The organism is Shewanella sp. 0m-8, from assembly GCF_052977265.1.
Genome location: NZ_JBRIMB010000022.1, coordinates 1 through 57,671, shown reverse-complemented (window position 1 = coordinate 57,671; position 57,671 = coordinate 1). Strand labels below are relative to the sequence as shown.

Genomic DNA, 57,671 nt, shown 5'->3' with positions numbered 1-57,671 from the left:
AGAAACGGTTCCCGCAACAGCGCGCCTGTTTCAACGTGCGATTGTTATGCCTAACCTTTTACCACCTGTCACCGATGCGAAGATGGTAACTGAGTATCGTGAACGTATTTTGGCTGCGCGCCCAGCAGGTTCGACTTTTGAACCGCTTATGACCATCTTCTTGACCAACAACACCACAGAGCAAGACATCATTGATGCTAAAGCTGCCGGCGTTGTTGCTGCAAAGCTTTACCCTGCAGGTGCAACCACCAATTCAGACGCGGCTGTCAAAACGCTTGATGCGCTGTTCCCTGTATTTGAAGCCATGGCTAAACACGGTATGTTGCTATTGGTACACGGTGAAGTCACTGAATCGCATATCGATATTTTCGACCGTGAAGCCATATTTATTGAGCGCTACCTTGCCCGCATCGTTGCCTCTTTCCCAAGCCTAAAAGTGGTATTTGAGCACATCACCACTAAAGATGCGGCTGACTTTGTTATGTCAGCAGCGGACAATGTGGCGGCAACGATTACCCCGCAGCATTTATTACTTAACCGTAATGACTTGCTTGTAGGTGGCGTTCGCCCACATAACTTCTGCTTGCCAGTTCTTAAGCGCAGCACCCACCAAGAAGCGCTTCGCGCTGCGGTTGCAACAGGCTCAAGTAAGTTCTTCTTAGGCACCGACTCCGCGCCGCACGAGAAGCACCGCAAAGAATCAGCTTGTGGCTGCGCCGGTTGTTATAGCGCGTGGAGTGCATTAGAGCTATATGCACAGGTCTTTGATGACTTAGGTGCACTAGATAAACTTGAAGGCTTTGCCAGTAAGCATGGCCCTGACTTCTATGGCCTCGCTCGCAACACTAGCACGGTGACGCTAGTGAAAGAGAAATGGACGGTTCCGAGCGAAATCATCTTGCCTAACGGTAATCCAATCGTGCCATTCTTCGCCGGTGAAGAAGTTAACTGGAAAGTGAAGAACGCTTAACAAGCATTCCCGCCTTCACTTTTATTAAGATTGAAAAGCTCGCTTATTGCGGGCTTTTTTGTTTTTAAAGTCTCGTTATGTCGCCAAATGTATGCATATTTGCGCCACATACACATGTTGTTACCTGCAGACATCAACTGAATTGAGAATAAGATAAAGATACACTTGTATACAAAGTTAACACATCATTTATCATCAGCTTGCGTTTAAATAGCTCCATGCAAACGCATAACTTAAAGTCTTTTTAAGTCCCCCACGCAAGGAGCAACCGATGAAGAAAATGATTACATTAACCGCGATTATACTGACCTCAATCACTTTTAATGCATCAGCCGCAATGGAACCTAATTTAGAGAAAACACTCATCGCAGTCTGTAAAACAGGCTTAAATAACAACCTCTTTTTGTATAACAGAACCATGCAGGAACATAAAATCAACAAGCGCAGAGTGTTTCCAAAACTCGTGTGTAACGGTCAGAGTTTCCATCAATTCGCACTATCTAATGGCGCTAACAAAATTGCCGCTAAAATTGCCCCCAATAGCTTAGGTACAACAACGATTACCGATATCGCAATGACGCCCCCACAAGACGCAAACTACTCAGTCACGTTTTAACACCATTAAGCTAACGAAAAGCCACCAGCTTTTCGTTAGTTTCTCTGATTTAAGATGACTGCGACTCTCGCCCTATCGCATCACCTAAAGGCTCAAAATAAGCGATGAGCGCATTAAAAATCTGCGCTCTATGCTCAATACTTGGGTAACCTCCAGCATCAAATAAGGACGACGTTAAGGTTTCATCAACCAAGTAAGGGTTACAAATCTCTTGATAAGACTCAATGCAGCTCTCAAAGGCCCGCGCCATTAACTCGGTTGGCCGCGAAAAATACTGAGTACCGTACTGCTTATCGAGCACAATTGCCCGACTAACATAGTCATGGCCATCGTTGCCATTATCAGAAAGCATCGTCACCTCAAATACCCGCTCTAAACGCTGATTCAGTGGATGCTTTATCGGTTTAACATTGGCTATCCAGCTGTGGCTAGCAAAGGAGATCCCCCGTGGTGACGTATGGTAGGATTTTGGCGCAATATAATGGTCAAACGCATGCCAGAATTCATGGGCAAGCGCCCCAGCTCCTGCATTTTTGGCCAGTGCTAACTCACACCGGTGCGGCGCATAATGGGCCTGTACGCCTTTTTGACCACCACTACCAAAAGCGAGGTTTAAGGTTTCGCGCAGGCCGATTGCTTTAGGAGGGAGTTTTAAGATAAACGCCAAATCTGCTAACGAATCAAAAATCAGGTTAGCCGCTTTATCCCGCTCCTCGTTTTCAACCCACTTACCAAGGCGAATATGACCAAGACCGAATACCTGTTTGATATCAACAAAACTCACTTGCTCATCGAACCGATAATCTGGACCTATACGTTTATAACTGCGGCTTTTTAACACTTATCGATTCCCAGCTGAGACTGTTATGTGACTTTAAGGCCATCATTATAGAGCAACCAATAACGACACACGAATGCGTATATCAGCGTCACTTTAGCTTAACGCTAGCCTAAGACACGCCATAAACGATATAATCTCGCCCATTAGTTTCAAATTATATAGGCCTTAAGATGGCGCGCACTGCAGCCGCATTACACATTTTGGTGAAACACCAAACACTTGCCGAAGATATTATTAAGCAGCTCAATAAAGGGGCTAAGTTTGACGTACTAGCCAAGAAGCACTCAACCTGCCCATCGGGTAAGAAAGGCGGTAGCTTAGGCGAATTTAAGAAAGGCCAGATGGTGCCGCAATTTGATAAGGTTTGTTTTACTGGCGAGTTAATCACTCCACACTTGGTTAAGACCAAGTTCGGTTGGCATGTGATAAAAGTGTTGTACAGAACATAAATCAACCAAGTTACTGGCAATGATCACGTAACTAAAGTGTTGTACAGAACTTAAGGTTAGAGCATAGGCCCTAGAACCTAGGACGCTTCGCTGCGAGGACGGGCTTCGCCCTGCTAGGAAAAGCACAAGCTTGACGGGCTAAAGCCCGACCTACAACAGCCACCGCTTTTCCGACTTTCCTAGGACCTAGGACCTTTCTTAGCTTTTCAACCCGTTCCGTAAGTGACGCAGTCACGTACGCAAGACCGCAGGCCGTCCGCCTTAGCTTTTCCGACTTTTCTAGGACCTAGGACCTTTCTTAGCTTTTCCTAGCACCTATCTTTTAAGCTTATAAATATTACCGCTATCGGTACTAAAATAAATATCACCCAGAGGTGAGACTTCAATATCTCTGATCCGCTCACCAAGCTCTGACATTATTCGCTGCTCTGCAATAGCCTCATCAGCATCATTAATGCTAATCACATTGATGTGAGTTAGCTTCAATGCGCCAGCAAGCAGTTTACCCTTTAACGGCGGAAATTTATCGCCTCGATAAAGCACTAAACTACCGGGTGCGATAGAGGGGATATACACCTTAACTGGTGGTTCAACCCCTTCTTTTAATTTACCGTCGCCAACACTAAGCGGCCCCCAATACTCTTTACCGTGTGAGGTTATCGGCCAGCCATAATTTGCGCCCTTTTTAATAAGGTTAAGCTCATCGCCGCCGCGGGGTCCATGCTCAATTGACCACAGATTTTGGCTATCAGCATCAAAGAATAAGCCTTGTGGATTACGGTGGCCGTAGCTCCAGATCTCATCAAGCACCGTTGCATTATCGATAAATGGGTTATCACTTGGCACTGTGCCATCGGGGCTTAGGCGTAAGATAGCACCAGCATGAGTTGTTGTGTTCTGGCCGTTATCGCGTACACCGCGATCGCCAATGGAAAAGTAAATACTGTTATTATCAAAGGTAATTCGGCTACCAAAGTGCCTGCCGGTATCTGAGCGGGAGTTTGATACAAACACATCTTGCCAGGCAGACAATTTTCCGTCTTTATATATCGCACTTGCTAGTGTGGTGGCGCCCTCACCTTGAATATCTTTACTGTAAGTAAAGTAAATTTTATTCGCTTCGAAAGGAGAGAGTGCGATATCAAGCAGACCACCCTGACCTTCTGCCCAAACATTGGCAGGCTCAAGCAAGGTCTTATGCAGCCCTGTTTTAAGGTCCAACTGTTTAATCGCCCCATCTCTTTGGGTAACGAGCATAGTGTTAGCATCAATGTAAGCCAAGCCCCACGGAGTGCCCAGTCCACTAGCAACCTTTTCAACCTCAAATGCCTGAGGGCTAGTTACCGCGACAAGCGTTAACATCAACGCGCTTATTCGTTGGCATATTTTCATCGTCATCCCTTCCTTTGGTCATTTGATGTTATACCAAACCATAACGCTTTATGAGGCTGTAGAGAATAGTTTTAGCAATAAACTCAAACGGTCTGCCAGGTACAACTTACTTATAAATGGTACCGAATAGGCAATAAAAAACGCCCTGTTACGTGAGTAACAAGGCGCTTTATTAACACTCTAGCTTGTATTAGCGGATTGCCGATATAAGGTAGTCGATCACGGCTGTTTCAGGTGTCGATTTATGCTTAAGCTCAAATAACGGGATTGGACGCTCTAACATATTACGCTCAACCATTTCGTTGATAATCGGTAAATCAAGCGTACCTGCTTTACCTGCTAGTAAATTATCTAACGACGTGGTTTTGCTTAAGTTAACGATATCTCTAAAGCCTTTTAAGTAAAGGAAATCTTTAGTTAATCCACCGCCACGGTAAACACGTGTGGTTAAGGTAAAGGCTTGCTCAGTTGTTTGACCATATTCACGCTTAAGCGTTTCAAAGGTCATCGAGAAATCACGCTGCTCTAACATCAGATTCACCGCAATAACTCGCAATGCCAAGATCTTAAGGCGATTTAAGGTCAAGTTGCCCGAGCAATACTCACTGTAAATTGCCACACCTTCTTGAGTATGGGTGTTACCCACAAGCCCTAAGGACAACACCCTTAACTTTTGGCGGCGAGCATTAACAGTGGTCAGCATATGTACGCCCAGCTCATGGTAGGCAAACGCAATCAACTCTTTGCTAGTAAACATGGCATCTTTGTTGATTAACAAGCTACCACGCTCATTGTTTACCATCGCCTTAGCAACAATACGCGATGACTTTTCAACCTTACACTTAAGACCCCATTCATCCGCTTGCTGTTGGAATGACTTCACCGCATAGGCAGAATCATAAATGGCCTCTTCGTCATCACCTTCAAGATCGGGTGCTCGCAGTAAGAACTCAGCATTAGCAATATCGTCTTTATCTGGCTGACCGTAATATTTAAGCGAGTTATAAACAAACTCGTCAGTGCCAATAGAGCATAACAGATCAATTTTTGTTGCTAAGTTATCAATCACATGGCGATAAAGCTGTTGAATATCCGCATCCATAATATTGGCCACTGGCAGCTTATATAGTTGCTCGCGGAACTGATATGGGTTTAGGTTTAGCTGCTTATAGCTAAACTCTGGCGCTGCGACACCTTTACGGGCTAAAAACTTTTTCCGCTCACTGGCAATATTAATCGGGTTAATATATTTCAGTGTGGCGACGTTACTGGCTAGCTTAAATAGGCTCTTATCAAGCGACAAGATCTCAGGCGGTAAGCTTGACGATAGTAAGTCAACATTTCTGACCGATTTTCGCTTACCAAAACGGCGCATAAAATAAGCCGCCGTCTCAGAGATAGCCTGCTTAGTGCCCGCTTTCAGCTCCTCTAAAACCAATGGGTATAGCTCACCAGAGGTTTCATCCATAAACACTTTTTTCACTTCAAGTGGCAACACTAAGGTGTTATCGAAATGCGCGTTCACATGTGCGATAAGATAGCCGCGACCTTGGAACACTTCATCTCTTGCTGCGCGTACAGCAAGGTTCGGTAACTCAATTTTACTCAGCTGCTTTTCAAAGTTCTGGCAAGTCGTCCCCCAACGTTCAATATCAATCTGGCTGGTTCCAATATTAAATGTTGGCGTATCGGCTTCAATTTTTTGGTAATTATATGAGTGAACATCAAATACAATGCTGTTTTTGAACTGCTTCTCTAAACGCGCAACCAATGCACTCAGTACATTATAAAAAGACTGATGTTTTGCATGGCTTTCGTTACGCTGCTTAATGGTTAATGGCTTTTCCCAGGCCGTTTTAAAATGAGTTGAATGCGCCTTTGGGCGGTTCAAGTCATATTCAAAACGTGAGTCGTTACCCACTAATACAATAGGAAAAGACGACAACATTTCTGCGGTATAAGGCGCCTCAGCATAAAGACGTTCTTCATCGGTTAATTTGCAGTTCTTTTTCAGTTCATCTCGCAGACGATGGCCGTTATGGATAGCGGTACACACAAACGGCGAGTACTCATCAATCTTGACCGTAAATGAACCAGACTCAACTTCAGCGTGGAAACACTCACCTTTATTAATTAACGTAATACATTCTTTTTCAGATAACGTGAGCATCTTCTATCGCCTTTCTAAATTCTGTTTTTCTTGTGTTTAATGCTTGTTTGGCATTGATTACACTTTCAATAAAATCAATAACTTTCTTTTGAAGCTTAACGTTATTCAGCTTGTTTATACGCATAATGCCACCAGGGCTTTGTACGTTAACTTCAATCAACTTTTCACTGATAACATCAATACCTACAAAAAATAAGCCATCACGCACTAACTTGGGGCCAATATGCTTGCATAGCTCTTTTTCTTTCTTGGTCAATGTGTGCTTAACCACACTGCCACCTGCATGAATGTTGGAGCGAACCTCTCCTTCTGCAGGCACACGCTTCATGGCACCAATAGGTTCGCCATTGAGCATTAAAATACGCACATCGCCAGCTTCAGCACCCGCTACATATTCTTGTAAAATAACGTAGTTGCCGCCTTTGCCACTGTTGATATAAAACTGCAGCAGTGAGTGGAAACTCTTTTGCGCCGCTTTCTCAACTAAAATAACCCCTTGACCGCCAAAACCATCTAGCGGTTTCATGATCATCTTGTCCGTCTTTGACTCACGCAGCACCTGCTCTAAATACTCAGGTGTTTTCGAAACGTGAGTAACCGGAATAAAGGTATTATTGGGGTCATCAAATGATGCGGTATAGAGCTTATTATTGGCGATACGCAAACCATCAATATCGTTCATGATGAACACATCATCACGCACAGAATCAAGGAAGTTTAGCGCGATAGGATCCAGCGGCGGGCTGGCACGCATAAAGATGCTGTCAAATCCAGCCAGTGGCAACTGAACCGTTTTAAACCGCGCCTTCTTATAAAAAGACACGATGTTACTCGGCGCTGATGCCTCTTTATTGAATACTTGGCAAAATGCACTGGCTTCAGAGTCACGCATGGTTAAATTACTTGTGGTGGCAAGCGCAACGGTATGCCCCCTTGCAACACACTCATGAATTAACCGCAGCGTTGTGTCGGTCTCCGGCACAATCGTCGACCACGGATACATCAAAAATAGAATATTCAATGGGATCTCTTAATAAAACGGAATGCTCTAAAGATCTTGGGCCAGGTGGTGGCTTGGGGAGGAGTAGAGTATTCAAAATAAACAACACAATGACTTAGGTGAAATGACCTAAACCGGACTATGGCATCTATCTATCAATACAAGTTGAACTAGATAAGGTAGCGGTAATTTACACCAAAACTTGCAATTGGAATATAAAAATATTCACACAAAATAAAATAAATTTATTCACTAATCACACAACAAGTCGACAAGCCCCGATGCCCTGTAGCATAGGCTTTCAGGGCTTTTGGGTTATACGTATATGTAGCTATATAGAGCAGCGCTAAGCACGACTGACAGGGTCCAGAAAGTAGATGAATGCAGAGGCCGTTACCGGGAGCGCTACCGCCATGGATACTATGACGATGGATACTAGCGCTGAGACACAATTAATGACCTTGCCTTAACAGCGCAAAGTCATCAAAGGTCACCAAAAGACATCACTCAAAAAACATCATCAACCAGAGATACGCGAACGTTCGAGTCAATAGCAATTTATTGGCACTGACACACGGCAGACGCTCCACATGGATCAGCCTGAGCCACGGTGCACATGCCACTCGTATTGCCCGTCCCAACACACCAGGCATTACAATCAAATACATCAGGGTGACCGGTATCATCGGTATGACGGTGCAGCACATCTTTACCTGGGTTTGACTCCACCAGCAAGCCATTTTCAAGGCAGGCTTCTCCAAAGGTTCTTCCGTTTAAGTTACCTTCTATATCGGTAGCCACGTGACATCCAGCCACATCAGGGGCCACACCGTCGGTATCTTTCCACCAGGTTGTTTCACCGGCTATCCAATCTGTAGGTTTAAAAGCAAAGGTGCCCTTTGCCCCGGGCATATCTTTAGCGCCCTTAGAGGGAGCATCATAGTGCTCTTGAGCACTTAACATGGCACAAAAGAAAACACTGATGATGACTAGTAACTTTTTTAACTGGCTCATTTTGGTACCTTCATATAGAGCGACTCTATAAGGCTCTTTAGCTTTTCGCTAATCCTGCAAGTGGTAAAGAGTGGACTCTGAATAAGTAAAAGACTCAGCTAAAAAACTTAGTCGTGATTTATCAAATGTTCAAGCTGAGTTAACTGCGGGCCCAAGGCTTTAAATAGAAAGCTTTCTATTTAAAGCTTGAACTCCCCCCTTGAACAAGTGTGCTTAATCAAGAGCGCTGGCAGTCATCCTAATCCGCAAGCTAAGCCTTAATTCAAATCCATCAGCATGTTAAATACATCAAGTGAATAGATTTATGGCTATGCTTTAAGCAACTTTCGACGTCCAATTTTTAGTGGTGCACACCTTAAGGGGGGGAAATGAAACCTATCATTGCCGATAACAAACCAGCTAAAGTCACCCTAGTACAGGGAAAAGAGTACTACTTTTGTCGCTGCGGTCGCTCTAAAAGCCAGCCTTTTTGTGACGGTTCCCATGCTGGTACCGAGTTTACACCTCTGGCATTCACTGCTGATAACAACGAAGAAGCCTATCTGTGTCAGTGTAAATACAGTGCTAATCCGCCTCTTTGCGACGGCTCACATGAACAATTTGTTCAAGCCGATATAGGTAAACAAGGCCCTGAAGTCACTCTTATCAGCGACGCGCCTCCCCAGGCTACCAATACGCCAGCAGAGCCGACCCTTGAATATATCCACCTACTGGCACGAGAAGGCTTATCTAAAGTTGGCCGCCATGGCCCAATGACCGCGATGGGCGTACCACGCAACGAGCTCCCACACTGGGACGATTTACAATTGATGGTGGCACAAATGGCCACAAAACCTTTAATGGAAGACATAGAAGTATCAACCGAGCTCATCATTGGCCCACAGGCACGTAAACCACTTAAATTAGCCATCCCACTGTTTGTTTCTGATATGAGTTTTGGGGCCCTATCTGAGGAGGCCAAAATAGCACTCGCCCGTGGCGCTGAACTCGCAGGCACTGGGATCTGCTCTGGTGAGGGAGGGATGTTAGCGGAGGAGAAAGCCGAAAACTCGCGTTATTTCTATGAACTTGCCAGCGCAAAATTTGGCTATAAAGAAGCCTTGCTGAGCCAAGTGCAAAGCTTTCACTTTAAAGGCGGCCAAGGCGCAAAAACAGGTACTGGTGGCCACTTACCCGCGAGTAAAAATGTTGGAAAAATATCTGAAGTGCGTGGTTTACCTGAAGGCACTGATGCTATCTCGCCCCCTACCTTTACCGATCTTAAAAGTAGCGCTGACTTTAAGCGGTTTGCCGACCGTGTCCGAGAAGTATCGGGCGGTATTCCCATTGGCTTCAAGCTCAGCGCTAACCATATCGAACGCGATATTCAATTTGCTTTAGATGCCAGTGCCGATTACATCATACTTGACGGCCGAGGAGGCAGCACCGGAGCGGCACCTGACATTTTTCGCAACCATATCAGTGTGCCGACTATTCCTGCGATTGCTAGAGCAAGACGTTACCTTGAGCAGCAAGGTGAGAGTGGTCGAGTCACGTTAATTGCCACTGGCGGTATACGTACTCCCATCGACTTTGTCAAAGCGCTCGCCTTAGGCGCCGATGGTGTAGCAATATCAAATAGTGCAATACAATCAATTGGCTGTGTTGCCGCACGAATATGTAATACCAACAACTGCCCTTCTGGCATCGCGACTCAAAACCCTGAGCTTCGCAAAAGGCTTAACATTGATAAATCTGCCAAGCAATTACAGAATTTTTTTAACGCTTCGGTGCAACTTATGCAGGTCATGGCCCGCGCTTGTGGCCATGACGACTTGAGTCAGTTTAATAAGGACGATTTAGCCACATGGCATATTGAAATGGCTCGATTAACCGGGGTTGAATATTCCGGATTTATGGCGCCTTAACAGTCCACAGAGCACTATCCAAGACTTTAAAGTTCCATTAATGGTTAATACATTATTTTTAAAAGCCCTAGTGAGAAACTAGGGCTTTAATATTTACAACGTTGACAACTAACAAGAGTAGCCCCTTTACTGCTCCACTCCCCGCATATAGGCTTTATCAGCCAGCGCCAACATGGCTAAATCCTCTTTAGTGTCACCATAAGCATAAATGATATTGTACTGGCTTAAATCAAACTGTTTACTGACCTTGTCAGCTTTGACATGGCAACTGCAATCATCAGCACTGTAGTAGCCAGTATAGCGCTGTTCATGGTAGGCCATTTCGCTGCAGATAAGCTCAATATTCATCATCTGACACCAAGGTTTAAGGTAGAGATCTAGTGAGGCTGAGACGAGGACAATGGTCGCACCATCAGCTTGATGTTGCTTGAGGGTTTGCATTGCATCGAGTCGAATATGGCTGGGGATGATCTTATCTGCATAAACTTGCCCTATGGCCTCAACTTGCTGTTTATTGCGGCCAGCAAACGCAAAAAAACTCACAAACGGCCGAAGCCTTCTCGCAGGGATAATACCTAACTTGTATAGCAGATAAAGCGGTGACATAAATACCATGCCAAGCACTAATCGCACAGGCGTGGCAGAGTAAAGGATAAATTTGGTAAACATATCTTGTTGAGTCAAGGTGCCATCAAAATCAAACAAAACCAATTTCAAATCGTTCTCCTAACGCCTAACTCTTAATGCTTAATTAATGTCTAACATCTAACTCTTAACTCTAACCCTAGCCTTAACCACAAATTAATCAGGCATTTTAACTGAGGTTAGGCTATCTCTTCTTCAATAATATCCACGAGTTTTAACTGTTCATCATGACCAAAGGAACTGTTTTCTGCGTTAGAGACCAAAAATACATTTTCGGTACATTCCCCTAAGGTACTAATTTTCGCCGAGTGGATACTCAGGTTACGTTCAGATAATAGATTACAGATCTGCTCTAAATAAATAGGGTCATCTAAGGTATTTACCTTTAGTAGGGCTCTATTTTTCTTTGTGGTGTGCAGCACTGTTACGACAGGAGGACTATCGAAATTCTTCAATGCTCTTGGCGTCATGAGTTTTCTAGGTCTGTCTTTTTGGTCAATAGCGCGATAGATCCGCTTAACTATTTGCTCTAACCTTGGCTCATCATCAATAGGCTCATCTTTATGATCTAGCACCTTAATTATCTCCAATACTTGACCATTTTTAGTCTGCATCATCTGTGCATCTTTCACCTTAAGCTTCGAACTTGCTAACGTCTTAAACAGGTCAACAAACAGCTTAGGCCTATCCTCGGTATAAACAAAAATACTGGTAAAGCCGTTTTCACCATTTTTACCCACCAACACTCGAGTCGTGCCCGCTTCCCCCGCCAAAATACCTTGGCTTATCTCAATGATATCCACTAACGAATTACCACTAAAGAAGTTATTCGGTAAACTGTGCCAGAAGCGATTAAGGCGATCTTCCTCAACCCCCTGTTTTAGCAACTCAGCCTTGGCATCCGCCTGGTTTTCACGGATAACTGTTCGCACTTCGAATATATTTTCAATCCCCTGCTTTAACGTCTCACGAACCGCCATATACAGTTGAGTTAACTGGCTTTCTTGCCAGTCATTCCAGTAGCTTTCGTTGGTCGCCATCATATCGGCAATGGTAAACAAAAACAGTGCGTTTAGCTTACCCTCCGAGCCAATGGATTTAGCCAAGTGTTTTATAACATCAGGATCGCTAATATCTTGGGTTTGAATGGCACTAATGAGTACATCTTGATTCGCCACTAGCCAATAAATCAGCGCTGTGGTCGAGGCTTTAAGCAAATGTTCCTCGGCTAACTCTTTCGCTTGAATTGCACTTAATTCGCTGTTTTCAATCGCCTGCTTCCCAGATAGGTGATGACAGAGTGTGGCAAATACCAGTGCGAATCGATTACCAATATTTTGATAAATACTATAGGTAAGGCTGTTTTTCTTATTGAGGGCAAAGCTATCGATATATTGGATCGCTTTAAAGGTGTGCTCATCCACAGTAAAAGCGTTATGCATGTCAAACTGCATCTGACCTTCAATAGCATGCCACTGTGAGCAATACGCAGCGAGTACGCCGTAACGGTGCATTAAACCTAAACATTTACGCAGTCCCTTAGGGTGCGCCAAAATCGCTAAAAACTCTTCACGACACCCTTGATAATCTTGTAACTCACCCAATAAACCACGGCGAGTTTGCCTAAGTAATCTAAGGGTTTGCGGCGCAATGCCATCAATATTATCGTTCTCAGCAATAAGCTTGAACATCCGCATCACTTGGCGTTTATCAATAAACGCCTGAGTAAACTTAACCTCAATCAGTCCGTTACAAACACTGAAGTATTTATCAATTGATTGCAGATTGCCGCGCTCGGTTTCGTTTAGCGTATCAAGCTTAAATGAGTCACAGATAATTTGATTTAACTCTCGCACACGCGTCATGGCTCTAAAGAGTTGACGCATCATACGTTCGATCGCCAACTGGCTATTATCGCCTTGGCCAAACTGCATAAACTCGGCCACACCTGCTTGATGCTCAAATAACAAAACATCCTGCGCCGATTGTGTCACGCAGTGAAGCGCCCATCTAACACGGCAGATGAAGTCATACGCTTCGAGCAGCTCATACACTTCATCTTGCTGTAAAAAGCCTATGGTTTTAAGGGCGTTGGCATTAGCCAATGAGAAATGCTTTTGCGCAATCCACATGATCGTATGCACATCGCGCAATCCACCGGGGTTATTCTTAAGATTGGGCTCTAAATAAAGTGCGGTGTTTAGCGCTTTATTGTGCCTTAATTGCTGCTCAGCCATTTTAGCATCGTAGAAAGACAGGCTGGTCCATAGCTGATTTTGATAAAGCTGCTCTTTAATGGTTTGCGCATGTTTTTTGGCGCCAACTAAACAGCGGATATCGAGCAGGTTGGTGGCAATGGTAATATCTGAGCGGGCTGATTCTGTCGATTCAGAGAGTGTTCTAACGGTTTGGCCTATATCTAAACCAAAATCCCAGAGGCGGGTGAGAAAAAGTGATAATTGTTCTTGCTGATGTGGGGTCAGTTCTTGCTCGACAATAATGGCTAAATCGATATCAGACCTTGGATGCAGTGCCCTTCGACCATATCCTCCCACCGCATTAAGCGACATAGAGGTATTATGCAGGTTGTACATCTTCCATAATGCAACCAACATTTCGTCTATATGCTTAGCGCGCCTCTTAAGTAGAGTTTGCACAGGCAGCGTTAAAAACTGCTCGTTAAGCTTTTCGTCGAAGGTTTTTATATGAAACTTCAACTCCGAGAGAGAATTCAGTTCCACTATATTAGACATAATAAGGTACTTTCCTATTCGCTATATAACCACTGGTTTATACCTTAAGACACCAAGGTAGATGACAACATTCAACGTGCTATTTAGTTCGCTGAAAACATGATTTGACTGGATTAATCGCGACACAACCATAACAATTACAGGACTTTTTTTCAACAAATCACAGATTTAGCTAGCGTTACCTAGCAAGATAAGCCTACCTTTATCAACAAAAATGAATAGCCGTTGCAATAACATTGTGAAAGTATTTTCGCTAACCCACCGTCATTCCCCCTCTATAACCGCCTTGAATAATAAAGAGTTAATCATATTTACCGGTTAGTGCTAATAGAGTAATCTGTAGCGTTAAACAGACAAGACTCGCGTTATCAACGCCTCTAAATATTGCACGAAAATAACAGACTAAGGCGCATCAATGAAACAGAAAATAGTATTAGTGAAGAGCTATTTTGCCAAGATTGAAACCGATAAGCGTGAGGAGATGTGGGCCGCGAAGCCGAAAACATCTGACTTTGAATATTCAACCTGTAAGATTGATAACGAACGCCTCAATGATGATCTGCAACAAGCTATCGAAGCCTTGAATAATGATGGCTTTAAAGTGCAGCAGATAACCCCTGTAACGTCTGGAGATTATGTCTTTAAAGATCACTTCAGCGACCCTCACCTACTCGGTAATGGCGTCAGCACTGAAGGTGGCTATGGCTATGGATTTTCCTATACCGATAGTCTTATTATCTTGGCAGAGCAGCTAACAACCCCAGTCCTACAGGCTGAGATAAAAACCGAGCCTAGCATCAAAGCGGTTATTGGTGTCGATTAATACTGTTAGCCAATAACAATAATGGCAAAGTTAATCCCAGTAGCAGTAATGCTACACATTCTGGAACAGCACTTCGAGAGAAAATGTAAGGATGAATTGATTGATACGCTCTGAAAACTCATCCTCTTTACTCCAATTATATTCAGGAGTGATCGAATAGAATAGCCAATCCCTGGCAACATTCTGCCGATAAGTGAGGCTGACACTGGCATTTTTCACATAATGATAAGGCTCATTAACGCCATAAATGCTGGCTTGGTAACTTAGCGCTTGTTTATTATTGATGTATTGATACAGCTTGGCACTTGAACCAAACTCCCAACCATTACCACGACTCTCGTACTGTGCTACCGCACTCCAGCGCCCCACAAATGTTTCGTTAAAAGCATGCTCAACATCAAATTCAGTCGACTCCCCCGTCACCTTTTTCTCCTGATAAAGCTTCTGAGTTAACCGAGTCACTGTACTGTCAGAAATGGGATAAGTGTAGCGCCAACGCGCTTCTACTTTAGGTTTAAAGTTAGCCTTAATATTAAAACTGACACGATCTTTAGCGTACCAGTCGTACCTCAGTCCAATGTCTCTTTCATTTTTGTCATTTGGAGATTTAATAAACGCAAAAGGGTCATCTTCGCCTGTTGAGTCCAAAATAAGCTTTACACGTTTAGTGACACCGGGTAAATGCAATCTAGCGTTAAGGTTAGCCCGATACTTAAACCCTTCTTTTTCATAATAAGAAAAGTCGTTATACCAGCGCACTATAGTGCCAGCTCTAGCATCCTCTTCGACGCGCTCATCCACAAAAAAGCTATCAAACCAAATAGCAGGCTGACAAAACTTAGTATTGAGGTAATCAAAAGCCCTATCGATTGTGCCTTCCATCTGCGACTGGCTATAGCAAGGATCGTCTTCAGCACTAAGAGACGACGGATCTTCATCCTGGCTCTGATCATTCGTTTCGGCCTGAGTATCCCTCTTTGTAGTATCAGCCTGAGTATCACTCTTGGCAGTATTAGCCTCTGCCCCCCGTATTTCAGAGGCATGTACCGGGACAAATAAGCTGTGATAACACGCTAAAGCCAGAGGGAAGAATAATCGCTTATACAACAAGTATGGTACTCAAAACATGAAAGAAATGTTTCGCAAGAGTATCACTCATCACATCGGCTTTACATCTGGATTTTCAACCTTAACCCGCGAATATGACCAATAAGTTGCACCATGCTGCACTAACAATAGTTTTGCTCACCTATGGCGTATTTAAATAAAAGTGTCATACAAGCTCAATAAACTGGCGTTATATGGAGTAAGAATCTATCTAGCAGGATGCGCTAGCGCGATTAGCTCAACGATGTATTTAAGCTGAATCAAAATAGGATAGGCAGTGTCTTCAATCAATCCAGATTTATTTATCGACAAAGAACTTTCTTGGTTATCTTTCAACGAACGGGTATTACAAGAAGCGTGTGATAAGGCTGTTCCGCTAATCGAAAGGGTCAGATTCTTAGGGATCTACTCCAGTAATATGGACGAATTTTTCAAAGTCAGAGTGGCAGCGGTGAGGCGTGAAATATTACTCGCTTACCCCAACGCATCAGATAAAAACCAGAAGCTGATGAATAAGATCCAAGATAAAGTGCTTAAGCTTCAGGAGCATTTCGATGACACTTATCATGCCTTGATGAAAGCCCTTGCACGAGAAAACATCTTCTTGATTAATGAGAAACAGCTCAGTGACTTTCATAGTGCCTGGCTAAATAAATACTTTAAAGATCAGCTTATTCGTCACATCGCCCCACTTATCATCACCAAGCAGAATAAGCTTATTAACCATATTGATGATGACTCGACTTACCTTTGCACAAGCTTGCAAAAGGGAGAGGTGAGTCGCTATGCATTTGTAAAAATCCCCAATACCAACTTACCTCGCTTTATTGAGCTTCCCCATGAAAAATCAAGTAAGAATAGACATTTTATCTTACTAGACAATATCATTCGCCACTGTATCGACCAGCTGTTCCAGCCTTTCTTTGACTACGACAGCATCCAGGTCTATTCAATGAAAATGACCCGAGATGCAGACTTTGATATTACTGAGGAACTTGAAAAAACTCAGTTAGAACAAATGAGTAATGCCATTCGCAAGCGTTTACAGGCACAACCCGTAAGACTGGTTTTTGACCGAAACATGCCAAGCTCTATGCTAAAGATGTTAAAACGAAGCTTAAGCATCAGCTCAACCGAATGCTTAGTGCCTGGCGGGCGTTACCACAGCTTTAAAGACTTTATCGACTTTCCGGTATCGAGTCGACGCAAGCATAGCTATGAGACCCTTAGCGCCATCGAAAGTAGCCAATTCAATGCTTTCAACAACTGTTTTGACGCCATAAATCACAGCGATATTGCACTGAACTACCCGTATCATAAATTCTCTCACTTTACTGAGTTGGTGCGTCAAGCCGCATTCGATCCGGCTGTACATTCAATTAAGATTAACCTTTATCGCGTCGCCAAAAACAGCCACATCATGCAGTCTCTTATCGATGCTGTACAAAACGGCAAGCAAGTGACTGCGGTTATCGAACTCAGAGCCCGCTTTGATGAACAATCCAATATCGATTGGACCAAACGCTTAGCAGAGGCTGGCGTTAAGGTGCATCACGGGATCCCGAGCCTAAAAGTACACTCAAAACTTTGCCTGATCAGCCGTAAAGAAAACGACAAAACTCGGCTATACGCTCATATTGGTTCAGGCAACTTTAATGAAGGTACTGCGCGTTTTTATACTGATTTCTCACTGTTTACTGCTAACCAAGCCATTGCCCGAGAGGTTAAGCATGTCTTTGATCTACTTAAGCGTCCCTATCAGCGAGATTACTTTGATCACTTAATCGTATCGCCCTTTAATTCAAGGCAGCAATGGCTCAACCTTATCGATGATGAAATTGATAACGCTAAGCTGAGCAAGCCCGCGGCTATCACGCTGAAGCTAAACAATTTAGTCGATAAAGTCATGGTCGAAAAGCTGTATCAGGCCTCTCAAGCAGGTGTGATCATTAAGCTGATTATTCGCGGCATGTGCATACTCATTCCGCAACTTGCTGGAGTCAGTAGTAATATCGAGGTGTACAGTATTGTTGATCGCTATTTAGAGCATTCTCGCGTGATGCTATTTCATGCCAATGGTGAACAGAAACTCTTTTTAGGCTCATCTGACTGGATGACTCGCAACCTTGACGAGCGAGTTGAAGTTTGTACGCCAATTTACAGCCAGGCGCTCAAAAAGATGATTATCGATATCATCCATATCCAGCTAAGTGATAACACTAAATCTCGTATAGTCGATCAAGAGCAAAGTAATCAATACCGCTCCCGCGGTAATAGAAAAAAGGTACGTAGCCAAATGGCTATTCATCAATATTTACAACGCTACGAAGCAACTCAAGCACAAATACTAGCGAACTCTCCTGCGCCATTTGTTTATTGGCAAACTGACACCATACAAAAGAAGGCTTAATAGAACGTGGCCCCACAAGACAACTCAGTCCATTTTGTTGCTATCGATATGGGCTCTAATAGCTTTCACTTAGTGATTGCAAGAGAGCAAGACGGCACGATTCAGATCTTACATAAAGAAAAGCGCCAGGTTCAGCTCGCTGAAGGTATTGCAGACAACGGCCAGCTAGATCAGCAAGCCATTGAGCGCGGCCTCACTTGTTTAACTGAATTTCATCAGCGCTTTTCAGGACTAGAACAACCCAGAGTGCGTCTGGTGGCAACCCATGCCCTTAGAGTCGCTAAGAATGCCCGCCAGTTTATTAAGGCCGCCTATAAGATCATCCCCTACTCGATAGAGATTGTATCGGGCCATGAAGAGGCGAGATTGATCTACAGTGGGATCAGCAATAGCCAAAGCCTGCAAACACGCAATTTGGTTATCGATATTGGCGGTGGTTCGACCGAGGTTGTGATAGGCAAGCAAACAAAAGCCACAGCATTAGCCAGCCTCAAATGTGGCTGCGTGAGTTATAACAAGCGCTTTTTTTCTTCTGGCGTACTCGACAAAGCCAGCTTCAAGGCCGCACAGACTTCAGCCGATAAGCAGTTTTCTTTACTACCCAATGCCTATTTTAAGGGAAACTGGCAATTAGTGCTCGGAAGCTCAGGCAGTGTCAAAGCGATATATGAAGCGATAAATCACCAACAAGAAACACCGACTGACATTACATTAGAACGCTTAATTACGCTCAAACAATATCTGTTAGATGCACGTCATATCGATAATATAAACCTGCCCAATCTTGACCCCAAACGCATTGCGCTACTGCCTGCTGGTCTGTGTATATTGATCAGTTTTTTCAAACGCCTCGCCATAGATACCATGCAAGTTGCCCAAGGGGCTTTACGTGAGGGGATCTTGTACGAGCTGGCACAAATAGGCCAACAAAAAAGCATTAAGCAGCGCACCGTTACCAGCTTGGCACAGCTCTATCATGCCGATCCTGTCCAGGCGAGTAATGTCAGTCACTCTATCAATCATCTATTTGAGCAAGTCAGCGAGGACTGGCAGATTTCGCCTTACCTTTGGTTGCTAGAAAGCGGAGCCGAACTACACGAGATAGGCATCCATATTAACTCACGATCCCATCATAAACATGGTGGCTATATTATTGAAAATAGCGATCTTCCGGGTTTTAGTCAGCATCAACAGACCCTGCTCGCACTACTTGTGTTAAACCATAGAAAACGCATCAATCAAAATAGAGTTGAGCTACTGGAGCCAGAAGATAAATTACTCATAACCAGGTTACTCGTTATCTTTCGAATAGCTATCGTGGTTAACTTAGGACGGATTAGCACTCAACCGGTACAGTTGAAAATGGCTGTTAAAGATAACCATGTTATATTAATCATCCCTGACATGCCTGATGAAGAAAAACTGCTATTGAGTCGAGATTTAGCGGTTGAGCAATCGAAGATCGCCAAACTAGGCATTAAGCTTCACTTTTAACCCCAGAGAAACACCCTGTGAAGCGTAATAAAAAGTAACAACATAAAGAGCGGCCCTAAGGCTGCTCTTAGCTATCGATTGTTAAAGCTATTGTTATTGCGTTAACCAAACAAACTTAGGCAGTTGCGTGAGATCTAAACAGTTTCCCTGCTCAGCTATCGCACTGTGAGTTGGCGCATTGTGCGCATCTTCATTAAGTGCAGCCAACAACGCTTGCTGCGATTCACTCTCGCCATGCACCAGCACAAGAGGCGGCGAGTCGTTAAAATGTCGATACCAGCGCAGCAGTTCAGCCTGATCAGCATGAGCCGATAACCCACCAATCGTATGTAGCCTCGCTGCAACATTAATACTTTGGCCGCTGATGGTTAAACTTGTCGCACCATCGACTAACAATCGTCCTGGCGTCCCCTGCGCTTGATAGCCACAAATAATCACATCAGACTGACTATTAGCTAGGTTATGCTCTAAATGACAACGAATACGACCACCGTTACACATACCACTGCCCGCGATAATAATCAGTCCTTGGTGAATATGGTTGAGCTCCATTGACTCTTCAGTGGAATCGATAAAATCCACATTCGATAGTAACGGGTGCTTACCGGGCGATAAGCGGGTGAAGCGCTTAAAATCCTCATCCATTAAGTTATAATTCTCGACATAGATCTTGGTCGCTTTTATTGCCATAGGGCTATCGAGACAAATACGCCAGTGAGACAGATCCCACTCTTTGGCGTAGAGGTGAAACAGATAGAGCAACTCCTGGGCTCGGCCAACTGAAAATGCAGGCAGTAAAATATTGCCACGGCTCTGCTCTATGGTACGTGCAAATATTGATTTAAGCTCTTCTAGCGTATCGTCCCAACTACGGTGTAACCTGTTACCGTAAGTGCTTTCCATCAATACCAAATCCGCCGTATCGATTAAACTTGGGTCATCTAATATCGGCATGCCTTCACGGCCAAGATCGCCGCTAAAGACGAGTTTTTTAGTCGCCTCGCCCTCACCTAGCCAAAGTTCCACCACAGCGGAGCCTAAAATATGTCCCGCATCAGACAAACACACCTTAAGCTGTGGGATCACTTGCGCTTTCTCGCCATAATCGAGCGCCACAAACTGCTGCATAACACGGTCAACGTCGCCATCATCGAATAACGGCTCTAATAAAGGTAAATCATTCCTTGCACGCTTCTTGTTGAGTCTCTCTATATCTCTGGCTTGGAGCATGGCGGCGTCTCTGAGCATTACCGCACAAAGCTCTACCGTCGCCTTATGGCTATATATAGGCCCAGTAAAGCCTGACTTTACCAGTAAGGGCAGCCGCCCAGAGTGATCGATGTGGGCGTGGCTTAATACCACCGCTTGGATCTGTGACGGCGTGAAAGCAAAAGGGTCATGATTTCGTAACACATCAGCCTTACTGCCCTGGATCAGGCCGCAATCGAGCAACACTTGCTGACCATCAATATTGAGTAGGTGACAAGAGCCTGTCACCTCTTGCGCTGCGCCAAGAAAAGAGAGAGTCATCTGCATAGCAATCTTCCTTATAAAGGCACCGTCCCCCTTTGGGTTACTTCAATATGGGGTGAGTCAACTCTGGTGCTTATCATTAAAAGATAAACCCTTAAGCTGATCCCGACTAGTTGGAGATCAAAATAAAGGAGCTTTAAAATCCACTGCCTTTATGACAATCATCAATGCCAAGGCTTTAAAGTCAGTTGACGCCAAAATTAAAGCTAAGGTTGTCAAGGTCATGGCCTGTAAATGTTACTTGTTCTATCGAGAATAGCTGCTTGGTTAACGACACAATCCGTACAATCGAATAAGTGTAATCGAGAGAACCAAGCCAGCTCAATAAGTAAGTTGTAACGTAAAATAGGCTGCAAATATCGCCCAGATTTTAGGTAAGATGAGCAGTTGTTACGTAAGCTTAATTGTGAAAGAAGTATTAAACCTCAACAAGTAACCTTGAAATTAATCCTACGATTAGCTTTACTTAGCTTTGTAACAATACTGTCCATTAACGATTTAGGGGTTGATATGTTAGGCGAAAACCACTCAATAATGCATGAGTTTCCTGAGTACCAAGATATCATTGTTAAGCTTTGCCAAACCGATGAAGCTTTTGCTAAAGATACCAAGCACTACAATGCGCTAGATAAAGAGATCCGCGAACTTGAATTAAGAGGCGCGCCTATTGATGACGACGCCATGAATCAACTGAAGCATGATAGAGCAGAGTTAAAAGACTCACTGTTTCATCGCCTCAACACCAACTCTTGATTAGCTAACACTTAATCAGCCAAAGCTAAACCAATTAAGGCTTAATCAACTAAGGCTTAATCAACTATGGCTTAATCAGCTAATGTGAGTCAGCAAGTTCTGAGTCATTAGCTGACAACAAAAAGGGAGCCGAAGCTCCCTTTTTTAGTCATTGTTATTCATTACTGAGGCATGCTGCCTTGAATAATTGTCGCACTATTATGACTGCCCGTTGACGTTACAATGGCAGTGTTCTGTACATTATATTGAGTCACAGAAACATGGTTACCTACGCCACCATAAACATGCACATCAGTAACATGAGACTCACCCGTTTGAGCAACAGTGATATCATTTTGCTCTCCCCACCATGATTCAACCGATGCCTCGTTGAAGTCACCTTGCTGAGAGATATCTACAGTAGACTGATCATGTGCTGCATCAGCATAAACGCGGTTACCCGTGCCGTCTTGAGAAACCATAAGGATATTATCAGCTCCCCAAGTACCCGCTCCAACGGTGTCACCATAACCACTTGGTGTATTACCACCGCCCATGATGACGTTATGAGTACCTTGCTGGTCAATCGTTATTTGGCTACCGCTACCAAAGCGCGTACCAGCAGCTGCAAGGTTACCTAGACCATTTTGATTGATGCTAATGCTGTTACCGTAGCTGTCGTCTGCTTGTTCTACTACAGCAGTGTTGCTTTCGCCAAGTTGAGTAATGATGGCTGAATCACCGTCACCCAATTGGCTAACTGTTGCTGCATTACCGTTACCCGCAGTGCTGCCACTCTGAGTTAGTGAAAGCTGGTTATTCATACCACCTTGAGTCACATTTGCAACGTTCGATTCATCAAACTGAGTAATAATTGCAGATTGCACAGTACCAGTTTGATTAACTGTCGCGCTGTTGCCAAAATCTTGCTGGTTTAACGAAACAACACTTAAATCACTTGCTTGAGTGATGCTAGCGCTTTGGCCTGCACCTGACTGATTCACTGTTGCCTGGTTTTCATTACCAATTTGATCAATCGATGCGGACTGTGAAGTCCCCGCATCCGCAGTTTGATTGACATAGATGTTGTTAAGGTTACCAGTTTGGCTAGCGCTTAACGTATTACCTAAATGCTCTGAACCCGCTTGATTAGCAAAAAGGCCGTTACCATTGCCTGTTTGTGTTGCGGTTACACTGTCTTTAGCTTGTTGGTTAATAAAGCCTTGGTTGTTATTACCAATTTGCGCAAGGCTAGCACTCGCCTCGCTGCCAGTTTGCACTAGACTCGCAATGTTAAAGTCACCCGTTTGAGTCACATCGGCAGTGGAGTGAGTCGCTGTCTGGCTAATATAACCATTGTTACCCACGCCATTTTGATTAAGGATTGCAGAAGTTGTATCAGATTTCGTTTTCCAATCATCAACATTGGTAAATTGGTCAATCACACCAGTATTAGCACTGCCCGTTTGATTTAGCTCTGCAGTAGCATAATCAGCATCACCTTGTTGAATGGTTGCGTTATTACCGCCACCCACATTTTGAGTAATGGTCGCACTTGCATGATCTGTTGCCATGTTATTGATAAATGCTGTATCACCAGAGCCGTTCTGAGTAATGCTTGATAGCGAGCCATCGGCACTGTCTTGGAAAATAGTCGCGTTGTTGGTATCACCATTTTGAGTGATGATTGCAGTCGCTTCTTCCTGCGTACCACGTTGCTGTCTAATGCTTGATACGTTCGCGTTACCCGTGGTGTCGATTGTTGCCGTTGAGGTGCTGATCTCGTCATTCTGCTCAATGTTTGCTTGGTTGCCTTGACCGACTTGGTCGATATCAGCCGTTGCATTTGCCGTTTCAGTTTGTGAAACAGAAGCTTGGTTTGCACTACCGTTCTGATCCACTGTCGTAGTATTGTTCACACTTTCGTTGGCTTGCAAAACATATGCTTGGTTACTGTCACCATTTTGAGTTACATCTGCGTTATTTTTGTTGCTTCCCGTCGCATAAGCGCTTGTCGATGCAAAAATAGCTGATGAGACCAGCAGTGCAATTTTAGTGTATTTCATATCCCTATACCTTTCCCTAAATTAACAATTTTGAGGTAACAGACCGAGCCCGCTTACCACGACAAGGAGCAATTGCAATAATATAAACTCCAAAAAACAATTCTGAGTACTCGGCTGACAGCAAAAGATAGTCACTAGCTCGCAACAGGGGTAACCAGAATGTCGCCACAGATTATGCTTAGAGAAAAGCGTCCTTGAATCCGCTCAAAGTATTAAGCCAAACTAGCCTAAAGTTGTAAAAATCTCCCACACATAGACTTAACTACTAGTTATTTCGAGGGGAAGCAACCAGCCTTCATAGCATTAAAAACTAATAAAAATCCGATACCAAACACTATTAACCAAACAGTGTCAAAATAACGCCCCGCAGAAGTGTATAACGTATCCAAAGTGACAGTTGCCCCTATATTCTATTTTGGTGAATATGGCCGCGACTCCAAAAGTAAAATCAGCTACATGTGTTCAAAAAACTTCAGTTCTAACGTCACATCCTCTCGTGCTAATTGCTATGAATATACTAACTTGATTAGCTTGACTAGCTGCAAAGCTCGATAGTATTTAAGCCTATAAACTGAAGCCCTATTAGTCATTACATCGGGCTATGGGGAGGTTCGGTAAATTTTTATTTAATTGCCTAGCTTGCTCAAGATCAAAGTATTAACCTTCTAATGTCACCACTTCCCAAAAGTCATTGAAACATAAAGCCATTATCAATATATTCAGCACCAAAATTGTCAGTAAATCGATTGAATATAGCGTAAAAAACTCGAATTAGAGGTACAGACAATAAACTGACCCAGTATTTGGAATAAGGATAAGCAACAAATGACATCATTGAAGTTAACCGCAGGCTTACTGGCATCAAGCCTGTTAGCCTTAAGCGGCTGCGCCCTAACACAAGCTCCAAAGCAAGTCAGCGAGGTTCAATTTACCGACCCACAATTTGCACAATGCGTTCAACAAAACGGCATCACGGAACTGGCCAAAATCACCCAACTTAGCTGTAATAGTCAGCAAATAACCAACGTAGACGAAATTAGGTTTATGCCTGCTCTGACAGCATTAGTGTTGCTGGATAATCAAATCAGCCACATTGATGTCAGTCATCTAGAGCAACTTGATAGGCTTATCGTAGGTAATAACCAGCTTACTGATATTGATCTGTCTAACAACCCATTACTCATTGCACTCAATATTTCAGGCAATAACATTACCACTGTCGATGTGAGTGAAAACCCACAGCTTATAAGCCTTTATGCCTATAAATTACCACTGACTCAAATTGATACTTCTACGCTACCAAAACTAAGAGATTTAGGCTTAAGCCGCCATCAGCTGACCGAGATTGACCTGTCTCATAATCCTGAATTACAGACATTAAATCTATCGGTTGGCACCTTGAGTAAAATAGATCTGTCCCATAACCCTAAACTTAATCACCTTTACCTACCGAGCAATCAACTTACCGCGCTGGATCTCGAACACAACCCTGATCTCAGAGTTGTTGCGGTCAGAAATAACCAGCTCAAGCAATTGGATTTAAGCCAAAATCCACGCTTAATAAAAGTCAAAGCCGATTACAACCAGATTGATGATATGACATTGAGCCCTGCCGCACCTTTAATTGAACTAGAGCTCAACAATAACCGCATCACAGAGTTAGACATTTCAGCCTTTAACAAACTGAATAAGCTCGTTGCATTTAATAACCCGCTACAAAGTTTGATACTTGATCCGCAATATCATCCTAAAATGCTATCGATAGAAGGCACACCGGTTTCAATCGCCAATAACGCCTTAAATCAACAGGATATCTCAAACCTATTATCGCCCCGAGTCAGTATTATTGAAGCCGGTACCATTACCCAGAATGGGGCTCAATATGATGTCAATTCCAGTCAATTAGTGATGCCGACACTTGGCCAATATATCGGTTATCGTTACGCGGTTAATTTACCTAAAGATGCCTCAGGTAAAGTCGATTCTCACCTTGCCAAGCAAAACCAATTTCCCATTACAGTTCGCATGACTCACCCAAAGATTGTCGACCCTAAAAGTGGTAAAGGCTTCACCACCTCAAGCTGGACGGACACCATGTTCAAGCACGACCGTAATCTGGCGATGTGGTATTTCGGCGACGCCCATGAGTTAGTCACTGGGCGATGGACACTTGAAATTCTTTATCGCGATTCAGTGGTCTCCAAAAAGTCTTTCATGTTGGTGAATATGGATGAAAAAAACGTGCTAAAAGGCGGGAAGAATAAGGCTGTTGAGCAAGCCTTAACGCTAGAGAAGTTAATCACTCAAGGTGAGTATTACCTTTGCAATCAGGATAAATACCAGCGTTGTTTAGGTTTTAAAGATGCCAAAAGCTGCGCAATTAAACTGCAGCCTTTTAAATCTCAATGCTTGAAGGACGCATTAACTGCGGTTAAACAACAATCAGCACTCCCAATGAACGATCAGTTAAAAGAGTTCTTTAGTCATTACATCGCCTGTATGGGCAGTCAATACATCACCACTACCGAGCTTGATCCGCAGCATGTCGGTAGCTGCTTAAAGCGTTAAAAACACGCATTAAAAAATAACCATTGTCGTTATAAGTAGAAGCCCTACCGCTCCCTAATGAAAGAAAACCCGCACCTAGCGGGTTTTCTTTATATCTAGCTATATCTATCAACATATATACCTATCATGCACCTTTACACTTCTTTAATTGCAGTTGATAGTGAGATTGATTATCATTCACGACAGTTTAATTGCCGTAGCCTGTTTACTTAACCTATTAAAAAATAATTTTACACAGGTTTGCTACGTTAAAACCCTTTCAGGGTCTTTTGGCAAAATGTGCCTAGACCGATTCGAGAATATCAATATGAATGTAGTACCTTTTTTAAAGTGGTTTCATAATTGGGTAGGTTTTTTTATCAGTATTACCATGCTGATTGTACTGACTACCGGTGTCTATCTTGGTAGCGTCGACATGTATAAAAGGCTTGATGATAAAGGTCAGCAATATGCGTCGCTATCTATTGAGCAAAAAGCTCATACCGTTGAAACCTTATTTGACCGTTATCCAGCAATGAGCACCGTTCGCTTTCCAACAGAGCACAGCCCTTATATTCAAGCTGCAACTCGCGGAAAAACCATCGCATTAGATAACCAACTTAATGAGCTTTCTATCAGCTCATTTGGTGACATTCCGGGTTATGCCACTGTATTTTGGCTACACCGTAACTTCTTATTAGAAGACTTTGGCGGCAAGTACATTAATGCTTGGGCATCCCTGCTTGGCGGCGTGGTCACACTTGTCGGTATCTATCTTTGGTGGCGAGTACGTAAGGGCTTTAGATTGAAACAGAGTATTCCAACAAATACCCGTTCAAGCAGCTTAGTTAAGAGCCATATCCAGCTAGGCCTGTTTATCTCTGTACCGCTGCTTATCTTGTGCATTAGTGGTTTTTTAATTACTTACAAGAGTTTGTGGACCGGAGCACTTAAGCAACCAGCAACTGAAATGGTCTACCCGATTAGCCAAGCAAACAACTGGCAGAGTCAGCTACAAACAGCGCAAGATTTATGGCCAGAATCACACTTAGTCGCGATTAGTAAACCAAGAGTTAAAAAGGGAGAAACACCGACAGAGCTTAACTACAGTATACGTTTTGATAGTCATAGTGGTGTTTGGCTGCGTGAAGCCGACCGTATAACAATGAGCTTCGAGCAAGGTGTGATTAAAGACGCGATAAAGCACAGCGATAGACCGCTTTCAGGCCAAGTGGCAAGTTTTGTTAGACCACTGCATGACGCTTTAAACATGCCGCTCAGCTACTCCTTGTTTATTACCACTGTATCGCTGGTTGGTAGCTTAATCTTAATGTTCAGCGCAGTAACTTTCTATCGCCGTATATTTAAAAAGAGCACCAAACGTATTAATCGAGAAGTAACGGCATAGGTTTGTCACCGCTTAATTTACATTAAAAATAGCAGCCACTTGGCTGCTATTTTTATATCAGTAAAGCTAGGTGTCTTCGCATTCAGTCCTTCACTCAAACTTATTAACAATTCAAATGTTGACATTTTATGGCAATTCTACAAGATAGCTTGGTTAACAATAATAAAAAGTTTATTGCAAAATCATAATAAGAACCGTTACAAAAACGATAAAAACTATTGGCAAGGAAGAGATTAACATAATGAAAAAGTCCCTTATCGCAATGGCCCTAGCAACCTCCTTTTTGGGTGGCTGTGGCACGTCAGATGTAAATAACGAACCCCAAGCAAAAGTGACTGAAGCTGAAGTCACTAACACTGCTAACAATAAAGCAGAACTCGGGAGCTTTGGTGTCGATCTCAGCGCGCGTAACGAAGCCGTAAATCCAGGCGATGACTTCTTTATGTATGCTAGCGGCACATGGTACGACAACTATGTAATGCCAGCTGACAAAACCCGCTTTGGCGCCTTTACCGGTCTTGCTGAGCGCAGTGAAAAACAGGTTAAAGAGATCATCGATGATATCGCTAGCCGCACTGACCTTAATGCCGAAGAACAGCTAATCGCCGATTTTTACCAGTCATACATGGATACTGATACGATTAATAAACTCGGTATCACCCCTATCCAGAGCACGCTAGAGCAAATCAGTGCGATTAAGTCTACTGACGATTTAACTAAAGTATTTGGTCAAGCTTGGTTAACGGGCGCCACCTCCCCAATATCTGGTGGCATGTGGTTTAACCGTCTTGATCCAAACCAGTATGAAATGTCTATTGGTGCCGGTGGCTTAGGCTTACCCGATCGCTCTTACTACCTAGAAGACGCCGAGCGTTTCGTTAAAATCCGTGAAGCTTACGTCAATCATATTGCTGAAATGCTGGCCTTTGCTGGTATAAAAGATGGTCAAGCACGTGCAACCGCTATTCTTGCACTAGAGACTAAGATGGCTGAAGGCCAATGGCCACGTGAGAAGCGCCGTAACCGCGACCTAACACTGAACCAAGTGAAGCGCGCTGATTTAGCAAAAGACTACCCAGGATTTGATTGGGATGTTTATTTTGAACAAACTGGCTACCAAGTACCACAGCTAAATATCTCTCAGCCAGATCCTGTCAAAGCGATGATTGATCTCGTTAATACGCAACCTCTGAATGTATGGCAGGATTACCTGACCTTCCACACAGTCAGTAACAATGCTGGTCTTTTATCAGAAGATATTTACGCGGCCAACTTTGGTTTTTATGGTAAAACTCTAAGCGGTCAAGAAGAGCCTCGTCCACGCTGGAAACGCGCGGTATCAGAGATGTCAGGCACTCAGTCACTCGGCTTTGCTATCGGCAAGGTGTATGTGGCGCGTTACTTCCCAGAGTCATCTAAGCAACAAATGGCAGAGCTGGTTGAAAACCTGCGTACCGCTATGGGTGAGCGTATTGACGGCCTAGACTGGATGGGCGCCGAAACTAAAGTTAATGCTCATGCTAAACTTGCGGCATTTAATCCAAAAATTGGTTACCCAGATGTGTGGCAAGAGTTTGATGGTTTAGCGCTCACCAACAAAGACCTCGTAGGCAATATTCAAAATCTGCGCCAGTACTTCAATGCTGATAGCGTCGCTAAAGAGCTTAAGAAAACTGACCGTAACCGTTGGGGTATGACACCACAGCGCGTTAATGCCTATTACAACAGCTCGTTTAATGAAATTGTTTTCCCAGCTGCAATTCTACAACCGCCATTTTTCGATCCCAATGCAGACCCTGCCGTAAACTATGGTGGTATTGGCGCGGTTATCGGTCATGAAATGGGTCACGGTTTTGATGACCAAGGTTCAAAGTCTGACGCTAACGGGATCCAACGTAACTGGTGGACAGATGCTGACCGTGCTGCATTTGAAGCCAAAGCCGATCAGCTTGCCGCGCAATACAGTAAGTATGAACCAATCCCAGAAAATTTCGTCAACGGCCGTAACAGCCTAGGTGAAAACATTGGTGATGTTGGTGGTTTATCAATGGCTTACCATGCATACAAGTTGAGCCTAAACGGTAAAGAAGCTCCTGTGATTGATGGTGTAACTGGTGATCAGCGTTTCTTCCTTGCTTGGGCACAAGTATGGAAAGAAAAACGTACTGAACAAAGCATGCTAAACCAGCTACGTGCAGGCACTCATGCTCCGGGCCGCTACCGCGCTCAAGCACCACGTAACCACGATGCTTGGTACAAAGCATTTGACGTAAAACCGGGTGACGAGCTGTATCTACCAGAAGATCAGCGCGTACGCATTTGGTAATGGGCTAACTCACACTTTAACAAGTCCACTGAAGTTAAAGTAAGTTAAGTTCTCCCTTAAATGCCAGTCAGTCACCTGACTGGCATTTTTTATTCCTCATCGCTCTCAATCAGATTAAACGGTTATATTCATAACTCGATTTTAAGGGTTTAAAAAAGAGCAACTGACCCGATATCTATACTGTTAACACAAAGCAATCAATGTCGCTCGGCGCTAACAACAAATGCAGTTAACAATTGTCGTTAACAGAGCTAATACCTATTAGGACAGAACATGACAAACCCATACACACCAGCAAAAGTTTGGACCATGGATAATGAAAATGGCGGCGAGTGGGCCAGCATCAACCGCCCAGACTCTGGTCCAAGACATAAACACGTATTAGCCAAAGGTAAACATCCGCTGCAGCTGCATTCACTGGCGACACCTAATGGCCAAAAAGTCACGATTATGCTAGAAGAGTTACTCGCCAAAGGCGTGACTGGGGCTGAGTATGATGCCTATCTAATTAACATCGGCGAAGGCGATCAGTTCGGTTCAGGCTTTGTCGATATCAATCCAAACTCTAAAATCCCCGCCCTTATCGATACCACAGAGACAAAGCCAATTCGTGTGTTTGAGTCGGGTAATATTTTGCTTTATTTAGCCGAAAAATTTGGCTACTTTTTACCAACAGAGCTGGCGGCTAAAACCGAGGTCATGAACTGGTTATTCTGGTTACAAGGTTCTGCACCTTACCTTGGCGGCGGCTTTGGCCATTTCTATGCTTACGCACCAGAAAAGTTCGAGTACCCGATTAACCGTTTCAGTATGGAGGCTAAGCGCCAACTTGACGTGCTCGATAAACAACTCGCCAATAACGAATTCATTGGCGGTAATGAATACAGTATTGCCGACATCGCAATATGGCCTTGGTACGGCAATTTAGTGCTTGGCAACTTATACGATGCCGCCGAATTTTTAGATGTTGCCAGCTACCCTAACCTACAGCGCTGGGCTAAACAGATTGAACAGCGCCAAGGCGTGCAGCGTGGCCGTATCGTTAACCGCTCATGGGGTGAGGAGTGGGAGCAATTAGCTGAGCGTCATAGCGCCGCAGACATTGACGCCGTGTTAGCAAAGCAGCCTTAACGCTAAGTTAATAACTTGCTTAAGGACCTGCTTAAGGGCTTGCTTAATTACTAAGTTAAAGCTTGAGCTAAGGGCTGAGCTTAAGAAAAAAAGGCGGCGGGTCACATCGCATTCGGCGCCTTTTTGCATCTGCAAGCGAGGGCTTCCACTAGCGTCTCATCCCCTATGCAGTCACTATTAGACTGTCACACTTAGGCAATCATTCTTAGACTGTCATAATTAGAGAGTCATCACTAGCTACCGACACCACTACGGCTTAAACGCTTAATAATATCTTGATGCTGCGGGTAATCCGTCAACAAGGTTTCTTGGCTAAACAACTCAAAATCATCAAAGGTAAAACCTGGAGAAACCATACAACCGACCAGTGAAAAGCCTGGCTTATTCATCGCCGAACCAAAAACAGAGCCCTTAGGGACTAAAAATTGTGGGCGCTCGCCCGCAGCCATATCTAAGCCTAATTGTGCGCTGGTCAGCTCCCCTTGCTCATCAATCATATAAATCGTTAATGATTCACCTGCGTGGAAATACCACATCTCATCCGCCGTTAAGCGATGAAAATTCGATACTTCGCCTGTACGCAATAAAAAATAAATACTCGTCCACAGTGCCCTTGTGTCATCGAACTGCTGCTCTGAGCGATATGACGAGCGAAAATAGCCACCTTCAACATGTTGTTCTAATTCGAGATGTTCAATAAATTTTTCAGCGGTTTGCATTGCAACTACCTATTATTTTGGTTGGGAACGTTTTAATTGAAAACGTTGTTGTAGGGAACGTTTCTAAAACAGAATATCCCGAAAGTGTAATCCAATACCGTAATAAAGACTGCGAGCAAAATTAGAATTTCGGGCATTGCTAATACTTTCTAATACTGTAAAAGGTGCAATAAAAAAGCCAAAACTCATTAAGCTCGGGCTTCCATAATCTATCCATAAAATAACGGATTTAGTGTTTGCCGGTCACGCCGTCACGCACCATATCTTTGCCAGTTTCATACACTTCATCGGTTACCCAACGGGCATGTAACAGCTTATGGTTATTATCAAATACGGCAACAAAGTGACGACCATCGGCATTATTAGTCGCCATGCCAACACCAGCTACACCTTCAAGACCCAAACCACCCGTTTCAATCGACACTAATAAACGTCTTAGGTCATCCAAATTATCGATAACTTTTTGCTCGTCACTCATCTTCAATACTCTTGTGTTCGTTACTTAGCAAATGGACCATATGACCCAAAGCCTACTATGTGGCGTACTTTACAGATCCTAGCTTCTGATGAAAAGACTGTAAAATGAATAAGCCAACGAATGTATCTATTGTGGCTAAATGAACGCTTATCTCTATTTCACTGGCTGCATTTTAATCGTCTGCATATTGAGTCTATTAGCTTAGTCACAAAACGCGGCTTATTTTACTCAATCTGATTGCGCGCATGTAATACTCCCGCCGTGATAATACCAATCAGTTTAAAGATTTGGTCGCTCAGCGAGAATTTAGCGGTTATGAGGCAAGGTCATTAAATGCTCCAGCATGAATGACATTCACCACATCTGACCTTCAAGGATGGAGGAAATGTCTTATGTATGTCTGGAACATACAAGACCATGTGGTTTGCGATGAGTGAAGATCATAGTTGAACTAAAGTTTAGCTCCCTCTTGTTCATTAAGAGTCACAGCAGCTGAGCCGCTAAAACTCGCCATTCTGGAGCGATTTTGGCTGCCTACTTCTGCGTTGAACAGCTTTACAAGGGAATAACCATTCTTTCAGCTATTCGCCTTGAATTAGTTTGCCAAAAACCGCTCTGAGTAGAGCAACTTCTTATACTGATTGATATAACCCTACAAACAATAAGATGGATGCATACTGATGTCTGAGATTAAATTTGGTGTATTAGGACAGTATTTTCATTGTCCTGTGAAAGGTGATTTTGAGTACGCAGCTCAAGCGCTAATCTTGGTCGATAATAACGGTATTATTAAATCCGTTCTCACAGGAAAAAACGTCGATTTTGACCAGCAAATAAGTGCATTATCGAACAATAAGCAACTCATAGAATTGAGTCCTACTCAATATCTCATGCCCGGTATGGTCGATTTACATGTACATGCGCCGCAATTCCCACAAGCGGGGAAAGGGCTAGATCTGCCACTGTACGATTGGCTGCAAGATTATACTTTCCCGCTTGAAGCCAAGTTTGAAGATATGGGCTTTGCCAAGAAAGTTTATCCAGAGCTAGTGCAATCACTGCTCGCTAACGGCACCACCAGCGCCGTGTATTTTGCCACTATCCACAAAGACACTTCAGTTGAGCTTGCTCGTGAATGTGTAAAGCAAGGCCAGCGTGGCTATGTTGGCAAGGTCAATATGGATGAAGCCAGCCAATGTCCGCCATATTATATCGAAGCATCTACCCAAGATGCCCTTATCGAGACCGAAGACTTTATTAAGCAAGTCTTGGCACTTGAAGGCAACGAGCATCAGTTAGTATCACCGGTTGTCACCCCGCGTTTTGTGCCAAGCTGCACCAGTGAAATGCTACAAGGGCTGGGCACATTAGTACAAAAATACCAATGTCATGTGCAAACCCACTGCTCTGAGAGCGACTGGGCACGGGATTATAGCCAACAGATGTACGGCAAGACAGATGTTGAGATCTATAACGATTTTGGCTTAATGACCAGCAAAACCATTTTGGCGCACTCGATCTTTTTAACCCCAGAAGATCACCAAATGATTAAGGCTACAGGCGCAAGTATTGCCCACTGCCCGCTATCTAACATGTACTTTGCCAATGCGGCAATGCAGACTCGAGAGATTTTAGATAACGAACTAAAATGCGGTCTAGGTAGCGACTTAGCTGGCGCGCCAATCCCATCTATATTCCACACTTGCTTAGATGCCGTGAATCACTCTCGCGTACGCGAAGATGGCACTTCAACTTATTTGCCAGCTGATACTCGCGGTGAAAGCGGCAGTCGTATTTCATTCTTAGAGTCTTATTGGATGGCAACGGTTGGCGGCGGACAAGCCATTGATGTCAAGGTAGGCTTGTTCCAGCCAGGGTTTGAATTCGATGCGCTGGTGGTTGATACCTGCGTCACTGACAGCAACATCTTTATCCTCGATGAAATGGACAGTGCTAAAGATAAGCTTGAGAAAATCATCACCCTCAATAGTCGCCAAAACATCCGTAAGGTGTGGGTAAAGGGCCAGATGGTGGTTGAAAAATAATTGCCTAGTGACTACTAAGCCACGGCTATAAAAAAGGCTCAGAAGGATTACCTTCTGAGCCTTTTTTTATGCTTAACGCTTTTTTACAAGCTACTCATTAACACGGGAGTGATTAATGACCATCAACAAAAGCAAATTTGAAAATAAACAGTAGTGCAACGATAGCCACCCCTGGGTGAATTTCACGCCAGCGATTTGTACCTAGCTTTAACACGCAATAGGTAATAAAGCCAGCCGCAACGCCTTCGGTGATAGAGAAGGTAAATGGCATCATCACTGCAGTAATAAAGGCTGGAGCTGACTCAGTTAAGTCTTTGCCATCTATTTTTGCTAGTTCAGATGACATTAAAATCCCCACATAAACCAAGGCGCCAGCAACCGCATAACCTGGAACCATTGCCGCCAGTGGCGAGAAGAAAATAACCAGGATAAACAGCAGACCCGCAACGATTGCAGTTAAGCCTGTGCGGCCACCAGCAGCAACACCGGCAGAACTTTCAATGTAAGCGGTCACTGTAGATGTGCCCATATAGGCACCAACCACAGAGGTTGCAGAGTCAGTAATCAACGCTTGCTTCATACGCGGAAAACGACCACGTTTATCGGTAAAACCACATTTCTCTGTTACACCTATCATGGTGCCAGAACTATCGAACAAGCTCACCAAGGCAAATGAGAAAATAACGCCCATCAGCGCCACATCAAGTGATCCAGCCAAGTCTAACTGACCGAAGGTATTAGCAATGCTCGGCGGCATAGACACAATACCGGTGTACTCAATATCACCCATCAAGGCCGCTATGGCGGTCACAATAGCAATAGACACCAGCACTGCAGAATGAATGCCGCGAGAGGCCAAAATAACGATAATAAAGAAGCCTAGCGCGCCCAAGACACATTGTAGCGAGCTCAAATCACCGACCGTGATCATAGTTGCAGGGCTTGCCACCACTATCCCCGCGTTACTAAAACCGACCATAGCGATCAGTAAGCCAATACCGCTAGGAATACCGATGCGCAGACATTTGGGAATGTTAGTTAAGATCCACGAGCGGATCCCGAGTAAGGACACGATGGCAAAACAGACTGCGCCCCAAAAAATGGTGCCCATACCGACTTGCCAACTGACGCCCATACCGACTACGACGGAGAAGGCAAAAAACGCATTCAGCCCCATGGCTGGTGCCAATGCTATCGGTAAGTTAGCAATCAAGCCCATACCAATACAGCCAATCGCACTGATCATACAAGTCACCACAAATACCGCACTGGCATCCATTCCTGCTGCAGAAAGGATTTGCGGGTTCACAAATACGATATAAACCATGGTCATAAAGGTGGTGATGCCGGCAATGACTTCGGTTGATACTGTAGTGTTATGGGCTGATAGTTTAAAAAAGCGCTCTAGCAACCCGCCTTTAGCTGGCACCTGCGCGGCATCAGCTGCGGCTGCGTCAAGGTTGTCGTTACCAACAGAGTTGGGTTTGTTGCTTGCGGTACTCATGAATAGATTGTTTCCATCTTTAACTCAGCGAATCTGCGCCCCAAACAGTAGGTATAAAGTGTATCGCGCTAACTTTTTAGTAAAAAACGCACGCACTTAATCGCCAGAAATATGCTTTCTGCCGACGACGACTTATTGATTATGATATGACATTACGAGATGGCGATATTGTAGGCTACGAGCCCCTTAACCATGAGTGATTAACTTCACATATTTCAGAGTTAATTTGAAAACAACCAATCTTGGCAATGCAAGCCTAAATAAGGCTTATGAATGATAGCTGCTATCAATATTGCTGCGAAAGCCGAGTGCACAATCATGCCAAGTACTGCTTTCACGGTGGTCAGTCTCAACAAGCACAGCAAGAACCGATCGTCACTCTTAATGCCATAGTCGTTAATAGCATTAATAACATAGACGTTAAAGCCGAAACCACTACTAAATCAGCAAGTGAAATAGTCGTATGCGAGCAACTAAGTTGCGCCAGTAGCCAAGCCCCAACGGCGGAACCGATAAAGGCTGCGAGCCCTCGTAAGAGCCCAGCGCAGATGCCACAGTCTGTGGTCAACTATGACAAGACCTGCTTTAGCGCCTAATTTGTGGTGGCACTACGACTGGGGTTAACGGTTACAGCGGCCTATTATAGTAGCGAGTACCTTATCTGCGCTTCTGTTCTTGGGACAATCATGTCGACCGTTTACGGCCTAAGCTTGCGTAATGAACGCCGCAACCTAAAAGCGACAAATCAGGTAATTAAACCTATCATGGACATCCTATATCGGGTTCGCGATGGTAAGCAGCAACTTTTAGCCTTCTTATATAAGCTTAGCTAGAATAAAACGAGAGTTAATCTTGAAAGCCAGCAATTAATTGCTGGCTTTATTATTTGTCCTATTTTATAGGTTGCCAGCCTATCGGCATAAACATACCTTTGCTCTGCTTCTATTGTGGGATAGGTTTTTTTTCAACTTCGCGTTTAAGTTCATCGGCTTTTTTACGGGCTTCATTTTCATATTTATCGGCATCTTTTCTCACTTCGAACGCATCCTTGTCAGCCCTGCGCATATCCTCGCTCATATCTTTACGGGCATCACGCTCATACTTATCGGCATCTTTTCTCGCCTCGATCGCATCCTTGTCAGCCCTGCGCATATCCTCATTCATATCTTTGCGGGCCTCACGCTCGTATTTATCGGCATCCTTTCTAGCGTCTTGTGCCTCTTTCTTAGCTGCTTTCATATCCTTATCAGCCACTTTACGTGCTTCACGATCATACTTATCGGTATCCTTTCTAGCGTCTTGTGCTTCTTTCTTAGCAGCTTTCATGTCCTTATCAGCCGCTTTACGTGCTTCACGATCATACTTATCGGCATTCTTTCTTGCCTCGCGCGCCTCTTTAGCTGCCTGTTTTTCTTCTTTTCGCAGCGTTTTGTCTAGCTCTTGCTGCCCCTTATTCAATTCTTTTTGCGCTTGTTTTTCGGCTTTTTGTGGTGGCTCTGCTACTGCACTTGGTGCGAGCACCAACGAGGTCGATACTAGCAGTACACTGACTAGTTGTGTGGCTGTCATCTTCAAACTCCTTTTAGCTTAACCTAAGCAACTGAATAAATGAGTAATTAACTAAGTAATTGACTAAGTAACTGTCTAAGTAACTGTCTAAGAAACTGTCTAAGTAACTATAGCTCTGTCGGTAACATTTCAAGCTGCTGCTACCAAAAGAGCAAAATTGAATCATTCAAGTATAGTCAAAATATCAGCGTTAAACGCTTTATCCTCTGTAACTAAGAGCCTAATAGACTTGGGGTTTGTTGCGGACAATTTATAAAAAAAGATTAATGTGAAAACTCCGCGTTTTTTCTATATATGGGATATCTAAAACATAAATAAGTGTGGCAGTATATTCAGCCACAAAGGCATAGCCATAAAAATAAATCAATAAAAATAAAAAGTTAGCAACAAACTGGTGTTTTTTTTATAACGCCTTTATCTATTTTCTAGGAGTCATATGAATACAGTCTTTACCATTGGCGAACTGGAATCGTTTTTAATTGCGATTCTGGTGCTTTTCATAGGTCATACGGTTAACCGCTATGTTCCACTGCTTAAGAAATACAATATCCCCGAACCCATTGTTGGTGGGCTTCTAATTGCAGCCCTTATCACTGTGCTGCACTTTAACAATATCACAGTGGCATTTAGCCTCTCGATGCAAAACACCCTAATGCTGATGTTCTTTAGCACCGTAGGATTAGCCGCAAACTATAAGTTATTACTCAAGGGCGGTAGTAAAGTATTCCAATTTCTCGGTGTCGCCTCACTGTTTATCGTTATTCAAAATATCGTCGGCATTAGCTTAGCGAACCTATTGGGTCTAGAGTCTTTCATGGGCTTACTAGCAGGTTCTATTACCCTTTCAGGTGGCCACGGTACCGGCGCGGCCTGGGCGGATACCTTCCAAAGTGAATATGGTGTCAATACCTTAGAGTTTGCTATGGCTGCTGCCACATTTGGTTTAGTCATGGGCGGGATTATCGGCGGACCTGTGGCGCAACGGCTTATTAATAAAAATAACTTAGTATCAAGTTACGGTGTGGGTGGAAATCATCATACCGATCACCCAGATCTGGTAACTTATGATCAGCTTGAAGAGGACAGAGTCACAGCTAAAAGTGTATTAGAAGTCCTGTTTATCATGCTGTTGTGTGTCGCGGGCGCGAAATGGACTAGCGCCATTATTGAAGCCCTAGGAGCGAGCTGGCTCAAGATGCCTGAGTTTGTCTATGCGCTGTTTATTGGCGTAATGATTACCAACTTAACTGAAATATCTCGCGGCTACAAAATCAACAGTGAATGTGTTGACGTACTGGGCTCAGTCTCGCTAGCGCTGTTTTTATCTATGGCTTTAATGAACTTAAAGCTTTGGGAGATCTTTGATCTCGCCATACCGCTACTTGCCATCTTAGTGGTACAAACAGCCGTGCTGGCGCTCTTTGCCTATTTTGTGACATTCAGAATAATGGGCAGTAACTATGATGCAGCAGTAATGGCGGGGGGCCATTGCGGTTTTGGCTTAGGCGCAACGCCTACTGCAGTGATGAACATGGGTGCGCTAGTATCAAGAACAGGCCCATCACCACAGGCCTTTATGGTGGTACCGATTGTGGGCGCTTTCTTTGTTGATATCGTTAACGCGTTGATCCTCAAAGGCTTCATGATTTTTATTGGCTAGGTTTCAATAGCAAACTGTATTCTAGCCGCAAAAAAGCCAGCGATTAACGCTGGCTTTTTTATCACAGTTTCTAGTCTCAGCTTGTACCGTCTCAGTACTCCCTAGCACCTTTCTTTGCCTTTTCTAGAACCTAAGACCTTACTCGTCCCATAATCGAAACGTTCTGTAGTGACCTAGTCACGTTCGCTAGGCCGTTCCACTCTTCTAAAACCATCTCATGTAACGTCTCAGCTCTTCCTAGGAGCTCGCACCTAGGACCTTCTTTCCCGCCTCAACTTGTCCGGCTTTTACTTGCTCAACCTTGGCATAGTATCTAGAAAGCTTGATATAGATAAGTAAGGATAAAAATATCACCCCACCACCAATAAGCTTTTGGCTTTCAAGGGATTCGCCTAGCACTATCACGCTAAGGATCAGCGTCCAAATCGGTTCTAAGATCATCAAAAGCGCGGCGGTTTCCATACTCACCTTATATTGACCCATCGTCTGTAATAGGTATCGCACAGACGTTGCGATTAAGGTAGATATGGCAAACCAGATAATCAGGTTACTCGAAAACACTATGGTGTGAGGCTGAGTAAAAATCGCATATACCACGCCCACAACCCCCACAACAAACAGCTGCAAGCAGATAGAAACAAGCGGTTTTAAGCTGCCACTGATTCGTTTATTCAGCACGAAATGTACCGACAGTAAAGACGATGCTAGCAAGAACAACAACTGACTCACTTGCATATTCCAGCCGTTGGTTAGGCTAAGTAGCATCATGCCGCTAATACTCACGGGCAGTGCAATCCAAAAGGCGCGGTTAGGCTTAATTTGAAACAGTAACCAAGCCGTAAGCGGGGCTATAATCATCGCTAAGCTCATGATAAACGCGCCTTCAGATAAGCTCTCACTGATCGACACTGCGTATATCCAAACCTGCAATGCGCCGCCTAGAAATACACCGACACCACAAGCCGATAGCACTTGCTTCAAGCTCAATTTAAGCAAGCTTTTATAGCAAAATGGCACCAAGATCAGGCTTGCCAATATAAAACGCGTCCCAATAAAGACCTCGCCAGGCATCGATTGCACCACAATTTTTGAGGCTACCCACCCCACAGCGGCCAACAAGGTGGCGATAAATAGATACAACACTCCGCGCATTAATAGCACTCTTAAATAGAAGGCCTACAGCCAATTAGCAAATGGGATTAGGGGGTATAGCATGGGTGAAAAGTAATTCTTTCACCGTGCTAATAACAAAAATAGCAATCCCATTTACATGGGATTGCTATTGGCTTGTCGTGCTATTTTAAAGTAAGAACCGCTATTAACGCTACAGATTATACTCAGTGTAATCCGTTAAGCCTTTTTCAGCGCCGCCAAACAAGGTTGCCGGATCATGAGCGGCCAAAGGATAGCCATGCTTTATGCGACTAGGTAAATCTGGGTTAGCCACAAATGGACGACCAAAACCAATCATATCGGCAAGGCCATCAGCAATGGTTTGCGCCGCTTTGTCTGCGTCATATTTACCGGCATAAATCAAAATACCATCAAATGCTGCACGCACTGCATGTTTAAAGCTTTCTGGTGTTTCTGGCGCATCATCCCAGTCCACTTCAGCAAGATGTAAATAGGCAATCCTATGCTTATTGAGCAGCGCTGCCGCTGCGGTATACGTCTCTTCAGGGCTCGCATCCACAGTGCCATTGAGTGACGTAAATGGCGCTAAACGCACACCCACTTTGTCGCTGCCAATAGCATCTACCATGGCGGCAACGACTTCATCTAAAAAGCGTAAACGATTTGCAATGCTGCCACCGTATTCATCGGTGCGATTGTTAGCTTCAGAATCAATAAACTGATTCACCAAGTAACCATTAGCTGCGTGCAGTTCAATGCCATCAAAACCTGCTTCTACGGCATTTAATGCAGCTTGTCGGTACTGACCTATAACCTGTTCAATATCGTCCTTGGTCATTGCTCGTGGCTCAACCACCTCAACAAAACCTGGCTCCTCAGTACCATTATCGATAAACACTTTAACGCCTTCAGCTTTTAATGCTGATGAAGAGATAGGTTGCTCGCCGCCAATATTATCAGGATGAGTAACACGACCTACATGCCATAATTGAGCAAAAATCACTCCGCCTTTTGCATGTACTGCGTCGGTAGTTTTCTTCCAACCGGCAATTTGCGATGGGCTATAAATACCAGGCGTCCAAGCATAACCTTGGCCCATTGGTGAGATTTGCGTGCCTTCGGCAACAATTAGACCCGCCGATGCTCGCTGAGCGTAATAAGTGGCCATCATATCGTTAGCTTCATTACCCGGCTGACTCGCTCGCGAGCGGGTCATTGGTGGCATCACAATACGGTTATTAAGAGTATGTCGGCCAAGCTGTACGGACTGAAATAATGCATTTTTCATCTTAAGTTCCTTATCAATAACCCGCTGTATTTACTCTTATAGACGCGCTCTGCTGCATGGCTATCTTGTTCGCCTAAATTGGCTATTAATCTGCTTACGCTACTGATCCGGCTTTAATCCAACAGGATCAGTTCTATTTGGTAACCATCAGGGTCTAGCCCAAATGCGATATGCGGCTCTTGCTAGTTTGTCTCTTGCTAAGAGATTATGGCCGTCATATTAAGACAATTTAGATAAGATGAATAATTATGATATTTTCTGATAACAATAACTTTTTGTTATTAAGAGTTGTACTCAATCTTGCCGATGCAACCTATCCTGACACTGGGTCCGTATCAGCAGCATAAACAAAAAAGCGAACCTTCTGTAAAATACAAAAGATCCGCTTTCAACTATCTTATTACTATTGTTTTAAGCCCAATATGGCTTAAACAGTATAAAGACCTATCACTTAGCGATTAAGACTGGGCTCTACTGAGCCGCTTTCGCTCGTGCACTGTGCAGCTTTTTATAGCTTTCAATCAGTCTTAGATGTGGCTCGATGCCTTCAAGCGCCATGCTGGTTTTAGTTAAACCATAAAAACGCACGTCACCATTAACAGTACCAACGACATTATTCATCACTTCTTCACCAAACATACGCTTGAAGTTATAGATGAAGTGTTCAAGCTCAAGCTCTTCGTCCATCTCAACTTCAAGCACAGCACTAACCGCTTGATAGAATAAGCCACGCTCAACGGTGTTGTCGTTAAACTGTAAGAAACTATCGACTAGCTCCATCGCCTCTTCTGCGGCGCCAAGTGCTAGATAGATTAAGATCTTAAGCTCGATAATAGTTAGCTGACCCCAAACGGTATTTTCATCAAACACAATACCAATCATGGTGCGAATGTCGGTGTAGTTATCTAGCTGACTTTCTTCTAAACGATTCACTAAGTCCACTAACTCTTCATCACTTAATGAGTGCAGATTTAAAATATCTTCGCGGTACTCCAGCGCCTTATTGGTGTTATCCCAAATCAAGTCATCAACTGGATACACTTCAGAAAAATCAGGTACTAGCATACGACATGCTGACGCACCTAACTGGTTAAATTCAGCGGTATAAACCTCTTTACCTAAGTCAGCCAAAATGCCAAATAAGCTGTCAGCTTCTTCCTGGTTGGTACCAGAGAAATCCCATTCGCAGAAATCAAACTCAGCATTGCTGCTAAAGAAGCGCCATGAAATCACACCGGTTGAATCGATAAAGTGTTCAACAAAGTTTTCAGGCTCAGTTACCGCCATGCTGTTAAAGGTTGGCTTTGGCACATCGTTCAAACCTTCAAAGCTACGACCTTGCAATAGCTCGGTTAAGCTGCGCTCTAACGCCACTTCAAAGCTTGGATGCGCGCCAAATGAGGCAAATACGCCACCGGTTTTCGGGTTCATTAAGGTCACACACATCACCGGGAATTGACCACCTAATGATGCATCTTTAACCACTACCGGGAAGCCTTGCTCTTCAAGACCATTAATGCCAGCTAAGATACTTGGGTACTTTTCGAGTACTTCCATTGGCACTTCTGGCAGGACAATTTCTTGCTCGATGATTTGGCGTTTAATCGCACGCTCAAAGATCTCTGACAGACACTGAACCTGCGCTTCTTGGATATTGTTACCCGCGCTCATACCGTTACTTAAGAACAAGTTCTCAATCAGGTTTGATGGGAAGTAAACCGTCTCGCCATCTGAATGACGGGTGTAAGGAATAGTACAAATGCCGCGGTCGATATTACCCGAGTTGGTATCAATCAGGTTAGAACCCGCAAGTTCACCTTCTGGGTTATAAATGTCTAAGCAGTATTCATCAAGCATGCCAGCAGGTAATGAGTCGTCGTCTTCCAACGCAAACCATTTTTCGTTCGGGTAATGTACGAACTCGCTATTAGCAATCTCTTCACCGAAGAACTGATCATTGTAGAAGAAGTTACAGTTTAGACGCTCGATAAATTCGCCCAATGCCGAACATAGTGCACTCTCTTTCGTCGCGCCTTTACCATTGGTAAAGCACATAGGTGATGCCGCATCACGAATATGTAGCGACCATACATTAGGAATAATGTTGCGCCATGATGAAATCTCAATCTTCATGCCTAAATCGGCAAGCATACCAGTCATATTAGCAATGGTTTGCTCAAGTGGCAGATCTTTACCCAAAATATAGGTGCTAGCATCGCTATCACTTTGCCCCATCAGCATTGCATTGGCATCTGCATCTAGGTTTTCAACAGTTTCAATCTTAAACTCAGGGCCAGTTTGTACCACTTTTTTCACGGTACAACGCTCAATTGAGCGCAAAATGCCTTGGCGGTCTTTATCTGAAATATCGTCTGGCAACTCAACCTGGATTTGGAAAATCTGGTTATAGCGATCTTCAGGATCAACAATGTTGTTCTGCGACAGTTTGATGTTCTCTGTTGGAATATCACGCGCCTTACAGTACACCTTGATAAAGTAAGCAGCACAAAGCGCTGACGAGGCTAAGAAGTAATCAAATGGACTCGGTGCAGAGCCATCACCTTTATAACGAATAGGCTGATCGGCGGTGACTGTAAAGTCATCGAACTTGGCTTCTAGTCTCAAGTTGTCGAGAAAATTAACTTTGATTTCCATTGAATATGATTCCACTTTGTTGCGAGCGTTGCCCTTGGCACAGATATCAGTCGGTCACTCAAGCATCTAGCTTAATTGTGGACCCAGACTGGGTATCAGCCCTGAGGCCAAATAAACGAATTGGGGGAATTATCGGTGTTTTTGGCGCATTAGTCTTGGGTTAATTACACAAAAGCTCAGATTCACAGCACTGACATCTAGAATAAGCATTGTCAATCAGTATCAAGCTGCGTGCTCATCGAGTTTTTTGCTTCCCAAAGCTTATTGATTCTTATCGGCCTCGCGCTTAACTAAGATAAACGTGAGGTACATTTTCGTCGGCAGTGACAGCGCCATACCAAAGGCCACGCAAACGGCGCTAATGATAATCCCGGTTACGCCCATAGCGTGGATGGTGTCGTTGAAGTTATGCAGGTAAATCCCAAGCAAGATTAAACATAACCCAATTCCGATACAGGTTTTAAGAATTAAGATTAGCTTTTGGTCTGTGACTTGACTATCTGACACCACGTCGCTCCTTACAATCAGCCTCTTGTAATCAGCTGTTTGCAATGAAGCTCTTGGCAATAAACCTTTTACACTAAACAATGTATGATTATGGCGACACGATGTTTTTTTGTGCTGATGTAGATCAAGTTTAGTTAAGCTAGCGCTAATTAAAGCTCACTCTGTACAACCGCAAAGCCCTCAATATAAAACTGCAAATAGTCTCTAAGCTGTTTGTTAAAGCTATTTATTCAAGCTACTTGATAACTCGACTTGTGATGGCTGGTTAACCAAAGGCTATCTAATAACTTCACGATTAAAGACCTTTAGCTAAAAGAACTGGCGATTAATGGCCATCTATCGGCAGCGTTACCAAGGCTTTATCTGGCTTGGCATAACTTAAACGTGCCAACCTTTGTGTTTGGTGATAGCTATCAAGCCCTGATACCGCAACACTTTCCAGCGCTTCAATATCAATATAGCCATCGTCTTTTAGGCCTGACTCATCCACCATAATATGAGTGATTTCGCCTATCACTAAGATAGTACCGTTAATTGCCAGTGGCATTATCTCTCGTAGGTCAAGCGAGAATTTAAGCTGACTTTGCGCAACAAAAGGCGCCTCAATACCAGCAACAAATTCAGCTGATAGACCGACTTTATCGAATTCTGACACCTCTGCGGCATAACGCGCTGAAGTCTGATGTGCCTGACGATAAATATTGGCTGACACATGGTTAATGGTATAGCAGCCCATTTGCTCAATATTGCTTAACGTATCGCGCGGTACGCTATCGGGACGAATAACCATCCCCATCAGTGCTGGGCTAGCGCCGAGATGAAAACACGAGCTAATTATCGCCACATTGTTATGTCCGTCTTCACTTATCGTTGCGACTAAATTGGCACTTTTAAATCCTGATAAACTATTAATCAAGCGTGCGCGCACGCGTTGCTCCATCTGCTCAATGTCGTCAAACCCAATATGTTTCATTATCAATATCCTTATAAATTGTCGATAAGGGCGAGTAAATGCTTAGCCCGCTGTAAAATAAGTTGCTGTGTTTGCTCTGGCTTTTTCAGCCAATTGGCGTAAACCATACGTGTGCGTGGATTAGCGCTGAAGTCATCAATATGCTGCTGCAAAAAATGCCAATACAGCGCATTAAGTGGGCAAGCATTATCGCTATGACTTTGTTTAACCTCGTACTGGCAACCACTGCAGTAATCACTCATTTTATTGATGTAGTTACCGCTCGCGGCATAAGCTTTAGAGCCCACAATGCCGCCATCGGCAAATTGACTCATGCCACGGGTATTCGGCATCTCTACCCACTCGATAGCGTCGATATAAATGCCAAGATACCAAGCGTCCACTTCATCAGGATCGATACCGGCGATTAAGCAAAAGTTTCCAGTAACCATTAAACGCTGAATATGGTGGGCGTAGGCATAATCGAGGGATTGTTTAATCGCGTGCTGCATACAGTTCATTTTAGTGTCGCCATCCCAAAACCAGCTTGGCAACTGACGATTAGCAGCAAGGTGATTAAGACTGGCGTAATCTGGCATATTGGCCCAATACACGCCCCTTACAAACTCGCGCCAACCTAGAATTTGCCGAACAAAACCTTCAATTTGCGCCAAGGTGATGGCGCCATCACTTTGCTCAAAATAGCCAATGGCAGTGTCTATCACTTGTTGTGGGCTTAACATTTTGGCATTGAGCGCAAACGACAACCGCGAGTGATACAGGCTCCACTGTTTTTTGTATTCTGCAGTCGTGACTTGTTCGACTTTGGCGTCTGAACCGGGTGCTAGCGCTAACTCGCCCATGGCAGGCGCTGCGGTCATATCTAACTCATGAGTCATCGCATCTTGGAAGCGACCAAAATTGACTAAACAGTGACGACAAAAAAACTGCAATAGTTCATTAGCTTGTTTGCGTGTAATCGGCCACAACAGCTCTTTGTGAGCTGCACCAATAGTGGTGACATGATGGCGCTCTAGCCTACGCAATATGGCGCTGACATCGTTAGCAAACATCAGCGGCGCTGGCACAGCGTCAAAGTCGTTTTTTTAAGCTTCTGCCGATTATCAGCATCATAATTCCACTGGCCACCAGCGGGTTCATCACCTTGCATTAATAGATTAAAACGGCGGCGCAGCTTGCGGTAAAAGTGCTCTAAGCGATGCTTTTTATCTGCGGTAAAATAATCACGAAGTTCGGCATCTGCCAAATAAAAGTGCTCGGTTTCAAACGCGAGACTGGTAATCTCAAGCGAAGCAGCAAACTGCGACAACTGCTGACGCAGCCGATATTCATCAGGTAATTGATACTGAAACTCATTGATTTTATTCTGGTTAATTAACGCAGCTAAAAGCGCTGGTAAGTTCGGATACTGTGCAGTGTCATCAAGAGTAAGGTGCAGCACCAGGTGCCCTGCTTGTTGTAAGGCTTTTGCAAAGGCCTGCATCGCAGCAAAAAAAGCACACTCTTTTTGCACATGATGCTTGGCATAATCAGTCTCTTGATGCAGTTCGGCAATCACATACAAGGTCTTATCATCTTGCTGCTGATACCATGAGTGAGCGGCGTTGAGCTGATCGCCTAAGATCAACCGTAAAGTGGTGAATTGCTGATTATGTTGATTCATACATCATTCCTTTACTGCAGAGCATCTTTGTTTTTTAAGCTCTGCTTTTGCCCTGCGCAGCGCTTAGAGCAATACTTAACCTGCTGCCAGTCTTTACGCCATTTCTTGCGCCAGCTAAATGGTCTTTCACAGACTAAGCAGATTTTTGATGCCAACGGATTATTACTCAATATCAAATTCCCTACACTCAGTCGCTGGCAAAATCACCCCACAGCGCTAATAAACACTAATACGCACAGGTGAGCGTTACAGATTACTCTTGCTAACCAAATGGCGAGCTAAAATATAAGCTATTGCGGGGAGTTGAGCTGCCTAAAGCGTTTTTCTATAAGCGAATTGAACTCATTGTAGGTCAGCCGCTTTTGATACTCGTAAGCAAAACGGCCGTGAAACAACAGCGTCATCACTAAGTCTTGATAGCCTAAATAACAGGTATAACCATCAATATCATGCCAAGCCGTTAAGCCATCTAAATGATATTTATCATCACGTTTTGTGCCGTTAGCAACCAAATGATTAAAAACGAAAAGATGTTTTGATAAAGACATAAATAACCCTTGAAAAGCTTTGGTAGTCACAGCGCTAATAACACTGCAACCACTTGCTTTGGTTGCAGTGATGAAGGCTCTGATTGGCCTTTACTGGGTTAAATACGCATATACCGTCAGTCTGGTTTACAGTTTATTGCCTCATAAAAAAGGGATAAGCCGTAAAGCTTATCCCTTTAGTTCATACTGAACCTATCAATATCGAAAACGACTATTACATCGCCTGCTTTAGCATTTCAACAATGTCTTGATGCTCACGGTCTATAGCCAAATCCATTGCGCTTGAGTCATGAATATTCTGATGATGCATCGTCTTAGCAGCACCATTGGCAAGCAGTAACTCAACAATCGCAGTACGTTCATTATAGTTACCAATAACAGCATGGATAAGTGCAGTGTTACCATCGTCACTCAGCGCATTACAATCAGCGCCAGATTGCAGCAATAATGCTACCACCTCGGCAGTGCTGTTGCCGGCGGCGGCCATTAGCGCGCTTTCACCTTCATCATCTAAGCCGTTTACATCTGCGCCCTTTGATAACAGCAGCTGCATCTTTGACAACATACCGTTTTGGCTGGCGATATTAAGCGCTAGCGTGCCATAACTTCCCGCTTGATTAGGATTAGCACCCGACTCAAGTAGTAAGCTAACAATCTCAAGCGTACTTTTTTGGACCGCATGATTAAGCGGTTTATTCTTGTACCAATCGCCCTGATTCACGTCAGCTTCATTAGCTATCATTTTGGCTACCACTGCGGCATCTTTATCTAAAATAGCCTGAATAAGTGCAGTAAAACCATTGGCATCTAGACCATCCTTATCAAAACCATGTTCATCAAAACGATCATGGCTTTCATCGTCATCGTCATCAAAGTCATCGTCGTCTTCATCATAGGCTTTTTCATCATAGTTATAGCCTAAATCAGCGCCACTCCCCGGTTCACGCCCTTCAATGTAGTCGCTCAAACCAGGCCAATTTCCACGGTCGCAAAAGTCGTTGAACTCGACAATAGACTCGTTAGGCGACTTATCAATTAGGACTTCTAACAACTGAGTCGACCACTTTAAGGTCTCAATCGGTGCGCCTAAGCAGTTATGATGGAAAACAGCGATTTGCGCGGTAACATTATTCGCAGCAAAGGCGTCAAGTAACATGTTTGCAAGTGACTTTATCTCGTCAACTTCGCACTCAAGGCTGAGTAATAACAAGTGTTTTTCAAGTCTAAACGCATAAATATCGTCATCCAGATGATCAAGCTCTGGGATCAACATTTTTATCGCGTTATCGCTCGTGGTATTTAGCTTGATACAGATAAAATAAGGCTCATCATAACTATCTAGCCCGGCAAGATGCTCACTTAGTACATCGTCTAGCGTTAATCCATCGAAAATATTACTGCTAAGCATGTAAACCTCATTTTTGATTCATGTCTAAAGCGAACGCATCTTTATACTGACTAACATTAAAAATACACGCCAAATTTTTTGTAGACTAGTCCCTTGCCACAACAAGTGCAAGCCGTTATTTTCAATGAAGATATTTAAAGTTACAAACTGCTTTGCTGAACAATTTAAAGGCGAATTTTGCAAAGAAAAATGCCCACGGTCTACCAGATATCAGCCTCAAAACGCGCGGTTCTGGCCTCAGCCATGGTGCAATCAGTCATGTGCATCAACTCGGCTAAAGTGATGTTGGGATCTTGAGTGATTAAACGAGCGAGCTTTACAGCTAACGGCTCCAACTTATCGGCATGGCTCAATAAGCCGGTATCCACTTTTCGAATAAGGTAAGCAAACTCGCTACTACCAGCGCTTAATTGCACAGTTTTTAGCTGCTGACTAAAGGCCTGGATTTGCATAGCATCACCGCTTATCCCCCAGTTTCGAGAACGGCGCACACGCTTAAGCTCACAAGTAAATTGTTTAGCAACGGCTTGTGCTTGCTTTACCGCTTCGCGGCCAATTCGATGGATGAGCGAGGGAAGCGAGATAGTAATCTCATGTTTCATGGTGGTGTTTCGAGGGACCTTAAGTATTAATATCAATTAGTATAAAGATGTAATCGCTCAGCGAGAATTTAGCGCTTCAGAGGCAAGGTCATTAACGACTAAGCTATTTTTTCAGCCCTGAATCAAAAACTCAAGTGCTGCGCTTGTAACTGCTCTTGCAACAATTCTTACGAGTGCTCTTCAACAATGCGCTTAGCAATGAACAGGTAATGCCAACCAAACAAAAGTAACTATCGCTACAACCAACTGACTCCATACTATCTTTCAAAAAGACACTAACCTAACGCAAAACTCAGTGATTTATATCGCCACAATTGAAAAACAAAACCGCTATTTATCTTGCGTTTGATGTAGATCAATAACCGCCTACGCTTTTTCAGGTCATATAAAGGTGAGCAAGATCACAGGCAGCGCTTAAGTTTATCTCACAGAGCTCACACCATCGTGACATTGCGATGTTAAACAGCCGCTTATCATCATTAAACCTACAATATAGAGGTACCCTATGGAGCTACTACCAAATTGTTATACCGACTTATGCGTCAACGGCAAATGGTTTCACTACGATCATGGTACCCACTCAGTGTTCATGCTTAATGGCAGTAAACCACTGACGTTTGAGTTAAATTCATTGCCCTCAACTGAAGATGAACTCGAGATGCATTTAACTGCCATATCTTCAGAACTTATCTAAGCGCATCCAAAGCAAGCTTAGCGCTTTGCGGCTTGCCCATCACCTGAAAAGGCTCCGTCTACAGTATGAGAAACGTTGCCATTTTTTATGATAATTTTATTGATATAAGTAGAAAGTTAAAAATAAGTATGGACAACGCTCAATTATCGCGTAGTATCTACCTCGCTCTGCTATTGAGAGTGATTAATGAAAAATAAGTAAAAAGTAAAATCTCAGAATTCCTTCGTTATTGTTGTTATCCTCAGTTTTCCCTTATATTCATCATCACATTAAATAATTCAATTTTTCAGTGCACCGCATACTGCGACAATTTTTATTAATTTAATATTAAGGGACACATAATGTCTAATACAACTGGTATCGTAAAATGGTTTAACGAAGAGAAAGGTTTTGGTTTCATTACTCAAGACAATGGCGGCGCTGACGTATTCGTTCACTTCCGTGCAATCACTTCTGACGGCTTCAAGACTTTGGCTGAAGGCCAAAAAGTATCTTTCGAAGTAGAGCAAGGTCAAAAAGGCCTGCAAGCAGCTAACGTAAGCGCGCTGTAACTTCGTAAGTTGACGTAAATGGTTTTATACCATTTACGTCATTTAAAACTAACGCCAATAACACTGACGTTAAAAATCAACTTCAACAAAAAACTTTAATCCAAATTTATACTGTATCTGCGAAAACATTAACATTTCAATCATCTGCTTGTTGTATATGTCATTACGTTTCTGAATCACTTCGTTATATTCTTATAAATACAAATTAAATAAAAAAATAAGACTTATTTTAAGTTTTGCTTATTGTTAAGTCATTTTTCAAAAAGGTTAACTATGTCTCGTACATCGGGTCCAAAACGATTTTGGTTTCACCAATCTAAAAAGAAATCAGCACACACTAAAACAAACAAAAAAAGGTAATAAATGAGAGTAAATTTTAATATTTTTAAAGATAACATTTCTTGGAATGCACTAATCCACCAGCTAAATGGTGATGTACTATTACGTCATGTTCTCGTCAAGGGCAATGTCGTAGATAGAAATATAGACTTTATCTATTGTGATGAAACCTGCCAAGGTAAGATCATCAATGGCAATAACCAGCTTATCGGTAACTTTTCGACCACTCATTAGTAAGACTCGTTACGCAAGTTCAAAGTCATCAATAACGCTCTTAAGCCCTCCCCCACTTTAAGAGAAGCACCAGCCTCTATTTAGATCAATAATCTTTTTAGATCATCAATCTGTATTGCCGCTGTGGTAACCCGATGTAAAGAGCCTTGCCTACCATAGATAATGACACCATTTAGGTACACAAGACTCAACATATCACGCCAGGATTTAAGCGTGTTTTACTATATCAGCAATAAGACCGGCTCAGCAAAAGATCAGCTCAGCAGCTGCTCAGGTGCTTGATAACTAATATGTTGGTGGAATCGCACAATCAGCTCATCACGAGATTTGTCTAACGCCAATTCAGACGTGAGGCTCCTTAGCGCATCTTCAACTCGGTTCAAGTAGCGCCCAAGTGCGCCATCTTTACAATCATTAACGCCAGCGGCAATCGTAAAGCTAACCATTTCGACTAAGCGGCTACCGTCCCAATGACGAATAAACTGCTGCTCTTCGATATTAGGGTCAAAACCAAGCATTTGCACTTCGTCAGTGCCATCAACTAGATCGAATTTACTGTTACGCACAAGCGGGGTTAGCCCATTTGCAACCATGGCAATTCGTTTAAGCTGTTTGGCTGAAGCCGCCTGAATAAATACATCCTCAAGCTTCTGATACAGAGGCGTAAAGTCATTGGTCGGTTCTGGTAATATGGCCTGCTTAAGCTTACGGCTTAACGGTAGTTTGACCGTAACATGGCATAATGAACCGTGATCCTCTGGAAGCGGGCATTGTCTTGCTCTATACCTATCGCTGATTGAGCGTAGCTTATAACCATAACTCTCTTTGTTGCCTTTCGCTTTAGCGAACAGATCATATGAAAGGTGCTGATGATCGCGAATTTTGATTTTTAGATTTTGCTCTGGTAACTGAGGCATCAATTTGGCAAGGAAGGTCTGCACCTTAATATGGAAATTAGCAGAGTTACTGCGAATTTCGTCACCCGTAGCCAAGAATACAATCCTAATTTTTCTTGCTCGGTAATCATCTTTACTATGAAGGCTTTGCGCTTCATGATATTCAGGATTGTAGAAGAATATGATCTGCTCTTCGGTTGGAAAGCAATATGCTTCAGCATGAAAACGCACCACAGGTAACTTATCGTTAGTGATCACATGAAGGTTATATAGCTCCTCTTGCTCCCCTAACGTAAAAATAGTGCGACTAAGAGACTCGTAACATGTTTTGTAATCCGGAAAATGAGCTAGCAACGCATCTGTTACTATGATCTCTGCAGTAATGTACTGATTGGCTCGAACGCCCTTGGGAATGTACACTTTCTGCTGATGGCTAAGGGACATAAATACTCCTTGTATTAAGTTAACCATATATATCTTGGTGCCAATAGTAGCGATATTTTTTGACAAAGATACTACGATAGAACACTCTTTTTACTAGTTAGAAACATAATACGCTTTGAATCTGATTTATTTCTTAAAATCGATATATAAAGACATTTCAAATAGTCATTAAATCCGCCAAGTCATATCCAATTAAATAGCCTCAAATACGCCTATTAACGCTCATCCTGTAACTATTACGCTATAACTATCACTCGGTAAAAAGTGTATTCAAATTTTAATCTATCAAGGTATAAGCAACTCTAATCACAAAAACACCAACAAAACAAAAGCGATACAAGTCACCATTAGCCACAACCGCCATTTACCATCCAGTAACAAACATTTAATATGCGGTTTATTGAAAGTTGTAGAGCGTGTTTAGAATGCAGAAGTCTTCTCTTAAAATAAAACTGTTACTAACGACTGCCTTAATAATAGTGTTGTCATTACTCCTTATTACTTGGGTCGGCATTACGTCAATGCAGACGACGGCTACGGAGTCACAGCAGTTGTCGGCAGATAGTTTACAGCGCATTACTCAAGCTAAACTGGATGAAATTGCCGCCAAATCAGCCGTCATTATTGAAAGTCGTTTAAACGGTGCATTTATGGTGCCGCTAACCTTAGCTGAGCTATTAGCCAGTAGTTCATCACATGCCGATGGCAATGTATTCTCCCGAGTTCAGGTTAAGTCGCTTAACCGACAATTCCTCAACGCTAACTCTCAGGTGAGTGCCATATACAGCCAGTTTGAACCCAATGGCTATGATCAAATTGATAGCCAATTTAAAGGAGATTTAACCCATAGTTCTGATCAAGGCACGCTTGAAATCTATTGGGTGAGAGAAGATGGAGAGTTAGCTTTTTATCCTGTCGACGATCCAGATGAAAAGTACCTAGATACCAGAGATGAGTTTGGCCAGCGAGAAGCCGAGTGGTATTTATGCAGTAAAAAGACCGGCAAGCCCTGTACTATAGAGCCTTACTGGTATGAGCTAGAGGGCGGAGAAAAAGTTCTAATGACCACCTTAGCGGCCCCCGTGACAGCCGGAGGTCAGTTTAGAGGCTTAGTCGGAGTAGATATAAACTTACCCCTATTACAAAAAATGATTGTGGCAATCGCCGCCGATCTCCCGCAAGCACAAGTCAATCTATTAAGTGAGCAGCAGCGCTTAGTGGCCAGCTCTAATCACAGCAAACAGTTGAACCGCCCACTGACCGAGGCCGACACACAACTGGCAAAAGAGTTACAGACTGCAAAGGTAAACAACCCTGACTATCTGACCACAGTAGCAAAAATCAATATTAGCGCCTCTAATACCGAGTGGACATTAGTCATCCGCCAACCTAAAGCTGTGGCACTGGCTGATAGCCAAACCTTGATAACGCAAATGAAGCAAGCAACAGAAGCAACAGCAGTAAAAATGGTCACTTACTCGCTGATTGCACTAGGTCTGGCTATGGTGCTGTTATATCTGTTTGTTAACAGTTTTGTGAAGCCCATGTCACAGATGGCGCAAAAGTTCGATAGCCTATCTAAGAGTGATGGTGATTTAACGCAAACTCTTGATATAGAAAGCCATAAAGAGCTCATCACCATGGCAAGTGGCTTTAACGCGTTTGCAGAAAAACTCAAGTTGATGGTGTTATCGATAAAAGGCCAGTCGAAACAATTAACTCAAGAAGCAACCGAACTGTCTAAAACCGCCCTAGCGACCCGAGTCGCCACTGAGAACCAGAAGCTCGCCACCAGCAGTATAGCCGCTGCTGTAGAAGAGATGTCGACCACGTCAAATGAAGTGGCAAATTTAGCCACCGATGTCTCTAACGGCGCAGGGGAAGCATTTGAATTTTTGAAGAACACTCATGGCAGTGTCGAAAACACGACTAATGAAATTAATGCACTCGCTGGCGAGATGAGCGTTGCATCTGAGCAAATCGCGCGAGTTTCTCAGCAAAGTCATAATATCAATACCATATTAGAAACCATTCGAAGTATTGCCGAACAAACCAATTTATTGGCATTGAACGCCGCGATAGAGGCTGCGCGAGCCGGTGAACAGGGACGTGGTTTTGCGGTTGTGGCTGATGAAGTACGCACTTTAGCTGGGCGAACTCAGGCATCCACCACTGAAATAGACAGCTTGATTAATAGCTTACAGCACGATGTTAGCCTTGCAGTTGAGCAGATAGATGCCAGTCAGCAACGAGTTAACCGAACCGCCGATGAAACTCAACAAAGCTATCAACAGTTAAGTGAAGTCACTGAAAGAATTAATCAGATTAATTCCAGTGTGCTCCAAGTCGCGACAGCGGCAGAGCAACAATCTGCCGTCAGCGTGGAGATCAGCGAGAAAATCACTCACATCAGTGACTCAGCTGATGAATTATTAGCGCTCGCAAGTGAAGTGGACTTAGTCAGCGACAAACTACAGAGTGTGGTGAATGAGCTAAATGAGGACCTGTCGACGCTAAAAGTTGAATAGTAAATACCTTATCAACTGAAAACAATAAGGCTCACCGTTTACGTGAGCCTTATTCGTATTGCTAGGTATCGAATACGCTGGTCACCATTACGCTCAGCCTCAATACCTTGCTATAACAGCTTATTAAGTACAAACCTGATTGCGGCCTTTCTTCTTCGCTTTATATAGGGCAACGTCAGCTCGCTTCATGGTTTGATCAAAGTTTTCACCGCTTTCGTGCTCAGCAACACCAATAGAGATGGTGACACTCACCGTCTTCGTTTTTTGCAGAGCCTTGCCACGTGTGGCTTTTGATTGGCTCTTACGCTTCTCATCTCGCAGCACGATATCATATTCTTCTATCGCCTCGCGCACCTCTTCAAGGTAATCAAGCGTCGATGATGCGTCTTTACGAGGGAAGACAATGGTGAACTCCTCACCACCGTAACGGAAAGCCTTGCCACCACCGCGAACGCCGCCGATTTTACTCGAGACTAACTTCAACACCTGATCACCCACATCGTGGCCATAGGTGTCGTTGAACTTCTTAAAGTGATCGATATCCAGCATCGCAACACTGTATTTACGGCCAAGTGAAAGCACTAAATTATATAGCGCGCGACGCGAGGCAAGCCCAGTCAGTTCATCGCGATAGGCTAAAAAATAAGAGTCGGTCAGAACTGTCAAAATGTAAATAGTGGCTAATGCCGTCATCGAAATAGACTGCGGCAGTAATGCTGGCGAAATAAAGTGTATAGCCCAAAGCACCAAGGTGATGAAGATGGAGGTGTTAACTAAGTTTGCCTGCCAAACCCCACGAATAAACACTAACGCGACGCAGAGATACAATGGGGACTGTATGCGAATATCTACATTCAAGGGTTCAATAAGATAAGAGTCCAGCTCCGTATTAAATTGTGTGTTAGCCCAGATCCAAACGAAAGCAACCAAAAAGCTCAGTATTATCCCAAGCCCTCTCACCAAGCTATGTGGAGAAAAAAGCCCCCTGTCTTTAATGAAAGCAAACCAGGTGATGGTGAACGCTCCCCCCAGCAACAGCAGATCCGAATGCTGACTCACTGCTAGCTTGCCAAAGAAAACACCCGACGAACACAGATAGTAAGCCAGCATTAACAGCGCCAGATACGCTAAGCGACTTCGGTTAAATTGCAGTGCAATCACAACTCCAGCTGGTAGCAACCAAAAAGGAAGTTGTTCAATCCTCCCTTGCCAAACCTGCAGCTGAGCTTGATAGATCTCACTCATCATCAGAGCCAGCGCAGTGAATAGAAGAGGGATAAAGAAATAGCGGCAACTATGATAAAAAGCAGACAAAACAAACCTCAATATAAATCTAATTAAATGCATAACGCTGCTATAGCAGGGTTAAATAATCAGCTCAATAAGCAACATCGAGTCATCGAGGTAAGTAAAGAGCAGCTGAACATAGCCCTATAAGTCGACACTTTTTGAATAAGATGAAGCCAGGCGCCATTATACTCGCAACAAGAGCGAAATAACGGACTTAGGTACCAAGTTAATGCCGACATAGGACGAATGGATAGACGTGCTATATGACGAGCTTGGATGCTTGCTCGGTTTTAGTCTGAGGTTGCTGTAATACTATTACAGCCAATGTTGAAGACTATCTATGTTAAAGACTATGTTGAAGGCAGTGTTAAAGACAATGTTGAGGACAGTGCTAAAGACAGTGTTAAAGACAGTGTTAAAGAGAGTGTTGAGGACTGTGTTGCAGTAAGGTGGTGGCTAAAGTTGATTAAGAGACTATATATGTTAGGTGCCATAAATGACAAAAAGCCTTGCCGCTTAAAACATCAGTAAAGAGACTGTAACTAACTTTGTGTAACTGCTTATCAAACTGTACTCTAAAAAGAGTCAAGGATAGGCGTATAATCATG

General features: G+C 43.6%; 45 protein-coding genes and 1 pseudogene (1 of these 46 running past the window's edge). 20 read left to right on the top strand and 26 right to left on the bottom strand.

What is annotated here, in order from left to right:
* Both pyrC and ACVBIO_RS12160 read left to right on the top strand, forming a co-directional pair.
* On the top strand, window positions 1-970 hold the 3' portion of the coding sequence (gene pyrC, locus ACVBIO_RS12165) for a dihydroorotase (protein ID WP_447163961.1). The gene continues 68 nt to the left of window position 1, outside the view; only the last 970 of its 1,038 coding nucleotides appear in the window; its start codon lies off the left edge, out of view; it ends in the stop codon at window positions 968-970.
* A 271-nt stretch (window positions 971-1,241) separates the two neighbouring features.
* On the top strand, window positions 1,242-1,586 hold the full coding sequence (locus ACVBIO_RS12160; protein WP_447172720.1) for a DUF3718 domain-containing protein: 345 nt from the start codon (window positions 1,242-1,244) through the stop codon (window positions 1,584-1,586).
* Between the two features lie 49 nt (window positions 1,587-1,635).
* Here ACVBIO_RS12160 and ACVBIO_RS12155 read toward each other — a convergent pair whose 3' ends face one another.
* Window positions 1,636-2,427: a CLCA_X family protein gene (locus ACVBIO_RS12155; protein WP_447172719.1), complete on the bottom strand. Its 792-nt coding sequence runs from the start codon at window positions 2,425-2,427 to the stop codon at window positions 1,636-1,638.
* A gap of 170 nt (window positions 2,428-2,597) precedes the next feature.
* On the opposite strand from ACVBIO_RS12155, the gene ppiC reads away from it, so the two are divergent.
* Window positions 2,598-2,876, top strand: coding sequence for a peptidylprolyl isomerase PpiC (ppiC, locus tag ACVBIO_RS12150; protein ID WP_012156435.1), 279 nt, complete (start codon window positions 2,598-2,600; stop codon window positions 2,874-2,876).
* A 315-nt stretch (window positions 2,877-3,191) separates the two neighbouring features.
* On the opposite strand, the gene ACVBIO_RS12145 is transcribed toward ppiC, so the two are convergent.
* From ACVBIO_RS12145 to ACVBIO_RS12130, 4 genes are all read right to left on the bottom strand, one after another.
* On the bottom strand, window positions 3,192-4,268 hold the full coding sequence (locus ACVBIO_RS12145; RefSeq protein WP_447172718.1) for a PQQ-dependent sugar dehydrogenase: 1,077 nt from the start codon (window positions 4,266-4,268) through the stop codon (window positions 3,192-3,194).
* 190 nt (window positions 4,269-4,458) lie between these two features.
* Window positions 4,459-6,438, bottom strand: coding sequence for a flavohemoglobin expression-modulating QEGLA motif protein (locus ACVBIO_RS12140; RefSeq protein ID WP_447160717.1), 1,980 nt, complete (start codon window positions 6,436-6,438; stop codon window positions 4,459-4,461).
* Window positions 6,422-7,459, bottom strand: coding sequence for a glutathione synthase (gene gshB / locus ACVBIO_RS12135; RefSeq protein WP_447160716.1), 1,038 nt, complete (start codon window positions 7,457-7,459; stop codon window positions 6,422-6,424). The genes ACVBIO_RS12140 and gshB overlap by 17 nt, the downstream gene beginning before the upstream one ends.
* Window positions 7,460-7,996: 537 nt before the next feature.
* Complete coding sequence (locus ACVBIO_RS12130) at window positions 7,997-8,452, bottom strand: hypothetical protein (protein ID WP_447160715.1); 456 nt, start codon at window positions 8,450-8,452, stop codon at window positions 7,997-7,999.
* A gap of 368 nt (window positions 8,453-8,820) precedes the next feature.
* Here ACVBIO_RS12130 and ACVBIO_RS12125 point away from each other — a divergent pair, with 368 nt between their 5' ends.
* Window positions 8,821-10,359, top strand: a complete 1,539-nt coding sequence (locus tag ACVBIO_RS12125; RefSeq protein ID WP_447172717.1) for a glutamate synthase-related protein — start codon at window positions 8,821-8,823, stop codon at window positions 10,357-10,359.
* Window positions 10,360-10,485: 126 nt separating this feature from the next.
* Here ACVBIO_RS12125 and ACVBIO_RS12120 read toward each other — a convergent pair whose 3' ends face one another.
* Both ACVBIO_RS12120 and glnD read right to left on the bottom strand, forming a co-directional pair.
* Window positions 10,486-11,076 carry an HAD-IB family hydrolase gene (locus tag ACVBIO_RS12120; protein WP_447172716.1) on the bottom strand — a complete coding sequence of 197 codons (591 nt, stop codon included), beginning with the start codon at window positions 11,074-11,076 and terminating at the stop codon, window positions 10,486-10,488.
* 107 nt (window positions 11,077-11,183) lie between these two features.
* Window positions 11,184-13,757, bottom strand: a complete 2,574-nt coding sequence (glnD, locus tag ACVBIO_RS12115; protein WP_447160712.1) for a [protein-PII] uridylyltransferase — start codon at window positions 13,755-13,757, stop codon at window positions 11,184-11,186.
* A 415-nt stretch (window positions 13,758-14,172) separates the two neighbouring features.
* On the opposite strand from glnD, the gene ACVBIO_RS12110 reads away from it, so the two are divergent.
* Window positions 14,173-14,580, top strand: coding sequence for a hypothetical protein (locus ACVBIO_RS12110; RefSeq protein WP_447172715.1), 408 nt, complete (start codon window positions 14,173-14,175; stop codon window positions 14,578-14,580).
* A gap of 51 nt (window positions 14,581-14,631) precedes the next feature.
* Here ACVBIO_RS12110 and ACVBIO_RS12105 read toward each other — a convergent pair whose 3' ends face one another.
* On the bottom strand, window positions 14,632-15,687 hold the full coding sequence (locus ACVBIO_RS12105; protein ID WP_447160710.1) for a hypothetical protein: 1,056 nt from the start codon (window positions 15,685-15,687) through the stop codon (window positions 14,632-14,634).
* 277 nt (window positions 15,688-15,964) lie between these two features.
* On the opposite strand from ACVBIO_RS12105, the gene ppk1 reads away from it, so the two are divergent.
* Together ppk1 and ACVBIO_RS12095 are read left to right on the top strand one after the other, a co-directional pair.
* The gene (gene ppk1, locus ACVBIO_RS12100; protein ID WP_447172714.1) at window positions 15,965-18,097 is read left to right on the top strand and encodes a polyphosphate kinase 1; all 2,133 of its coding nucleotides are present in this window, start codon (window positions 15,965-15,967) and stop codon (window positions 18,095-18,097) included.
* 6 nt (window positions 18,098-18,103) lie between these two features.
* Window positions 18,104-19,591, top strand: coding sequence for a Ppx/GppA phosphatase family protein (locus ACVBIO_RS12095; RefSeq protein ID WP_447170438.1), 1,488 nt, complete (start codon window positions 18,104-18,106; stop codon window positions 19,589-19,591).
* 93 nt (window positions 19,592-19,684) lie between these two features.
* On the opposite strand, the gene ACVBIO_RS12090 is transcribed toward ACVBIO_RS12095, so the two are convergent.
* Window positions 19,685-21,127, bottom strand: a complete 1,443-nt coding sequence (locus ACVBIO_RS12090) for an MBL fold metallo-hydrolase RNA specificity domain-containing protein (RefSeq protein ID WP_447160708.1) — start codon at window positions 21,125-21,127, stop codon at window positions 19,685-19,687.
* A 507-nt stretch (window positions 21,128-21,634) separates the two neighbouring features.
* Between ACVBIO_RS12090 and ACVBIO_RS12085 the strand changes: the two genes are divergently transcribed.
* On the top strand, window positions 21,635-21,877 hold the full coding sequence (locus ACVBIO_RS12085; protein WP_447160707.1) for a YdcH family protein: 243 nt from the start codon (window positions 21,635-21,637) through the stop codon (window positions 21,875-21,877).
* A gap of 161 nt (window positions 21,878-22,038) precedes the next feature.
* Here the strand turns inward: ACVBIO_RS12085 and ACVBIO_RS12080 are convergent, their stop codons facing one another.
* A complete protein-coding gene (locus tag ACVBIO_RS12080) occupies window positions 22,039-23,922 on the bottom strand; it encodes a beta strand repeat-containing protein (RefSeq protein ID WP_447172713.1) in 1,884 nt (627 codons plus the stop codon).
* A gap of 825 nt (window positions 23,923-24,747) precedes the next feature.
* On the opposite strand from ACVBIO_RS12080, the gene ACVBIO_RS12075 reads away from it, so the two are divergent.
* From ACVBIO_RS12075 to yghU, 4 genes are all read left to right on the top strand, one after another.
* The gene (locus tag ACVBIO_RS12075; RefSeq protein ID WP_447172712.1) at window positions 24,748-26,490 is read left to right on the top strand and encodes a leucine-rich repeat domain-containing protein; all 1,743 of its coding nucleotides are present in this window, start codon (window positions 24,748-24,750) and stop codon (window positions 26,488-26,490) included.
* A 307-nt stretch (window positions 26,491-26,797) separates the two neighbouring features.
* A complete protein-coding gene (locus ACVBIO_RS12070) occupies window positions 26,798-27,877 on the top strand; it encodes a PepSY domain-containing protein (RefSeq protein WP_447172711.1) in 1,080 nt (359 codons plus the stop codon).
* Between the two features lie 241 nt (window positions 27,878-28,118).
* Complete coding sequence (locus tag ACVBIO_RS12065; protein ID WP_447172710.1) at window positions 28,119-30,203, top strand: M13 family metallopeptidase; 2,085 nt, start codon at window positions 28,119-28,121, stop codon at window positions 30,201-30,203.
* 273 nt (window positions 30,204-30,476) lie between these two features.
* Window positions 30,477-31,334 (top strand): glutathione-dependent disulfide-bond oxidoreductase, encoded by an 858-nt coding sequence (gene yghU / locus ACVBIO_RS12060; RefSeq protein ID WP_447163975.1) that lies wholly within the window; start codon window positions 30,477-30,479, stop codon window positions 31,332-31,334.
* A gap of 233 nt (window positions 31,335-31,567) precedes the next feature.
* On the opposite strand, the gene ACVBIO_RS12055 is transcribed toward yghU, so the two are convergent.
* Window positions 31,568-32,053: a cupin domain-containing protein gene (locus ACVBIO_RS12055; protein ID WP_447172709.1), complete on the bottom strand. Its 486-nt coding sequence runs from the start codon at window positions 32,051-32,053 to the stop codon at window positions 31,568-31,570.
* 229 nt (window positions 32,054-32,282) lie between these two features.
* Entirely contained in the window at window positions 32,283-32,531 is a 249-nt protein-coding gene (locus ACVBIO_RS12050) for a hypothetical protein (RefSeq protein ID WP_447160700.1), read from the bottom strand.
* Window positions 32,532-33,211: 680 nt separating this feature from the next.
* Here ACVBIO_RS12050 and guaD point away from each other — a divergent pair.
* Window positions 33,212-34,576 carry a guanine deaminase gene (gene guaD, locus ACVBIO_RS12045; protein WP_447172708.1) on the top strand — a complete coding sequence of 455 codons (1,365 nt, stop codon included), beginning with the start codon at window positions 33,212-33,214 and terminating at the stop codon, window positions 34,574-34,576.
* A gap of 112 nt (window positions 34,577-34,688) precedes the next feature.
* On the opposite strand, the gene ACVBIO_RS12040 is transcribed toward guaD, so the two are convergent.
* Window positions 34,689-35,987, bottom strand: coding sequence for an NCS2 family permease (locus ACVBIO_RS12040; RefSeq protein ID WP_447163997.1), 1,299 nt, complete (start codon window positions 35,985-35,987; stop codon window positions 34,689-34,691).
* 362 nt (window positions 35,988-36,349) lie between these two features.
* Here ACVBIO_RS12040 and ACVBIO_RS12035 point away from each other — a divergent pair, with 362 nt between their 5' ends.
* Window positions 36,350-36,676: a hypothetical protein gene (locus ACVBIO_RS12035; RefSeq protein WP_447160698.1), complete on the top strand. Its 327-nt coding sequence runs from the start codon at window positions 36,350-36,352 to the stop codon at window positions 36,674-36,676.
* A gap of 90 nt (window positions 36,677-36,766) precedes the next feature.
* A complete protein-coding gene (locus tag ACVBIO_RS12030) occupies window positions 36,767-36,913 on the top strand; it encodes a hypothetical protein (protein WP_447172707.1) in 147 nt (48 codons plus the stop codon).
* A 109-nt stretch (window positions 36,914-37,022) separates the two neighbouring features.
* On the opposite strand, the gene ACVBIO_RS12025 is transcribed toward ACVBIO_RS12030, so the two are convergent.
* On the bottom strand, window positions 37,023-37,649 hold the full coding sequence (locus ACVBIO_RS12025) for a hypothetical protein (protein ID WP_447163979.1): 627 nt from the start codon (window positions 37,647-37,649) through the stop codon (window positions 37,023-37,025).
* Between the two features lie 436 nt (window positions 37,650-38,085).
* Here ACVBIO_RS12025 and gltS point away from each other — a divergent pair, with 436 nt between their 5' ends.
* Entirely contained in the window at window positions 38,086-39,309 is a 1,224-nt protein-coding gene (gene gltS, locus ACVBIO_RS12020; RefSeq protein ID WP_447163980.1) for a sodium/glutamate symporter, read from the top strand.
* 237 nt (window positions 39,310-39,546) lie between these two features.
* On the opposite strand, the gene ACVBIO_RS12015 is transcribed toward gltS, so the two are convergent.
* From ACVBIO_RS12015 to ACVBIO_RS11970, 10 genes and pseudogenes are all read right to left on the bottom strand, one after another.
* On the bottom strand, window positions 39,547-40,461 hold the full coding sequence (locus tag ACVBIO_RS12015; RefSeq protein ID WP_447172706.1) for a DMT family transporter: 915 nt from the start codon (window positions 40,459-40,461) through the stop codon (window positions 39,547-39,549).
* A 172-nt stretch (window positions 40,462-40,633) separates the two neighbouring features.
* Window positions 40,634-41,731, bottom strand: coding sequence for an alkene reductase (locus ACVBIO_RS12010; protein WP_447172705.1), 1,098 nt, complete (start codon window positions 41,729-41,731; stop codon window positions 40,634-40,636).
* 471 nt (window positions 41,732-42,202) lie between these two features.
* Entirely contained in the window at window positions 42,203-44,386 is a 2,184-nt protein-coding gene (locus tag ACVBIO_RS12005) for an OsmC domain/YcaO domain-containing protein (RefSeq protein ID WP_447160692.1), read from the bottom strand.
* 261 nt (window positions 44,387-44,647) lie between these two features.
* Window positions 44,648-44,893 (bottom strand): hypothetical protein, encoded by a 246-nt coding sequence (locus tag ACVBIO_RS12000; RefSeq protein WP_447172704.1) that lies wholly within the window; start codon window positions 44,891-44,893, stop codon window positions 44,648-44,650.
* Window positions 44,894-45,218: 325 nt separating this feature from the next.
* Window positions 45,219-45,866 (bottom strand): flavin reductase family protein, encoded by a 648-nt coding sequence (locus ACVBIO_RS11995; RefSeq protein ID WP_447172703.1) that lies wholly within the window; start codon window positions 45,864-45,866, stop codon window positions 45,219-45,221.
* Window positions 45,867-45,877: 11 nt separating this feature from the next.
* Window positions 45,878-47,529, bottom strand: a pseudogene (locus ACVBIO_RS11990) (cryptochrome/photolyase family protein).
* Between the two features lie 11 nt (window positions 47,530-47,540).
* A complete protein-coding gene (locus tag ACVBIO_RS11985; RefSeq protein WP_442530498.1) occupies window positions 47,541-47,699 on the bottom strand; it encodes a DUF2256 domain-containing protein in 159 nt (52 codons plus the stop codon).
* 120 nt (window positions 47,700-47,819) lie between these two features.
* Window positions 47,820-48,077 (bottom strand): DUF3081 family protein, encoded by a 258-nt coding sequence (locus ACVBIO_RS11980; protein ID WP_447163985.1) that lies wholly within the window; start codon window positions 48,075-48,077, stop codon window positions 47,820-47,822.
* Window positions 48,078-48,291: 214 nt separating this feature from the next.
* Entirely contained in the window at window positions 48,292-49,485 is a 1,194-nt protein-coding gene (locus ACVBIO_RS11975; protein WP_447172702.1) for an ankyrin repeat domain-containing protein, read from the bottom strand.
* A 200-nt stretch (window positions 49,486-49,685) separates the two neighbouring features.
* The gene (locus ACVBIO_RS11970) at window positions 49,686-50,087 is read right to left on the bottom strand and encodes a ribosome recycling factor family protein (RefSeq protein WP_447170112.1); all 402 of its coding nucleotides are present in this window, start codon (window positions 50,085-50,087) and stop codon (window positions 49,686-49,688) included.
* A 505-nt stretch (window positions 50,088-50,592) separates the two neighbouring features.
* On the opposite strand from ACVBIO_RS11970, the gene ACVBIO_RS11965 reads away from it, so the two are divergent.
* The 3 genes from ACVBIO_RS11965 to ACVBIO_RS11955 all read left to right on the top strand — a co-directional run bounded on the left by ACVBIO_RS11965 (window position 50,593) and on the right by ACVBIO_RS11955 (window position 51,905).
* Window positions 50,593-50,781, top strand: a complete 189-nt coding sequence (locus tag ACVBIO_RS11965; protein ID WP_447160686.1) for a hypothetical protein — start codon at window positions 50,593-50,595, stop codon at window positions 50,779-50,781.
* Window positions 50,782-51,122: 341 nt separating this feature from the next.
* Entirely contained in the window at window positions 51,123-51,332 is a 210-nt protein-coding gene (gene cspE, locus ACVBIO_RS11960; protein ID WP_447160685.1) for a transcription antiterminator/RNA stability regulator CspE, read from the top strand.
* A 363-nt stretch (window positions 51,333-51,695) separates the two neighbouring features.
* Window positions 51,696-51,905 (top strand): hypothetical protein, encoded by a 210-nt coding sequence (locus ACVBIO_RS11955; protein ID WP_447170437.1) that lies wholly within the window; start codon window positions 51,696-51,698, stop codon window positions 51,903-51,905.
* 254 nt (window positions 51,906-52,159) lie between these two features.
* On the opposite strand, the gene ACVBIO_RS11950 is transcribed toward ACVBIO_RS11955, so the two are convergent.
* A complete protein-coding gene (locus ACVBIO_RS11950; RefSeq protein WP_447172701.1) occupies window positions 52,160-53,245 on the bottom strand; it encodes a DUF3083 family protein in 1,086 nt (361 codons plus the stop codon).
* 521 nt (window positions 53,246-53,766) lie between these two features.
* On the opposite strand from ACVBIO_RS11950, the gene ACVBIO_RS11945 reads away from it, so the two are divergent.
* A complete protein-coding gene (locus ACVBIO_RS11945) occupies window positions 53,767-55,773 on the top strand; it encodes a methyl-accepting chemotaxis protein (protein ID WP_447172700.1) in 2,007 nt (668 codons plus the stop codon).
* A 123-nt stretch (window positions 55,774-55,896) separates the two neighbouring features.
* Here ACVBIO_RS11945 and ACVBIO_RS11940 read toward each other — a convergent pair whose 3' ends face one another.
* Entirely contained in the window at window positions 55,897-57,018 is a 1,122-nt protein-coding gene (locus ACVBIO_RS11940) for a GGDEF domain-containing protein (RefSeq protein WP_447172699.1), read from the bottom strand.
* Window positions 57,019-57,671 lie beyond the last annotated feature (653 nt).

Excerpts from the sequence above, each read along its gene's own strand:
- ACVBIO_RS12015 (WP_447172706.1), bottom strand. The coding sequence starts at position 40,461 with ATGCGCGGAGTGTTGTATCTATTTATCGCCACCTTGTTGGCCGCTGTG.
- ACVBIO_RS11955 (WP_447170437.1), top strand. The coding sequence starts at position 51,696 with ATGAGAGTAAATTTTAATATTTTTAAAGATAACATTTCTTGGAATGCA.
- ACVBIO_RS12085 (WP_447160707.1), top strand. The coding sequence starts at position 21,635 with ATGTTAGGCGAAAACCACTCAATAATGCATGAGTTTCCTGAGTACCAA.
- ACVBIO_RS12160 (WP_447172720.1), top strand. The coding sequence starts at position 1,242 with ATGAAGAAAATGATTACATTAACCGCGATTATACTGACCTCAATCACT.
- ACVBIO_RS12065 (WP_447172710.1), top strand. The coding sequence starts at position 28,119 with ATGAAAAAGTCCCTTATCGCAATGGCCCTAGCAACCTCCTTTTTGGGT.
- ACVBIO_RS12080 (WP_447172713.1), bottom strand. The coding sequence starts at position 23,922 with ATGAAATACACTAAAATTGCACTGCTGGTCTCATCAGCTATTTTTGCA.
- ACVBIO_RS11945 (WP_447172700.1), top strand. The coding sequence starts at position 53,767 with ATGCAGACGACGGCTACGGAGTCACAGCAGTTGTCGGCAGATAGTTTA.
- cspE (WP_447160685.1), top strand. The coding sequence starts at position 51,123 with ATGTCTAATACAACTGGTATCGTAAAATGGTTTAACGAAGAGAAAGGT.
- ACVBIO_RS11995 (WP_447172703.1), bottom strand. The coding sequence starts at position 45,866 with ATGAAACATATTGGGTTTGACGACATTGAGCAGATGGAGCAACGCGTG.
- ACVBIO_RS12055 (WP_447172709.1), bottom strand. The coding sequence starts at position 32,053 with ATGCAAACCGCTGAAAAATTTATTGAACATCTCGAATTAGAACAACAT.
- ACVBIO_RS11950 (WP_447172701.1), bottom strand. The coding sequence starts at position 53,245 with ATGTCCCTTAGCCATCAGCAGAAAGTGTACATTCCCAAGGGCGTTCGA.
- ACVBIO_RS12130 (WP_447160715.1), bottom strand. The coding sequence starts at position 8,452 with ATGAGCCAGTTAAAAAAGTTACTAGTCATCATCAGTGTTTTCTTTTGT.
- ppiC (WP_012156435.1), top strand. The coding sequence starts at position 2,598 with ATGGCGCGCACTGCAGCCGCATTACACATTTTGGTGAAACACCAAACA.
- ACVBIO_RS11965 (WP_447160686.1), top strand. The coding sequence starts at position 50,593 with ATGGAGCTACTACCAAATTGTTATACCGACTTATGCGTCAACGGCAAA.
- ACVBIO_RS11980 (WP_447163985.1), bottom strand. The coding sequence starts at position 48,077 with ATGTCTTTATCAAAACATCTTTTCGTTTTTAATCATTTGGTTGCTAAC.
- yghU (WP_447163975.1), top strand. The coding sequence starts at position 30,477 with ATGACAAACCCATACACACCAGCAAAAGTTTGGACCATGGATAATGAA.
- ACVBIO_RS12075 (WP_447172712.1), top strand. The coding sequence starts at position 24,748 with ATGACATCATTGAAGTTAACCGCAGGCTTACTGGCATCAAGCCTGTTA.
- ACVBIO_RS12125 (WP_447172717.1), top strand. The coding sequence starts at position 8,821 with ATGAAACCTATCATTGCCGATAACAAACCAGCTAAAGTCACCCTAGTA.
- ACVBIO_RS12140 (WP_447160717.1), bottom strand. The coding sequence starts at position 6,438 with ATGCTCACGTTATCTGAAAAAGAATGTATTACGTTAATTAATAAAGGT.
- ACVBIO_RS11975 (WP_447172702.1), bottom strand. The coding sequence starts at position 49,485 with ATGCTTAGCAGTAATATTTTCGATGGATTAACGCTAGACGATGTACTA.
- ACVBIO_RS11940 (WP_447172699.1), bottom strand. The coding sequence starts at position 57,018 with ATGAGTGAGATCTATCAAGCTCAGCTGCAGGTTTGGCAAGGGAGGATT.
- gltS (WP_447163980.1), top strand. The coding sequence starts at position 38,086 with ATGAATACAGTCTTTACCATTGGCGAACTGGAATCGTTTTTAATTGCG.
- ACVBIO_RS12005 (WP_447160692.1), bottom strand. The coding sequence starts at position 44,386 with ATGGAAATCAAAGTTAATTTTCTCGACAACTTGAGACTAGAAGCCAAG.
- ACVBIO_RS12050 (WP_447160700.1), bottom strand. The coding sequence starts at position 32,531 with ATGAGTGACGAGCAAAAAGTTATCGATAATTTGGATGACCTAAGACGT.
- ACVBIO_RS12035 (WP_447160698.1), top strand. The coding sequence starts at position 36,350 with ATGAATGATAGCTGCTATCAATATTGCTGCGAAAGCCGAGTGCACAAT.
- ACVBIO_RS12090 (WP_447160708.1), bottom strand. The coding sequence starts at position 21,127 with ATGCAGATGACTCTCTCTTTTCTTGGCGCAGCGCAAGAGGTGACAGGC.
- ACVBIO_RS12145 (WP_447172718.1), bottom strand. The coding sequence starts at position 4,268 with ATGAAAATATGCCAACGAATAAGCGCGTTGATGTTAACGCTTGTCGCG.
- ACVBIO_RS12025 (WP_447163979.1), bottom strand. The coding sequence starts at position 37,649 with ATGACAGCCACACAACTAGTCAGTGTACTGCTAGTATCGACCTCGTTG.
- glnD (WP_447160712.1), bottom strand. The coding sequence starts at position 13,757 with ATGTCTAATATAGTGGAACTGAATTCTCTCTCGGAGTTGAAGTTTCAT.
- guaD (WP_447172708.1), top strand. The coding sequence starts at position 33,212 with ATGTCTGAGATTAAATTTGGTGTATTAGGACAGTATTTTCATTGTCCT.
- ACVBIO_RS12070 (WP_447172711.1), top strand. The coding sequence starts at position 26,798 with ATGAATGTAGTACCTTTTTTAAAGTGGTTTCATAATTGGGTAGGTTTT.
- ACVBIO_RS12030 (WP_447172707.1), top strand. The coding sequence starts at position 36,767 with ATGTCGACCGTTTACGGCCTAAGCTTGCGTAATGAACGCCGCAACCTA.
- ACVBIO_RS12010 (WP_447172705.1), bottom strand. The coding sequence starts at position 41,731 with ATGAAAAATGCATTATTTCAGTCCGTACAGCTTGGCCGACATACTCTT.
- ACVBIO_RS12110 (WP_447172715.1), top strand. The coding sequence starts at position 14,173 with ATGAAACAGAAAATAGTATTAGTGAAGAGCTATTTTGCCAAGATTGAA.
- ACVBIO_RS11970 (WP_447170112.1), bottom strand. The coding sequence starts at position 50,087 with ATGAAACATGAGATTACTATCTCGCTTCCCTCGCTCATCCATCGAATT.